General features: G+C 64.3%; 55 protein-coding genes (2 of these 55 only partly in view). 32 read left to right on the top strand and 23 right to left on the bottom strand.

What is annotated here, in order from left to right:
* Positions 1-544, bottom strand: partial view of a nucleoside hydrolase gene (locus tag C5L14_RS20425; RefSeq protein ID WP_105863903.1) — the 5' portion only. It extends 419 nt beyond the left edge of the window; the window shows 544 of its 963 coding nt (coding positions 1-544); the start codon lies at positions 542-544; its stop codon lies off the left edge, out of view.
* Between the two features lie 221 nt (positions 545-765).
* On the opposite strand from C5L14_RS20425, the gene C5L14_RS20420 reads away from it, so the two are divergent.
* Positions 766-1,275, top strand: a complete 510-nt coding sequence (locus tag C5L14_RS20420; RefSeq protein WP_146126975.1) for a hypothetical protein — start codon at positions 766-768, stop codon at positions 1,273-1,275.
* Between the two features lie 73 nt (positions 1,276-1,348).
* Here the strand turns inward: C5L14_RS20420 and C5L14_RS20415 are convergent, their stop codons facing one another.
* Entirely contained in the window at positions 1,349-2,431 is a 1,083-nt protein-coding gene (locus C5L14_RS20415) for a helix-turn-helix transcriptional regulator (RefSeq protein WP_146126974.1), read from the bottom strand.
* A gap of 209 nt (positions 2,432-2,640) precedes the next feature.
* Between C5L14_RS20415 and C5L14_RS20410 the strand changes: the two genes are divergently transcribed.
* Genes C5L14_RS20410 through C5L14_RS20400 form a run of 3 tightly spaced genes read left to right on the top strand, consistent with a single transcriptional unit; the run spans position 2,641 to position 6,466 of the window.
* The gene (locus tag C5L14_RS20410; protein ID WP_105863900.1) at positions 2,641-4,860 is read left to right on the top strand and encodes a TonB-dependent receptor; all 2,220 of its coding nucleotides are present in this window, start codon (positions 2,641-2,643) and stop codon (positions 4,858-4,860) included.
* A gap of 2 nt (positions 4,861-4,862) precedes the next feature.
* Complete coding sequence (locus tag C5L14_RS20405) at positions 4,863-5,231, top strand: hypothetical protein (RefSeq protein ID WP_105863899.1); 369 nt, start codon at positions 4,863-4,865, stop codon at positions 5,229-5,231.
* On the top strand, positions 5,228-6,466 hold the full coding sequence (locus C5L14_RS20400; protein WP_105863898.1) for an MFS transporter: 1,239 nt from the start codon (positions 5,228-5,230) through the stop codon (positions 6,464-6,466). The genes C5L14_RS20405 and C5L14_RS20400 overlap by 4 nt, the downstream gene beginning before the upstream one ends.
* Here the strand turns inward: C5L14_RS20400 and C5L14_RS20395 are convergent.
* On the bottom strand, positions 6,448-7,674 hold the full coding sequence (locus C5L14_RS20395) for an MFS transporter (protein WP_105863897.1): 1,227 nt from the start codon (positions 7,672-7,674) through the stop codon (positions 6,448-6,450). The genes C5L14_RS20400 and C5L14_RS20395 overlap by 19 nt on opposite strands.
* A 155-nt stretch (positions 7,675-7,829) precedes the next feature.
* On the opposite strand from C5L14_RS20395, the gene C5L14_RS20390 reads away from it, so the two are divergent.
* The 5 genes from C5L14_RS20390 to C5L14_RS20370 all read left to right on the top strand — a co-directional run bounded on the left by C5L14_RS20390 (position 7,830) and on the right by C5L14_RS20370 (position 16,019).
* On the top strand, positions 7,830-9,620 hold the full coding sequence (locus tag C5L14_RS20390) for an IucA/IucC family protein (RefSeq protein WP_105863896.1): 1,791 nt from the start codon (positions 7,830-7,832) through the stop codon (positions 9,618-9,620).
* On the top strand, positions 9,617-10,708 hold the full coding sequence (locus C5L14_RS20385; RefSeq protein ID WP_105863895.1) for a GNAT family N-acetyltransferase: 1,092 nt from the start codon (positions 9,617-9,619) through the stop codon (positions 10,706-10,708). Before C5L14_RS20390 ends, C5L14_RS20385 begins: the two co-directional genes overlap by 4 nt.
* On the top strand, positions 10,705-12,564 hold the full coding sequence (locus tag C5L14_RS20380) for an IucA/IucC family protein (protein WP_105863894.1): 1,860 nt from the start codon (positions 10,705-10,707) through the stop codon (positions 12,562-12,564). The genes C5L14_RS20385 and C5L14_RS20380 overlap by 4 nt, the downstream gene beginning before the upstream one ends.
* Positions 12,561-13,904, top strand: a complete 1,344-nt coding sequence (locus C5L14_RS20375; protein WP_105863893.1) for a lysine N(6)-hydroxylase/L-ornithine N(5)-oxygenase family protein — start codon at positions 12,561-12,563, stop codon at positions 13,902-13,904. The genes C5L14_RS20380 and C5L14_RS20375 overlap by 4 nt, the downstream gene beginning before the upstream one ends.
* A 120-nt stretch (positions 13,905-14,024) precedes the next feature.
* Complete coding sequence (locus tag C5L14_RS20370; RefSeq protein WP_105863892.1) at positions 14,025-16,019, top strand: CocE/NonD family hydrolase; 1,995 nt, start codon at positions 14,025-14,027, stop codon at positions 16,017-16,019.
* A gap of 125 nt (positions 16,020-16,144) precedes the next feature.
* Here the strand turns inward: C5L14_RS20370 and C5L14_RS20365 are convergent, their stop codons facing one another.
* Together C5L14_RS20365 and gstA are read right to left on the bottom strand one after the other, a co-directional pair.
* On the bottom strand, positions 16,145-16,840 hold the full coding sequence (locus C5L14_RS20365; protein ID WP_105863891.1) for a glutathione S-transferase family protein: 696 nt from the start codon (positions 16,838-16,840) through the stop codon (positions 16,145-16,147).
* Positions 16,837-17,463, bottom strand: coding sequence for a glutathione transferase GstA (gene gstA, locus C5L14_RS20360; RefSeq protein ID WP_105863890.1), 627 nt, complete (start codon positions 17,461-17,463; stop codon positions 16,837-16,839). Before gstA ends, C5L14_RS20365 begins: the two co-directional genes overlap by 4 nt.
* A 158-nt stretch (positions 17,464-17,621) precedes the next feature.
* Here gstA and C5L14_RS20355 point away from each other — a divergent pair, with 158 nt between their 5' ends.
* The 3 genes from C5L14_RS20355 (at position 17,622) to C5L14_RS20345 (ending at position 19,243) form a co-directional block, all read left to right on the top strand.
* Positions 17,622-18,557 carry a LysR family transcriptional regulator gene (locus C5L14_RS20355; RefSeq protein WP_105863889.1) on the top strand — a complete coding sequence of 312 codons (936 nt, stop codon included), beginning with the start codon at positions 17,622-17,624 and terminating at the stop codon, positions 18,555-18,557.
* A gap of 151 nt (positions 18,558-18,708) precedes the next feature.
* Entirely contained in the window at positions 18,709-18,954 is a 246-nt protein-coding gene (locus C5L14_RS20350; RefSeq protein ID WP_068297845.1) for a type II toxin-antitoxin system ParD family antitoxin, read from the top strand.
* Positions 18,935-19,243, top strand: coding sequence for a type II toxin-antitoxin system RelE/ParE family toxin (locus C5L14_RS20345; RefSeq protein WP_245443446.1), 309 nt, complete (start codon positions 18,935-18,937; stop codon positions 19,241-19,243). The genes C5L14_RS20350 and C5L14_RS20345 overlap by 20 nt, the downstream gene beginning before the upstream one ends.
* A gap of 16 nt (positions 19,244-19,259) precedes the next feature.
* On the opposite strand, the gene C5L14_RS20340 is transcribed toward C5L14_RS20345, so the two are convergent.
* From C5L14_RS20340 to bla, 4 genes are all read right to left on the bottom strand, one after another.
* Positions 19,260-20,909 carry a sensor histidine kinase gene (locus tag C5L14_RS20340; protein ID WP_210203267.1) on the bottom strand — a complete coding sequence of 550 codons (1,650 nt, stop codon included), beginning with the start codon at positions 20,907-20,909 and terminating at the stop codon, positions 19,260-19,262.
* Positions 20,906-21,610 (bottom strand): response regulator transcription factor, encoded by a 705-nt coding sequence (locus tag C5L14_RS20335; RefSeq protein ID WP_105863887.1) that lies wholly within the window; start codon positions 21,608-21,610, stop codon positions 20,906-20,908. The genes C5L14_RS20340 and C5L14_RS20335 overlap by 4 nt, the downstream gene beginning before the upstream one ends.
* A gap of 17 nt (positions 21,611-21,627) precedes the next feature.
* On the bottom strand, positions 21,628-22,083 hold the full coding sequence (locus tag C5L14_RS20330; protein ID WP_146126973.1) for a hypothetical protein: 456 nt from the start codon (positions 22,081-22,083) through the stop codon (positions 21,628-21,630).
* Positions 22,084-22,203: 120 nt separating this feature from the next.
* The gene (gene bla / locus C5L14_RS20325) at positions 22,204-23,088 is read right to left on the bottom strand and encodes a class A beta-lactamase (protein ID WP_105863885.1); all 885 of its coding nucleotides are present in this window, start codon (positions 23,086-23,088) and stop codon (positions 22,204-22,206) included.
* Positions 23,089-23,186: 98 nt separating this feature from the next.
* Here bla and C5L14_RS20320 point away from each other — a divergent pair, with 98 nt between their 5' ends.
* Positions 23,187-24,074, top strand: coding sequence for a LysR family transcriptional regulator (locus C5L14_RS20320; protein ID WP_146126972.1), 888 nt, complete (start codon positions 23,187-23,189; stop codon positions 24,072-24,074).
* A 36-nt stretch (positions 24,075-24,110) separates the two neighbouring features.
* Here the strand turns inward: C5L14_RS20320 and C5L14_RS20315 are convergent, their stop codons facing one another.
* From C5L14_RS20315 to trxA, 4 genes are all read right to left on the bottom strand, one after another.
* Positions 24,111-25,304 carry a serine hydrolase domain-containing protein gene (locus C5L14_RS20315; protein WP_105863884.1) on the bottom strand — a complete coding sequence of 398 codons (1,194 nt, stop codon included), beginning with the start codon at positions 25,302-25,304 and terminating at the stop codon, positions 24,111-24,113.
* 70 nt (positions 25,305-25,374) lie between these two features.
* On the bottom strand, positions 25,375-25,575 hold the full coding sequence (locus tag C5L14_RS20310; protein ID WP_105863883.1) for a Trm112 family protein: 201 nt from the start codon (positions 25,573-25,575) through the stop codon (positions 25,375-25,377).
* Between the two features lie 12 nt (positions 25,576-25,587).
* Positions 25,588-26,247 carry an LON peptidase substrate-binding domain-containing protein gene (locus C5L14_RS20305; RefSeq protein WP_105863882.1) on the bottom strand — a complete coding sequence of 220 codons (660 nt, stop codon included), beginning with the start codon at positions 26,245-26,247 and terminating at the stop codon, positions 25,588-25,590.
* A 118-nt stretch (positions 26,248-26,365) separates the two neighbouring features.
* Positions 26,366-27,262: a thioredoxin gene (gene trxA / locus C5L14_RS20300; protein WP_105863881.1), complete on the bottom strand. Its 897-nt coding sequence runs from the start codon at positions 27,260-27,262 to the stop codon at positions 26,366-26,368.
* A gap of 838 nt (positions 27,263-28,100) precedes the next feature.
* On the opposite strand from trxA, the gene C5L14_RS20295 reads away from it, so the two are divergent.
* The 6 genes from C5L14_RS20295 to C5L14_RS20270 all read left to right on the top strand — a co-directional run bounded on the left by C5L14_RS20295 (position 28,101) and on the right by C5L14_RS20270 (position 32,525).
* Complete coding sequence (locus C5L14_RS20295; RefSeq protein WP_181161263.1) at positions 28,101-28,835, top strand: response regulator transcription factor; 735 nt, start codon at positions 28,101-28,103, stop codon at positions 28,833-28,835.
* Positions 28,836-29,176: 341 nt separating this feature from the next.
* Positions 29,177-29,632, top strand: a complete 456-nt coding sequence (locus C5L14_RS20290; protein WP_181161262.1) for a hypothetical protein — start codon at positions 29,177-29,179, stop codon at positions 29,630-29,632.
* Positions 29,633-29,898: 266 nt separating this feature from the next.
* On the top strand, positions 29,899-30,588 hold the full coding sequence (locus tag C5L14_RS30555; RefSeq protein WP_146126970.1) for a hypothetical protein: 690 nt from the start codon (positions 29,899-29,901) through the stop codon (positions 30,586-30,588).
* Positions 30,589-30,815: 227 nt separating this feature from the next.
* A complete protein-coding gene (locus C5L14_RS30030) occupies positions 30,816-31,352 on the top strand; it encodes a hypothetical protein (protein WP_181161261.1) in 537 nt (178 codons plus the stop codon).
* 98 nt (positions 31,353-31,450) lie between these two features.
* Positions 31,451-31,822 carry a hypothetical protein gene (locus C5L14_RS30415; protein ID WP_181161260.1) on the top strand — a complete coding sequence of 124 codons (372 nt, stop codon included), beginning with the start codon at positions 31,451-31,453 and terminating at the stop codon, positions 31,820-31,822.
* 109 nt (positions 31,823-31,931) lie between these two features.
* Positions 31,932-32,525: a hypothetical protein gene (locus C5L14_RS20270; RefSeq protein WP_105863878.1), complete on the top strand. Its 594-nt coding sequence runs from the start codon at positions 31,932-31,934 to the stop codon at positions 32,523-32,525.
* Between the two features lie 192 nt (positions 32,526-32,717).
* Here C5L14_RS20270 and C5L14_RS20265 read toward each other — a convergent pair whose 3' ends face one another.
* The gene (locus tag C5L14_RS20265) at positions 32,718-33,233 is read right to left on the bottom strand and encodes a prolyl-tRNA synthetase associated domain-containing protein (RefSeq protein WP_105863877.1); all 516 of its coding nucleotides are present in this window, start codon (positions 33,231-33,233) and stop codon (positions 32,718-32,720) included.
* 127 nt (positions 33,234-33,360) lie between these two features.
* Positions 33,361-34,125, bottom strand: coding sequence for an outer membrane protein (locus C5L14_RS20260; protein WP_105863876.1), 765 nt, complete (start codon positions 34,123-34,125; stop codon positions 33,361-33,363).
* 305 nt (positions 34,126-34,430) lie between these two features.
* Between C5L14_RS20260 and mnmA the strand changes: the two genes are divergently transcribed.
* From mnmA to glmM, 5 genes are all read left to right on the top strand, one after another.
* Positions 34,431-35,600, top strand: a complete 1,170-nt coding sequence (gene mnmA, locus C5L14_RS20255) for a tRNA 2-thiouridine(34) synthase MnmA (protein WP_105863875.1) — start codon at positions 34,431-34,433, stop codon at positions 35,598-35,600.
* Between the two features lie 224 nt (positions 35,601-35,824).
* A complete protein-coding gene (locus tag C5L14_RS20250) occupies positions 35,825-36,814 on the top strand; it encodes a flagellar motor protein MotA (protein ID WP_105863874.1) in 990 nt (329 codons plus the stop codon).
* A 187-nt stretch (positions 36,815-37,001) separates the two neighbouring features.
* Complete coding sequence (locus C5L14_RS20240) at positions 37,002-38,036, top strand: peptidoglycan -binding protein (RefSeq protein ID WP_105863872.1); 1,035 nt, start codon at positions 37,002-37,004, stop codon at positions 38,034-38,036.
* Positions 38,033-38,500 (top strand): GNAT family N-acetyltransferase, encoded by a 468-nt coding sequence (locus C5L14_RS20235; RefSeq protein WP_105863871.1) that lies wholly within the window; start codon positions 38,033-38,035, stop codon positions 38,498-38,500. Before C5L14_RS20240 ends, C5L14_RS20235 begins: the two co-directional genes overlap by 4 nt.
* Before the next feature lie 102 nt (positions 38,501-38,602).
* A complete protein-coding gene (gene glmM / locus C5L14_RS20230; RefSeq protein ID WP_105863870.1) occupies positions 38,603-39,943 on the top strand; it encodes a phosphoglucosamine mutase in 1,341 nt (446 codons plus the stop codon).
* Between the two features lie 75 nt (positions 39,944-40,018).
* Here glmM and C5L14_RS20225 read toward each other — a convergent pair whose 3' ends face one another.
* Both C5L14_RS20225 and C5L14_RS20220 read right to left on the bottom strand, forming a co-directional pair.
* Positions 40,019-41,326, bottom strand: coding sequence for an MFS transporter (locus tag C5L14_RS20225; protein WP_105863869.1), 1,308 nt, complete (start codon positions 41,324-41,326; stop codon positions 40,019-40,021).
* A 126-nt stretch (positions 41,327-41,452) separates the two neighbouring features.
* A complete protein-coding gene (locus C5L14_RS20220; protein ID WP_105863868.1) occupies positions 41,453-42,511 on the bottom strand; it encodes a histone deacetylase family protein in 1,059 nt (352 codons plus the stop codon).
* Positions 42,512-42,733: 222 nt separating this feature from the next.
* Between C5L14_RS20220 and C5L14_RS20215 the strand changes: the two genes are divergently transcribed.
* On the top strand, positions 42,734-43,399 hold the full coding sequence (locus C5L14_RS20215; RefSeq protein WP_105863867.1) for a dienelactone hydrolase family protein: 666 nt from the start codon (positions 42,734-42,736) through the stop codon (positions 43,397-43,399).
* A 116-nt stretch (positions 43,400-43,515) separates the two neighbouring features.
* Here C5L14_RS20215 and C5L14_RS20210 read toward each other — a convergent pair whose 3' ends face one another.
* Positions 43,516-44,007 carry an SRPBCC family protein gene (locus tag C5L14_RS20210; RefSeq protein WP_105863866.1) on the bottom strand — a complete coding sequence of 164 codons (492 nt, stop codon included), beginning with the start codon at positions 44,005-44,007 and terminating at the stop codon, positions 43,516-43,518.
* 478 nt (positions 44,008-44,485) lie between these two features.
* Here C5L14_RS20210 and rpsU point away from each other — a divergent pair, with 478 nt between their 5' ends.
* From rpsU to C5L14_RS20190, 3 genes are all read left to right on the top strand, one after another.
* Complete coding sequence (gene rpsU / locus C5L14_RS20205) at positions 44,486-44,770, top strand: 30S ribosomal protein S21 (RefSeq protein WP_105863865.1); 285 nt, start codon at positions 44,486-44,488, stop codon at positions 44,768-44,770.
* Between the two features lie 595 nt (positions 44,771-45,365).
* Complete coding sequence (locus C5L14_RS20195) at positions 45,366-46,271, top strand: lysophospholipid acyltransferase family protein (protein ID WP_181161259.1); 906 nt, start codon at positions 45,366-45,368, stop codon at positions 46,269-46,271.
* A 107-nt stretch (positions 46,272-46,378) separates the two neighbouring features.
* Complete coding sequence (locus tag C5L14_RS20190; RefSeq protein WP_105863862.1) at positions 46,379-46,840, top strand: cupin domain-containing protein; 462 nt, start codon at positions 46,379-46,381, stop codon at positions 46,838-46,840.
* A 69-nt stretch (positions 46,841-46,909) separates the two neighbouring features.
* On the opposite strand, the gene aac(3) is transcribed toward C5L14_RS20190, so the two are convergent.
* From aac(3) to C5L14_RS20165, 5 genes are read right to left on the bottom strand one after another with little or no spacing between them, the layout of a single operon-like run.
* Positions 46,910-47,734 carry an aminoglycoside 3-N-acetyltransferase gene (gene aac(3), locus C5L14_RS20185; RefSeq protein ID WP_105863861.1) on the bottom strand — a complete coding sequence of 275 codons (825 nt, stop codon included), beginning with the start codon at positions 47,732-47,734 and terminating at the stop codon, positions 46,910-46,912.
* Between the two features lie 26 nt (positions 47,735-47,760).
* Positions 47,761-48,240, bottom strand: a complete 480-nt coding sequence (locus C5L14_RS20180; RefSeq protein WP_105863860.1) for a GFA family protein — start codon at positions 48,238-48,240, stop codon at positions 47,761-47,763.
* Positions 48,241-48,271: 31 nt separating this feature from the next.
* Positions 48,272-48,835 (bottom strand): GNAT family N-acetyltransferase, encoded by a 564-nt coding sequence (locus C5L14_RS20175; RefSeq protein WP_105863859.1) that lies wholly within the window; start codon positions 48,833-48,835, stop codon positions 48,272-48,274.
* Positions 48,836-48,889: 54 nt separating this feature from the next.
* Positions 48,890-49,657 carry an ABC transporter permease gene (locus C5L14_RS20170; protein WP_105863858.1) on the bottom strand — a complete coding sequence of 256 codons (768 nt, stop codon included), beginning with the start codon at positions 49,655-49,657 and terminating at the stop codon, positions 48,890-48,892.
* Positions 49,657-50,607, bottom strand: a complete 951-nt coding sequence (locus C5L14_RS20165; RefSeq protein ID WP_105863857.1) for an ABC transporter ATP-binding protein — start codon at positions 50,605-50,607, stop codon at positions 49,657-49,659. The genes C5L14_RS20170 and C5L14_RS20165 overlap by 1 nt, the downstream gene beginning before the upstream one ends.
* 305 nt (positions 50,608-50,912) lie before the next feature.
* On the opposite strand from C5L14_RS20165, the gene C5L14_RS20160 reads away from it, so the two are divergent.
* The 4 genes from C5L14_RS20160 to C5L14_RS20145 all read left to right on the top strand — a co-directional run.
* Positions 50,913-51,974, top strand: coding sequence for an ABC transporter ATP-binding protein (locus tag C5L14_RS20160; RefSeq protein WP_105863856.1), 1,062 nt, complete (start codon positions 50,913-50,915; stop codon positions 51,972-51,974).
* Between the two features lie 307 nt (positions 51,975-52,281).
* A complete protein-coding gene (locus C5L14_RS20155; protein ID WP_105863953.1) occupies positions 52,282-53,868 on the top strand; it encodes an extracellular solute-binding protein in 1,587 nt (528 codons plus the stop codon).
* A gap of 195 nt (positions 53,869-54,063) precedes the next feature.
* Complete coding sequence (locus tag C5L14_RS20150; protein WP_105863855.1) at positions 54,064-55,170, top strand: carbohydrate ABC transporter permease; 1,107 nt, start codon at positions 54,064-54,066, stop codon at positions 55,168-55,170.
* 15 nt (positions 55,171-55,185) lie between these two features.
* On the top strand, positions 55,186-55,749 hold the 5' portion of the coding sequence (locus C5L14_RS20145) for a carbohydrate ABC transporter permease (protein ID WP_105863854.1). The gene runs 357 nt beyond the window's last position; the window shows 564 of its 921 coding nt (coding positions 1-564); the start codon lies at positions 55,186-55,188; its stop codon lies beyond the right edge, outside the window.

Here is a 55,749-nt window from a genome sequence, read left to right as displayed (position 1 = left end):
CATCGGCGGCGTGCGGGTCACCATGGATATTGGCTTCGGCCGCCGGGGTGACATTGCCCAGATGCCCGCGATAGCCGAAGGCGCCGCCCATCACCACCACCTGACGAACCAGGCCGGCGATCTCGGGATCCTCGCGCAGGGCCAGCGCCAGGTTGGTCATGCGCCCCACCGCCAGCAGCGTGATCTCGCCGGGATGCTTGCGCACGGTCTCGATGATGAAGCGATGAGCGGGCGCTGCAATCGCCTGCGCTTTGATATCGGCGGGAATCTCGACCTCGCCCAGGCCGTTGTCGCCATGCACCACGGCGGCATGATGGGCGTCGTCCCCCGTCACCGGCCCCGCCGCCCCACGCGCCACCGGCGCCTCGATGCCGAAGCGCTCCTTGAGATAGAGGGCGTTGCGGGTGGTGATCTCGACCGGCGCATTGCCGTGGCAGGTGGTGATGCCGATCAGCTCGATGTCGGGATGATAGTGCAGGAAGAACAGCGCCATGGCGTCGTCGACGCCGGGATCGGTATCATAAATGACTTTGTGGGTGGGCATCACGGGCAAACCGGGAAAAAGGCGGGAACCTTTGCGTCTGCGCCCGGCGAGCGGGAAAGTCAACGCCGTGGCATCGCCGCGCGAGCGCGCCGCACACCCTGGAATTCCTATAAATTATTGAAATAAAAAGAGATTTTCTTGAACAAATCGGCTCGGTGTGATCCTATGCGTGCCGTTGCCAATGCCGGGACCTTGAACCCCGCGGATTGAAGGACACCATCATGACCCTGCCCAGCCCCGATGCTGCGCGCCCCGTCGGCTATCATATCGACGCTCCGGCCGAGAACCTGCTCTTTTCCGTCTTTCGCTGCTGGATGGCGGGCTATGCCACCGGCGATGCCGCCTGCTGGGACATCGCCTGGGAAGGGCTGGCGCGCGAAATGCCGGAGGAGAACGCCAAGCCGCTCTTCGGCGAGTTCCACCATTTCGTGCGCACGCTCCGGGCGACGGCCGACACTGAGATCGGCTGGCGTCCTGCGGCCTGCCGGGCCCTGTGCCGCGACGAATGCCTGGTGCTCGCCATGGTCGATGCGGCGCAGCGCGACGACAGGGCGCAGCTCCTCCATGCCGCTTCCCACCTGCTGAAGAGCGACGGCCTGCACCGGGCGCTCGACGCCACCACCGCTCTGGCCAAGGCCCTTGCCCGGGTCGGACTGTTCATCGCCCCCGTCAGTCCCTGCGCCCTGGACACCATGACGCGGATGAAGCCGCCCTCGGCCACCGCCCACTGAGGTCGCTAGCGGCGAGACGGCCAATGGTTCGAGGCCGCCGATGCGGAGGGCGCCGAACCGGGACAGCCCACACTCAGGCGCTGCCCGCATCCGGCGCTTCGCTCCTTGCAGACCCGGCGGGCACGGAGCGGTGCTTGGCACGCACCAGGCGCGGCGACGTATCGAAGCGCCTGCGGAAAGTACGGTTGAAATAGGACAGGTCGCCGAAACCGACATCGAAGGCGATCTCGCTGATCGAACGCTTGCGCTCGTCCGGCGACTGCAGACGGCGCATCGCCCTGTCCAGCCGGCGCTGCAGCACGAATTCGGAGAACGTCTCGCCCTCTCCCTCGAACAGCTTCTGGAGATAGCGCGTGCTGATGCCGTGCCGTAAGGCGATCTGGCTGGCATTGAGCCCCTGATCGTCGAGATGGGCCTCGATATCAGACTTGATGGCATTCAGGCGCGTAGCCGCGCGGTCCTGCACGGTATGGGGCGCCTGGGACTCGGCCTCGCCGCACAGGATGTCGACGAGATCGCCCATATAGGCGCAGGCATGCTGCAGCAGCACCGGGCCGCTCATCGGCAACAGCCCTCGCATCAGCGCCGCGCCATAATTGCCGAGCAGCACCAGCGTATCGTTGTTCTGCGCGAAAACCCGCAGACTGGCCGAGCATTCGAGCATGTTTTCGGTGATGCGTTCATTCGCCAGCACCAGGCAATCGACACGGTCGACATGCCGCAGCCACAGACCGGCCGGCGCGCCGCCGGCCAGGAAAATGGCCTCCCTCGCGGAGACGACGGTGCGCTGCCCGTCCCGCTCGATCTCCATCCGGCCATGGGAGGGGCGCAGCAGCACCCCGCCCGCCCCGAGCTCGGCGGCATCCAGGCGGAGTTCGCGATCCTGAAGCGGCGAAAAGCAGGAAATGGGGCCGATATCGGGCTCGAGGCGAAGCACTGCCCGGGCGCCGAGCAAGACCGGATCCGACGGGCCGAGCTTGCGCTGCGCAGCCAAACGTCCGCTGGCCCGTAGTTCGATCAGCGCGAGCTCTTCGCTCGTCAGCCCATGCCCAAGCAGCCAGACAGGCCTGAGCCTTCCTGCATAGGCCTCCTCTGGCGGCAAAGCGACTTCGTCCGCGCCGGCAGTTCGCTTCAGTCCATCAATCAATGCGCCCAAGTCCAAGAAATCAAGTAGCACGACAAGTAAGACCGCTCGTCAATATAGAGCGGGAGAGGCTGGAGATCCAGAAGTATATGCCGTCTTTGTCCAGATTATAACGGTTATAAACTGGGAATATACTGAGAATGTACAACTGGAATTCAGCCGGGATCGCCAAATATAACTTAGTTTCGGATCGAGAGTGGCTGGAGGTCTAAAAATTCATCATGCGCAAGATATCCGTATCGGCGGTCATGTTTCTATCGGTTGTTTCACCTGCACTGGCACAACAGTCGCAGGAACAACAGATTGAGCTCGATCCGGTTACCGTTACCGCCTCCCGCGCCGAAAGATCCGTTTCCGATATTCCGCAATCGGTCCAGGTGATCGACAGGCAGGAAATCGACAAGCAGCTCCAGCAAAGTTCGAGCGCGTCGGCGGCCCTGGCCAAGCTGGTGCCGGGCTTTTCGGTTTCCAACCAGACGGTTTCGGGCGCGTCCGAGAGCTATCGCGGCCGTGACCTGCTCGTGCTGGTCGACGGCGTTCCCCTCGGCACCCCGCTGCGGGATGTTTCGCGCATCCTGTCCCTGATCGACCTCAATTCGATCGAGCGCATCGAGATGGTGGCCGGCGCCTCCAGCCTCTACGGCGCAGGCGCCACCGGCGGCACGGTCAATTTCATCACCAAGAAGGCCGAGCCCGGCAAGCCCCGCATCAGCGTGAACACGGCCTTGCGCGCCTTTACGGCGAACGCCGTGGATTCGGTCGCCCCGGAACTGTCCGCCAGCATCTCCGGCAAGGCCGAGAATGGCCTCGATTATGTCCTGAGCGGCAGCGGCTATCTCGGGCGTCGCACCTATGACGGTTCCGGGTGGGAGTTGCCGTCCGACTCCATGCTGGGTCAAGGCGGCGGCGACCGCTTCGGCCGGGTCAACCTTCTCGCCAAGCTCGGTTATGATTTCGATGCCGCCAAGCGGCTCGAATTTTCGGCAGGCTGGTACTACTTCAACCAGACCCCGCGCTACATGACCGACTATTCCGGTGCCTATGCCCGGCCGGACTATCGCCATCCCTATACCGGGCAGAGCGTTCTCGAAGACACCAAATCCCTGTCGCTACGCTACACCGACAAGGACTTCGCGCTCGGCAGCCTCAACATCGTGGGCTTCTACAACAACATCAAGAAGCGCTTCAATTATTCGACTTTTTCGTTCCCCTATAATTCGCAGGTCTATTACTCGTTCGATCCCGCCAATCCTACCAGCCCGGACAACCAGACGACGCTCTATTCGGATCGCGGCGGCGTCAACCTGACCATCGACACCCCGCTCGACACGATCTGGCAGGGCGCCAAGCTCACCTGGGGCAGCGATCTCATCTTTGAAAAGACTCATCAGACGCTGACCAACGGCCAGGATGTCTTCACGCCGCTGCAGCAGGTCACGTCGGCCGCCTTCGGCCAGTTGCAGGTGCCGCTGACCGATCGCCTCACCGTGCGCGGCGGCGTACGCTTCGAACATTTCGCCCTCGATGTCGACGATTTCACGCGTCCTGCCGCCTATGCCGCCGTCGCCTCCAGCCGCGATCCGCGGGGCTATCAGGACTTCGTACTTCCGGCCCTGCGCGTCACCGGAGGAAAGTTCAGCTACTCGAAGCCGACCTTCAATATCGGCGGCACCTTCAAGCTGACCGACACCAGCGAGATCTTCGGCGGCTTCTCGCAGGGCTTTGCCCTGCCCGATGTCGGTGCCTATACCCGCCGCGCCGGCCTGTCGCTCGCCTATGCATGCCCGGTCGCCCGGCCGAACTGCCTTCCGGCCGGCACGAGCATTTCCTACGCCTCCATCAGCCCCGAGGCCCAGGTCGTCAACAATTACGAACTCGGCATCCGCGGCAGCCATGACCGCTTCAAGGGCAGCCTGACAGGCTTCATCTCCACCTCCAGCAAGGGCGTGACCTTCGACCCCATCACCAATACCATCTCGCAGCAGAAGGAATTCATCTATGGCGGCGAGTTCACCGGCGAATATGCCGCGACTGACCAGCTGACCATCGGCACCGTGCTCGGCTATCGCGAGGGGCGCTACGATTCCAACAAGGACGGCAAGCTCGACAGCTGGCTGCCCAACAACCGCATCGCCACCCCCTTCCGCGGCACGCTCTACGCCAGCTACGTCTTCGACAATGGCGTGTCGGTGCGCGTTGAGGGCGAGGGTTTCTCCGGCCGCGACAAGGCGATCGACCTCAAGGGCACCCGCTACAAGATCAAGCCGGGCGCCACCATGAACGTCGCCCTGTCGGCACCGGTGAAGGGCGGCGAGGCCTATGTGTCCGTCGACAATCTGTTCGACACCCGCTTCCAGAACCCCACCGCCACCTCCGTGCGCAACCTCCCGGTCTATTCCTGGGGCCGCACCGTGACGCTCGGCTATCGCAAGACGTTCTGATCATGGTGAAACTCGACAAGCACGGCCCGCTCGTGATCCTGCGCTACCTGCCGCCCTATGAGGACCGGGACGAGCGGGCCTATCTCGACGCGCTGATCGAAATCGGCCGCAACGAGAGCGTCTTTGCCCTGCTGGCGATCTTTGCCGGCGGCGGGGGGCTTTCCCAGGCCGGAGAGCGGGAACAGGCTCTCTGGTTCAAGGCGACGCGCGAACGCTTCGAGCGCCATTGCCGCGCCCTCGCCATCGTCCGGCCGGATGCGAACCCACGCATGATCGAGACCTTCCAGCGCCTGTGGTCGATGCCGCTGACGGCGACGTGCGACGAGCAGGCGGCCAGGCACTTCATCGCACAGCATATGGAGACGGCATGACGGCGCTCGCCCAGGACATTCCTGCCTCCAGACCCGGTCGGCTGCGCCTGTTCGCGGTGCTGGGCGGCCTCTACCTGGCCCAGGCCATTCCTTCCTATCTGATCGCGGCCGCCCTGCCCCCCATCATGCGCGAGGCCGGGGTCTCGCGCACGGCGATCGGCTATCTCAGTCTGCTCTTCCTGCCGCTGGTGCTGAAATTCCTGTGGGCGCCCCTGGTCGATCGCATCCGGCCCTTCGCCCGGGTGCATCGGGCCGGATGGGTGATCCTCACCCAGCTCGGCGTGATCGCCTCCATCCTGGCGCTGCTGCCGCTCGGCCCGACGCATGTCGGCGGCATTCTGGGCATCGGCCTCGTCACGGCGCTGCTGGTCTCCACGCAGGACATCGCCACCGACGGCTATGCCGCCAAATATCTGGCGCCGGAGGACCGGGCCATCGGCAATGCCATCCAGGGCGGCTCGGTGGCGTTCGGCGTGGTGATCGGCGGCACGCTCGGCCTGGTGCTCTACCATCATATCGGCTGGACCGGCATGCTCCTGGTCATCGCCGCCTTCTCGGCCCTGCCCCTGGTCGCCGCCTTCAGCATGTGGGAGGCGCCCGCCGTGCCCTCCGACAGGCCGACGCGGCCCTCCATCATGGCCTTTCTGCGCCGGCCCGAGATCCGCACCGTGCTGTGGATCGCGCTGATCTACCGGATGAGCGAGGGTCTGGTGAAGGCAATGGAAGGTCCCTACCTCGTCGATGCCGGCGTGCCGCTCGACCGCATCGGCTATCTTTCCGGCGTATCGGCGGCGACGGCGGGCCTTGCCGGATCGGCGATATCCGCTTTCCTGGTCAAGCGCTACGGCACCGCCGCCACACTCGGCCTGCTCGGGGGCTTGCGCACCTTGTGCTTTGCCCTCTTTACCGCCCATGCGCTCGGCGTGGTCACCGGCGTCTGGCCCCTGTTCGGCGCCGCCGGCTTCCAGACCTTCATCCGTTATATGGAGATCGTCGCGCTCTACAGCCTGTTCATGAGCGTGACGTCATCGGACCAGCCCGGCACCGACTTCACCATCCTCGCCTGCGCCCAGATGGTGGTCTATCTCGTGGGCTCGCTGATCTCGGGCAAGCTTGCCGATCTCATGGGCTATGGCGCGCTCTTCGGCCTCGCCACCGCCCTCTCGGCCATCGCCGTCCTCGCCACCATCCGCTTGCTGGCGAATGTCGGCCGCCCTCAGGAGACCACGCCATGATCCCGGGGCACCTCACCCCGGGACACCTCTTCCCGGGCGCGATCGTCCAGACGCAGCAAAGCGAGGCAGGTTGCAATCGCGATGCCGACGGCCATGGCGAAGGGCAGCTCCGGCGACAAGGCAAAGGCGGCGCCGCCGCAGAGCGCGCCCAGTCCCTGTCCGGCCGCATGGGTGCTGGCGAGCCAGCCGGCGGCTCCCGCCTGGCCATGCGCCGTGACACGCTGGGCGAGGCAGGCCGTATAGGCCGGCGTCGCCACCGCCAGCCCGACGCCGGCCCAGACCGCACCGGCCGGCACCAGCCAGGGAACGGGCGCCAGGATGATGGCCAGGCACCCCAGTGCGAAGCCCGCAATGCCCCAGCGCATGTTGCGTCCGAGTTGGAAGGCCAGGCGCGGCACCAGCAGGATCTGCGTCGCGATCATGGCAACCGCCACCGCGGCATAGCTAGCGCCTCCCAGTCCCGCGGCGGCGACGGCATCGAGGCCGAAGCGGTGCTGCAGGAACAGGCCGAGCACGAGCTGGATCTGGCCGAAGCCGAAGGTCAGAGCAAAGCCGACGGCAAGCAGCGGCAGGACGCGCCGGATATTGGCGCGCCGGCTCGAGCGTTCACCCTTCCTGCCGATTGCGGGGGTGGCCGGCAGGTTCGGCGCGCACAGCAGCAGCAGCGGGCTGGCGACCATCATGAAAACGGGCACGATGACGCCGGCTCCTGCGCCCAGCGTCACCAGGGAGCCGGCGATGCGGCCGACATTCAGGCCGGCGCTGAGATTGGCAAGCGCAGCCGGGCGACGCTCCGCGGCGCTACGCTGCACGATGGCAGCCTGAGCGTGCGGCATTACCCCGGCAGCACCGACGCTGTAGAGCAGGCGCGAGACCAGGAGCAGCCCGAGCGCGGTTGCGGGCACACCGACATGGAGCGCTCCAGCGAACAGGCCCTGGCCTGCCACCATCAGGCAGGCGAGCCCGGCGAAAAACGGCCTGATCCGCCATGCCGCGCCATGATGCCCCCAGAGCGGGGCCGCCACCAGGAAGACCGCCGCGCCCAGGAAGGCGACGACGCCGATCTGCGGCGCCGCCAGCCCCGTCCTTTCGGTGACGATCGGCACCAACGCCAGCAGGGCCGATTGGCCGAAGCCCGACGAGGCGGCGATCAGAGCCAGGCGAAGACTGTCCGCACGCGAAACAGAGGAAGCGCCGTCTCCAGCCATGCTTTTCTCCAAATAATTTCCTTGATCCAATTAGAAATAAACTCTAGGGAATTCAACAGTAAAATTTAATTTTATATAGAAGATTTATAAATTGTACAAGTAATTTCTTCTATAAATTACTTGTACAATTTGGAGTTCTGCTGAAAAGGAACACCATGAACGCTATCGACCTGATCAGACGATCCATCGATACCGCCCACGACGTCTCCATGCGCGCCTTCCTGAACAGCCTGATGCGCGAATGGCAGGGCTGGACGATGGAACATGAAGACGGCAGCGCCGGAAACGGCTGGCTTCTCGCCCGCTTTCCCCTGCCGCGCCGTGGCGGCCATGTCGCCATCGAGGTGACGCATCGATCGCGCGTGGCCTATCACGGCTTCCGGCCGCCCTTCCTGGAATTTTCGGGCGCGACGCCCCCGCGCCCGATCAGCTTCCAGGAGTTCGTCTTCCTGCTCGCCAGCGAACCGGACATCGTCGGCAGCGCCGACAAGGACAGGAGCCTCACCTTCCTGTCGCGGGTATTCGACAGCATCAGGAACATCGAGGATGTGACAGCGCGCGTCCCCTCCCCCGATGTCTATTTCGCGCAGCGCGATCCCAGCTTCGCCGAGGCCGAGGGCTCGTTGCGCTTCGGCCATGCCGTGCATCCCACCCCGCGCAGCCGCGACCAGTTCACCCTGGAGGATTCCAGGCGCTTCGCCCCCGAATATCGGCGCGGATTCGCCCTGCGCTGGTGGGCCGCCGATCCCGCGCTGGTGCTTCAGGACAGTTCGCGTACCCAGAGCGCAGCCGAGCTCTGCCAGGCGCTGGCCGCCAGCGATCCTGCGATGGATCCGGAGGTCGTGCAGGCTGCGAAGAACCGCGTTCTTCTGCCGATGCATCCCTGGCAGGCGGCGCAGCTGGCGCTCGATCCGGCCATCGACGGCCTGTTCCGCCGCGGCTTTCTTCAGGATCTCGGCCATGCCGGCTCCCCTTGGCAGGCGACCTCGTCGCTGCGCGCCATCCATGCCCCGCACGCCGACTGGATGCTGAAATTCTCGCTCAGCCTGCGCCTCACCAATTCGCGCCGGGTCATCGAAACCCGCGAATGCGAGCGAGGCATCGAGATCGATCGCCTCCTGGCCGGTGAAGTCGGCCGGACCATCGCCCGGCGCTTCCCGAGCTTCAAGGTGATGGGCGAACCCGCCTATCTCCTGCTGCGGGACGCCGACGGCCAGGCCCTGCCGCAGACCACGGTGATCCTGCGCGAAAACCCGTTCAAGGGGGACAGCCAGCCCTCCGCCGCCGTGCTGGCCGCGCTTTGCGAGATCTACCCCGACGGGCATGACAGTGCCCTCGCCGCCGTCGTCCGGCGCATCGCCGGGCAGGAGCCGGCCGATCCCGCCGGGGTGGCGCGCCGCTGGTTCCGCCAGTTCCTCGACAAGGTCGTCGCACCCTTCCTGCAGATCCAGGCCGATATCGGCCTCCTTTTCGGTGCGCATCAGCAGAACATCGTGGTGGAACTCGCGGAAGGCTGGCCGGCGGGCGTGCATTTCCGAGACTGCCAGGGCACCGGCTATATCCGCGAATTCCTTCCCGAGCTCGCGGCCAAGGCGCCCGGTAGCCCGATGCGGGCTGGCCATGTCTTCAATTCCAGCGATGCCGCCCGGCTCGTGGGCTACTACCTCCTCGTCAATTCGGTCTTCGCGGTGATCGGCGCGCTCGGCACCTCGCGTCTCATCGCCGAGGACATCCTGATCGGCGACCTGCGCTTCTTCCTCGAAGAGCTCGCCGCCCTGCCGCTCGCCGACAAGACCTGCCTCACCTACCTCCTCGACGCGCCGACGCTCGGCAGCAAAGGAAACTTCATGATCTGCTTCCGCAACATCAATGAAAACACGGAGGTGACCGATCCTCTCGCCGGCTATGTGCCCTTGCCCAACCCCATCGCGGAGGCCGCGGCATGACCCTGCAGATGAAGATCGATCCCACCGAGATCGCCGTTTCCCCCGCGCCGAGCCGGCACTGGCCTCTCGGCCTCGACGGCGAAGCTGTCATCGAGAGCCTCCTGCAGGCGGATGGCAGCCTTGAACTGGTTGCCCAGGCTGGCCCGGTGACAATCGGACGGGCCGGGTTGCGCGCTCCGGAAGGCGACGGGCCGGGCTTTCTTGCCATCCGCCAGCCCGATGCCTCTCATCCTGGCGATGTCCATATCATTGCCGTCCTGGTGGAAGCCGCCTTCCAGCTCTTCCCCGCCATGTCCGCCCTGCATCTGCCCGATGTCGCCTCCAGGCCGGGCCTGCTCGCCCTCTCTGCCCAGGTCGTGGCGGACCAGGAAACGGGCACGAGCGCCGTCCGCATCGCCCGCGAGCATTTCTACCAGCTGCCTTTGCTCTGGCACCGGCCGGAAGGGCTGCGCGCCTTTCCCGAGATCCGATCCGCCATCGGCCCGCAGGACCGCCTGCCGCCCTTGCGGCCGCCGCAGCCGACCGGCACCTTCTACCGGCGCTGGATTCCGGAGCTCAGAACCACGCTGTCGATGCGGGCCATTGATCGGCGCCGCGATCTCAAGCTGTTCCATGGCTGGATGAACCAGCCGCGTGTCGCCTTCTTCTGGGAGCTGGCCCAGAGCGAGGCCGAGCTCGACCGCTATCTCGCCGATCAGGAAGCCGATCCGCATATCTTCGGCGTGATCGGCAGCCTGGGCGACGAGCCATCCGGCTATTTCGAATTCTACTGGGCCAAGGAAGACCGGCTCGGTCCCTTCTACGACGCGGAGGATTACGATCGCGGCTGGCACGGCCTGATCGGCAATTCCCGCCATCTCGGCCGCGCCAGGACCGGCACCTGGTTCCGCTCGGTGACCCACTGCCTGTTCCTGGACGAGCCGCGCACCCGCCGGGTGGTCGGCGAGCCTCGCGCCTCCCACCAGAAGATGCTGAGCTATTGCGCCCAGACCGCGTATGACAAGGTGAAGGAATTCGACTTCCCGCATAAGCGCGCGGCTCTGGTGTGCTGCCAGCGCGAGCGCTTCTTTCGGGAGGTGACGCTATGACCGGCGGCAGCCCAACCCTCGGCCCTCTGCCCGGTGGCGGGTCCATCGACGCCGGACTCTGGCTGGCGCTGAACCGGGCCGTCATCGCCAAGGCGATCAGCGAACTCACCTTCGAGGAAGGCCTCACGCCCGAGCCGGCCAATGCCGAGGCCACCCAGTGGATCCTGCGCCTGGGCGGTGGCGTCGCCTATCGCTTCAAGGCGGTACGCCGCATCTGGGGCAATCTGTCGATCGACGCCGCCAGCCTGATGCGACAGGACGGCGCCGCACTGCGCCCCGCCGACGATGCCGCCGGCTTCATGCTCGATGCCCGCGAAACCCTGGACATCGAGCCGGACACGCTGTGCATCTACGCCAAGGAGCTGTTCAGCACCTTGTTGGCGGATGCCCGAATCGCGACCATGGCCGGCTCCGGCGAAAGCGAACATCTGCTCACCCTGCCGGACGACCAGCTCCAGGCCTATCTCGACGGCCATCCCAAGGCGCCGGCCAGCAAGGGCCGCATCGGCTGGGGCCTCAGCGACTTCGCCCATTATGCGCCCGAATTCCAGCCGACCTTCCAGCTGTTCTGGCTGGCCGCGGATCGCAGCCGTTGCCGCCTGAGCCTGGCCGGGGACATCGACGAGGAGGCGCTGCTCGCCGCCTCCCTCGGCGAGGACGAGCGCAAGAGGCTGCAGGCCGCCTGCAAGGCCGCAGGCCTCGATCCGGCGCGCTTCATGCTCCTGCCGGTGCATCCCTGGCAGTGGGACAACATGATCGTGGCGCAATTCGCCGGCGAGATCGCGGCCGGGCGCATCGTGCCGCTCGGGCTTTTCGGCGATGCCTATCGTCCCCTGCAGTCGCTGCGCACTCTCGCCAATGCGGCCTCGCCAGCCAAGCTTCACCTCAAGCTCTCGCTCACCATCCTCAACACCTCGGCCTGGCGCGGCGTGCCCGGCAAATACATGGCGATCGGCCCGGCCTTCTCGAACTGGCTGGCCGACAAGACCGAGCAGGATCCCGAACTTGCCGATGCGCTGGTGCTGCGCGAATGCGCGGGCGCCTTCTATCCCCATCCTCTCTATGAGCGGATCGCCGACGCTCCCTACCAATTCCGCGAGATGCTGGGGGTAATCTGGCGCGAGAGCCCGGAAACCGGCCTCGCCACGGGGCGGCGCCCGCTGATGCTCGGCGCCCTCATCAAGAGCGATTTTGCCGGCGTGCCACTCGCCAGCGCCCTGATCGCGGCATCGGGCCTGTCGCATGCGGCATGGCTGTCACGCCTGTTCGACGCCGTCGTCCTGCCGCTCTACCATTTCCTCTGCCGTTACGGCGTGGGCTTCATCGCCCATGGCCAGAACATCACCGTGCTGCTCGACGGCGCCGTTCCCTGCGGCGTAGCGCTGAAGGACCTACAGGGCGACGTCGACCTCGTGGACCAGGAATTCCCGGAAGCCGCGGACCTTGCGCCGGCCATCCGCGAGGCCCTGCTGAAGCGGCCGGCGGCCCATCTCCTGCAGCACCTGCAGACCGGGCATTTCGCCAGCGTGCTGCGCTTCCTTTCCGATACGCTGGCAAGCCACGATCGTTTTCCTGAAATCGAGTTCTACGGCGTGCTCGGGCAGCGCCTGCGCCTCTATCAGGAGCGTCATCCCGATCTCGCGCACCGCTTCGAGCTGTTCGATCTCTTCACGCCGAAGGTGCCGCGCATCTGCATCAACCGCGTCAGGCTCGCCATCGGCTATGGCGACGCCAATCGCCGCCCGGTGCCGAGCCTGGGCAGCGAACTCGACAACCCCCTTCACCTTGCTGAACGCGAATCCCGCCCCCGCCGGGACCGCGATTTCGCCGACAAATCCGCAGGAGTTCAGGCATGACACAGCGCAATCCGCTCGACCTCGCCGGCATCGGTATCGGCCCGTTCAACCTCAGCCTCGCCGCCCAACTCGATGCCATCGACGGCGTCGAGGCCGCCTTTTTCGAGAAACGCGAGCGCTTCGACTGGCATCCGGGCATGATGCTGCCCGACGTGACGCTGCAGACCTCCTTCCTCAAGGATCTGGTCACGGCCACCAATCCGACCAGCCCGTGGAGCTTCATCGCCTATCTCGTGGCGCATCGGCGCTTCTATGACTTCATCAATGCCGAGTTCGCCGACGTGCCGCGCCAGGAATTCGCCAATTACCTGGCCTGGGTCGCCAAGGGCCTGGACAGCCTGCGCTTTGGCGAAGATGTGCAGACCCTCGACTTCGATGGCCGCCACTTCATCTTGCAGACGGGCAACGGCTCGGTGGAAGCCCGCAACGTCGCCCTCGGCATCGGCCTGCAGCCCTATCAGCCGGACTTCGTGCGCAAGCTGACCGGCCAGAACCATTTCCACTCCTCGCGCGCCGCCTTCGAACTCGCCCGTGCCGCGGGCAAGCGCGTGGCGGTGATCGGCGGCGGCCAGAGCGGCGCGGAGATCCTGCTGCATCTGCTGGGAGCGGGCGAAGCCGCGGCCGCGTCGGTCGACTGGATCAGCCTGCGCCCGAACTTCCAGCCGCTCGATGCCACGCCCTTCACCAACGAATTGTTCACCCCTCACTATGTGCGCAATTTCCACAATCTCGCCGAGGGGCGCCGCCTGTCCACCGTGGAGCGCGAGAAGCTGGCGGGCGATGGTGTCTCCGCCTCCACCCTGTCGCAGATCTACCGCCGCCTCTACACGCTACGCCATATCGAGCGTGGTGGCCCGCAGGCCCGGCTGATGCCGCATCGCGAGGTGCTGGACGTCGAACAGGGCGCCGGCGGCTTCCGGCTGGTGATGCGCAACGGCTTCGACGGCGGCATCGAATTCAGCCAGGCCGACGTGATCGTGCTGGCCACGGGCTACAGCTATCGCCTGCCCGACTGCCTCTCGCCGATCCAGGACCGCATTGCGATCGACGGGACAGGCCGGCTGCGGCTGGATGCCGATTTCTCGGTGAAATGGGACGGCCCGGCCGATAACCGCATCTTCGCGCTGAACGCGGGGCTGATCAGCCACGGCATCGCCGAGCCGCAGCTCAGTCTGATGGCCTGGCGCAGTGCGGTGATCGCCAATGCCCTGATCGGGCAGCCCTTCTTCGACGTCGAGCCGCCGGCCTCGCCGCTGGCCTGGTCGACGGGCAGCGACCAGGCCGAGATCGCCGACGCGGAAGTCGAATATCTGCGCCGCCCCTCCCATCGCAGCTGCTGACATTCGCCGGCCGGAGCGGAAAGCTCATATCAGGCCTTGAGAATGCCGACGCATTCTCAAGGCCTGATTTTTGAGTAAAAGTGCGTTTCCGCCAAAACGCGCCTTGCTCCAGAGTGAACCATGCCCAATCCCGTCCGCACCATCGAACATCTGACGATCGCGATGCCCGATGGCATCAGGCTGGCGGCGCGCCTGTGGCTGCCGGAAGGAGCGGAGACCGCGCCTGTTCCCGCCATCCTGGAATATATCCCCTATCGCAAGCGGGACGGCACGCGTTCGCGCGACGAGGCCATGCATGGCTGGTTCGCGGCGCATGGCTACGCCGCCATCCGCGTCGACATGCGGGGGTCGGGCGACAGCGAGGGCCTGCTCGACGACGAATATCTGCCGCTGGAACAGGAGGATGCCTGCGCCGTGATTGCCTGGATCGCGCAGCAATCCTGGTGCGACGGCAAGGTCGGCATGATCGGCAAGAGCTGGGGCGGCTTCAACGCCCTGCAGGTCGCCGCTCGCCGGCCGCCGGCCCTGAGGGCGGTGATCAGCGTGTGCTCCACCGACGACCGCTATGCCGACGACGTGCATTTCATGGGCGGCGCCCTTCTGGCGGACAATCTGTGGTGGGGCTCGGCGATGATGGCCTGGCAGGCCTTGCCGCCCACGCCCTCCCTCCACGGCGAAGGCTGGCGCGAGGCCTGGGAGAAGCGCCTCGATCATCTGCCCTTCTTTCCGGCGATCTGGGCCAGCGAGCAGCATCGCGGCACCTATTGGCGGCAGGGCTCGGTCTGCGAGGACTGGTCCGCCATCGAAGTACCGGTCTTCGCTGTCGGCGGCTGGGCGGACGCCTATTCCAATGCGATCCCCCGCCTCCTCGAGCATCTGCCGGGCCCGCGCCTCGGCCTGATCGGGCCCTGGGCCCATCACTACCCCCATCAGGGCACGCCCGGCCCCGCCATCGGCTTCCTGGAGGAGGCCCTGCGCTGGTGGGACCACTGGCTCAAGGGGCAGGACAACGGCATCATGTCCGAGCCGATGCTGAGGGCCTATATGCAGGAACGCGGCACCTCGGAGGAGGGCCGCAATGGCCGCTGGATCGGCGAGGCCTCCTGGCCCTCCCGCCTGATCACCCGGCGGCCGATGTTCCTTTCACCCGGCCAGCTCTGGTGGCGGCCGGCACCCGCCGCCGAACTTGCCATCCGCTCGCCCCTGTGGTGCGGCGCCGGCGGCGGCGAATGGATGAGCTCCGGCCTGCCGGGCGAAGCGCCGGCCGACCAGCGCCTCGACGACGGCCTGTCCCTCGTCTTCGATTCCAAGGAACTCGCCGACCGTACCGAGATCCTCGGCGCACCGGAGCTGGTGCTGGAAATCGCCTCCGACCGGCCGACGGCGCAGATCCATGTGCGGCTGTGCGATGTCGCGCCGGACGGCTCCTCCGAGCGCGTCTCCTATGCCATCCTCAATCTCACCCATCGGGACGGCCACGCCGAGCCCAAGCCCCTCACGCCCGGCGAGTTCGAAACGGTTCGCATCAGGCTCAATGATTGCGCCCATGCCTTCGTCGCCGGCAACCGCATTCGCCTGTCGATTGCGACTTCGGCCTGGCCGATGGTCTGGCCGGCACGCGAGCAGGCGACACTGACGGTCCGCACCGGCGAGGCCGCCCTGATCCTGCCGGTGCGCCGGCCGCGGCGCGAAGACGCCGCCCTCGCCTTTCCGCCCGTCAGCATGGCGGAGACCGGCCCGGTACATACGAGCCGTCCGCCCCAGGCCGAGCGCAGATTCAGCCTCGACCTCATCGAAGGCACCGCCCATCTCGTGGTCGACGGCGACGCCTTCGGCTCGGCGCCGATGCGTTTTGAAGAAATCGCCACCGATTTCGCCCATAAGCTGCGCCGGGAATTCTCGATCCGGGACGGCGAGCCTCACAGCGCCCGCCAGACGGTGACGCATCACTGCACGCTCGCCTGCGACGGAATCGAATTCCGCATCGAAGCCGAAGCCCGCATGATCGCCAATGACGAGAATTTCGAGATCAGCGCCCGGATCCAGGCTTTCCAGGACTGGGTCGAGATCGCCGACCGCAGCTTCCACGAGGTGATCCCGCGCCGGCTGGTGTGAGGGGCCGGGCGCAGGCGGCTAGGCAGTTTCAGGGGGTCATTGCGAGCACAGCGAAGCAATCCAGTGCGAGGTGTGCGGCAAAGCTGGATTGCTTCGCTGTGCTCGCAATGACGCGTTCTTCTCTTTCACGCCGCCCGTTTCAGCAGGAAAGCATCGTGCCGCACGAGAAAGGCGCGCAGGCGATCGGGATAGTCGGGCGTGACGGCCGCCCGCACGCTGGGGCGCACTGACAGCGCCTGGCGCCAGGCCTGCACGCGCGGCAACCCGGCGAAGAGGGCGGTATCGGCGAGGGTGTCGAACACGTCGAAATAACGGAAGATCGGCGCATAGACCGCATCGACCAGGCTGAAGGCCTCGCCCGCGAAATAGGGACCGGTGCCGAGCACCTCCTCCACGCGGGCGAATTTGTCCGCCATCCTCGCGCGGGCTTGTTCGAAACCCGCCGCATCGGGGGCCGTCTCCAGGCCCCAGAGATCGGCGAGGATGGCAGACCCGAACTCCATCCATGCCCGATGCCGAGCCCGCACCAGCGGATCAGCGGGATGCAGCTTGGGGCCCTGCACTGTCTCCTCCACGAATTCGCAGATGACGCTGCTCTCGAACAGCACAGCCTGTTGCTGCCCAGCCTTCTCCACCAGCAGCAACGGCACCTTGCCGAGCGGGGATAAAGCCGTGAACCAGCCGGGTTTGGCGGCAAGATCGATGAAGCGCCGTTCGAACGGCGCTCCCTTTTCCATCAGCGCGATCGCCGCCCGCTGCACATAGGGGCATAGATGATGGCTGACGAGCGTCAGCCTGGCGGGGTGAGAGATGGTGCTCATGCCGCCACCTTCATGCCTTCCGCCTGCATTGCGGCCTGCACGGCGGGACGAGCGCCGACGCGTGCCATGAAGGCACGGATCGCCGGGAAGGGTGCGAGATCCACCTTGGTATAGGGCGACCAGCCGACGATGGTAAAGAGATAGGCATCGGCTGCGGTGAAGGTCTCGCCCAGCAGGAAGGGACCGCCCTCGGCCAGATGACGCTCGACGGTGGCGAGGCGCTCGGCGATCTTGGCACGGGCGACGTCCTGGGCCTGCGTGCCATGTTCGGGATGGAACAGCCACGGGCTGTACATCTTGTGCAGTTCCGAGGCGATGAAGTTCAGCCAGGACTGGAGGCGGGCCCGTTCGACCGTGCCGGCGGCCGGCGCCAGGCGGCTCTGAGGCTTGAGATCGGCGAGATATTGGCTGATCGCCGCGCCCTCGGTCAGTACCGAGCCGTCGTCGAGGCGCAGCGCCGGCACGTAGTGGTTGGGATTGACGCTGGTGTAGTCCACGCCCTGCTCGGTCACGTGCGGGCTCCTGCGCAGGTCGACCCGCTCCAGTTCCAGCGCGATGCCGGCCTCCTTCGCCACGATGTGGGGCGAGAGCGAGCACGTGCCAGTGGCATAATAGAGTTTCATGTCCGTTCCTTTCACTTGAAGCATCCGCGCACCGACACCCGGCGGGGTCGCGGCCTGTCCGATGCAAAGGTTAGGGCAATGCATGCACGCATGGCCAATTGGGATTGCACCAGAAGCGCTTGCGTGACTGCAAGCGCTTCTGGTGCTATGCAGGCACTATGGATGATTGGAACGAATTGCGCCTGGTGCTGGCGATCCAGCGCGCCGGCAGCCTGACCGCGGCGGCCAAGGCCCTGGCGGTCGATCACTCGACCGCCTTCCGGCGCCTCAACGCCCTGGAAGCGCGCCTGGACCTGCGCCTGTTCGAGCGCCTGCCCGGTGGCCTCTACCAGACGACGGCCGCAGGCGAGCGCATGGCGGTCGCCGCAGAACGCATGGAGGACGAGGCGCTGGCGCTCGACCGCGACATCACTGGCCGCGACCACCGCCTGTCGGGCCGGCTGCGCGTCACCTCCTCGGAGACCCTGGCCTATAGCCGGCTGACGCGACATCTCGCCAGCTTCCGCCAGGCCCATCCGGGCATCGTGGTCGAGCTTGCCATCGACAACCGCGTGCTCAGCCTGTCGCGGCGCGAGGCCGACATCGCCTTCCGCCCGGTGCGGCCGAGGGAAGGCGATCTATGGGGCAGGAAGCTCGCCGGCATGGCCTGGACCTTCTACGGCGCACCGGCTCTGGTGGCCGCGAATGGCGGGCCGGCCACAGCCACTGCTGATCTGGCCGGCCAGACCTTTGTCGGCTGGCAGGAGGGCACGGCAGGCATCCGGGCCGCCGACTGGCTGGCGCAGCATTTGCCCGCCGACGCCATCGCCTATCGCTCGAACAGCCTGGTCAACCAGGCTGTCGCCGCCAAGGCCGGCCTCGGCCTTGCCCTGCTGCCTTGCTATCTCGGCGACAGCGATCCGGCCCTTGCCCGCGCCCTCGCCGAACCGATGCCCGAACTGACGGGCGAATTGTGGATCGTCACCCATGGCGACCTCAAGAACACCGCTCGCATCCGCGCCTTCTTCGATCTCGTCGGCAATGGCCTGGCCGCCGAGAAACGCTTGTTCGAGGGTCATGGCGTTCCAGCCGTGGCAGGTACGGTCAGGACATAAAGGAGCAAAACCGCTTGCACAGTCCCATGCCGAATAAACCTCCCCCTGCCGCTGGCTCGGTCTTGCACCTCGGCGCCAGCCAGGGAACTGTGATGGACGTGGCATAGTACCAATGAATGGTATATATTGGTGCTAACTTGGAGGAGCGAACATGCAGCGCAACACCTCGGTCTCCTTGGGAGATCACTTCGTGACCTTCATCGACGAACAGGTCGGCTCGGGCCGTTACGGGTCTGCGAGTGATGTCGTACGAGCCGGGCTGCGTCTGCTCGAAGAGCAGGAAATGCGACTTCAAGCCCTGCGCGACGCTCTGATCGCCGGCGAGGAGTCCGGACCTCCCAAACCATTCGACGGTGAGGCCTTCCTCAAACGGTTGCATGACAAGCATGCCGGATAGAGCCAGCCGCTATCGCCTCACGCCTCTGGCCGAAAGCGATCTTGAGGAAATCTGGCTTTATACGCTCCGAACGTGGTCTCGCGAGCAGGCCGACAGCTATTTTCACACACTTGTGGCAGCCTTCGAGGGGCTGGCCGCCGGCACAAAAACCGGCCGCCTCGTTGAGATCCGGGAAGGTTATCTCAAATACAATATCGGCTCGCATGTCGTATTCTATCGCCAAGCAGGGCAAACCATCGACATTATCCGCATATTGCATCAGCGCATGGATATCGGCCGGCATCTGTAGATAAATTCCACCTGGATCACCCGACCCCATTCCGCTTCAGCCGCAACCGGAAGCAGGCGCCCGGCCCGTCACCGACATAGTCGATACTGGCGCTGCTGTTGGCGAGCAGGGAGCGGGCGATCGGCAGGCCGAGGCCGGTGCCGCCATTGGCGCGCTTGGTGGTGAAGAAGGGCTCGAACAGGCGGGCGCGGTCGTGAGGCGGAATGCCCGGCCCGTCGTCGGTGACCTGAAGGTCGAGATAGTCATCCCCGATTGCAGCCACCGAAATCGTCACGGTGCGGGCTCCGGCCTGGCGGCTGTTTTCCACCAGGGTCGTCAACACCGCTTCCAGGACATCCGCCGGTACGCGCACGGTGGGCAGGCCGGCAGCGAGAGCGACCTCGATCTTGAAGCCGTCGTCGGAGCCGGCATCGGCGATGCGATGCACAGGACCCGCGAGCGGCGTCGAAACGCCTTCGTTCTCATCCGCCATGTCGGCGCGGGCGAGTTCGAGCAGGCGGACCACCAGGTGCGACAGGCGCTCGGCATCGCTCTCCGCATTGGCGATGAAGCGCCGACGCTCTCCGGCGCTCATCGTATCGCCATGCTCGTCGAGCAGTTCGAGCACCCCGCGTATGCCGGTGAGCGGGGTTTTGAACTCATGGCTCATTGCGGCGGCGAAATCCCGCAGATAGCGCGAGCGCAGATCGATGGCGACCGCCATGCGCCGGAAGTTGTCGAACAGCGCCCGGATCTCGACGGTGGCGGTGGCCGGTGTGGGCGGCACCTCACTGCCGCCGCGGCCCAGATGCCGGCCGACCTGGGCGCTGGCCTGCGTCAGCTGCTCGATCGGCTTGGCGATCGCCCGCGACAACAGGCCGGCCAGACCGATGATCACGGCGAGAATGATGCCGAACCCGAGCGCGATCTTGCCGAGATCGTCATAGATGCCGCGGAACAGGGCCCGGGGCGAGCGCGACAGCAGGAGAACGCCGACGGTGCGGTCACCCAGCTTGATCGGGCGGGCGTAATGCACGCGGATTGCCGAGGCCCGGCTGAAGACTTCGAAGGCATAGCGCGGCACATAGTCTCCGCGGCGCCGCAGGACCGATTGCGAACGCCCGCCGATGGCCGACTGGACCTCCGGCAGGAAGGCATAGCTCTGGCCCTGGAGCGGCCCGTCCGAGAGGACCGTGCCCCTGGCATCGAGGATCAATGCGCTCGCCAGCGTGGTGCGCCGGCTCTGCTCGATCAGCGGCGCGATCGCCCGGGCCGCCACCAGCGCCTCGGCATCCGGCGCCTGCGATGATGCAACGGGCTGCGGGCGCTGGGAGAGGATCGGCATCGTGTTGAGATCGATCGTCAGCTGCTCCGGCGTGAAGTAGGGCTCGGCCGCCGGATCGTCCCGCCGGTAGGAGTCGCTCGGATCGTTCTCGGCCGGCGGCGGCACCGGCGGCGGTTTCGGGCCGGGCCAGGCAAGATCGAATGCCGCGTCGTAGACGGCGGACTGGGCGATCAGCTCCGCCTCGGTCTGGCGCACCAGGACATTCTCATAGACCCTGAGGAAGATGGCGCCGAGGCCCGGCATCAGGGCGGTGAACAGCAGCACGCCGATCAGGATCGAACGCAGGCGCAGCGCCGGCCAGTGCGCCTTGATGGCGTCCTTCAGCCGGCTGAACAGGATCACGCCGCCTTGCCCGCACAGGCGCCGATGCGATAGCCGATGCCCGCCCGGGTCTCGATCACGTCTTCGGCCCCCACGACAGCGAACTTCTGGCGGATGTGGCGGATATGGCTGTCGATCGTGCGGTCGGTGATGGCAAAGCCCGGCCCGTGCAGGCGATCGATGATCTCGTCGCGGGAAAAGACCTTGGACGGCGTCGCGGCAAGGATCTGCAGGAGCTGGAACTCCTTGGCGGTGAGGCCCACCGATTCCCCGGCCCATTGCGTCTGCCAGCCCTCGGGATCGAGGTGGAGCAGGCCGCGCTCCAGCACCGATGCGGGCGCGGACTGGGCCGGCCTGGCTCCCACCCGCTTGAGGATGGCACCGACCCGCGCCACCACCTCGCGCGGCGAGAAGGGCTTCACCACATAGTCGTCGGCGCCCATTTCCAGGCCGAGCACCCGGTCGATCTCGTCGTCCCGGGAAGACAGGAACAGCACCGGCAGCTCGCTCTGCGCCCGGAGCCGGCGGCAGACTTCGAGGCCGTCCATGCGCGGCATGTTGATGTCGAGGATGGCAAGGTCCGGCTTGAGGGACAGGGCTTTCGCCAGCCCCTCCTCGCCGTCGCCGGCCTGGTGCGTGGCCATGCCGGCCTTGGCAAGGGCGAAAGCCAGCAATTCGCGGATATGCGGATCGTCATCGACGATGAGAATGGTGCGGGACATGAGCGATGAATGTCATTTCAGGGAGAAGGTGTCAAAGCGGGGTTCGGCGGCATTGGATCGGGCAGCGGTCCCGCCTGCCGCAACCGCAGGCGCCGGCCAGTATCCATCGGCGCCAATCGACCTGCTGAGCCTCGAGCCTGCCCTGCCAGGCCCGTCAGGAAAAGCAGGCCGGCAAGCAGGCTCGGCTCGACGATCAGGGCGAAGCCCGCAAGGCTGGCACCGATCACAGCGAGGCGGCTGGCCCGGTTGCGGCGCATCAGGCTGTCGCAGGCCAGCAACGCTCCGAGCCAGGCAAAAGCCAGAAAGCCGATGATGCTGCCCGCCTGAGGCAGGGCTTGCCCCGCCGACAGCGTGAAATCGGCGAGGACGGCCAGCACCATGATGGCCAGCACCTTGAAAACGAAGCTCAGTCGAAGCGGCGAGCGGTTGCGGGCCGGCAGGGTCCGGCCCGGCGAAGCGGAAGCGATCGGCATGGGTTCCTCCATGGCCGCCATCCTGCCGTGTCGATGTTCAGCCGCGATACAGCACTGATGGCGGCGTGATGGGCACCTCGTGCAGAAATCGTGCAAGGACCCGCTGCACCCCTCCTGCACTTACGCGGGCACATGCCCCGCCACGGCCTTGGCGACGGCCGCAAGGGCGGCATTGCGGCGGTCGGCCGCCGCGGTCGTACCGGTCAGATAGGCGGCGATGAGAAGGGGTGGACGGCCGGGCGGCCAGGCGATAGCGACATCATTGGTCGAACCGCGCTCGCCGGTTCCCGTCTTGCCGCCGAAGGCCCATTCCGCGGGCAGTCCGGCGCGCAGGCGGGTATCGCCGGTTCTGCTGGCCTTCAGCCAGGCCGTAAGCCGGCTGCGCGAGGATGGCGACAGTGCCTCTCCAACCAGCAGGCGCTGGAGGTCCGCCAGCATCGCGGCGGGGCTGGTGGTATCGCGCGGATCTCCCGGCAGAGATTCATTGAGCTCCACCTCCCAACGGTCGAGACGACTGACCAAGTCGCCGATCGAACGCAGATAGCGGGTCAATCCAGCCGGCCCGTCCACGACTTCCAGCAGGAGATTGCCGGCCAGATTGTCGCTCACGGTGATCGCCGCCGCGCAAAGCTCCGCCAAGGTCAGACGGCCGCCGGCATGCCTGGCCGTTATCGGCGAATTGGGCAGCAGCCTGGCAGCCTCGATCGGGACCTGGCGGGACAGTCGCTCGCGCCCCTGGTCGACCCGGGCGAGCACCGCGGCGGCAACCAGCAGCTTGAAGGTGCTGCAGAGCGGGAAAAGCTCGTCCGATCGATAAGCCAGCCTCACCCCCGATTTGAGGTCGAGCGCGGCAACGCCCAGGCGTCCGCCAACCCCGCCCTCGATCCGTCTGATTGCCCCTGCGAAATCCGTCGAGGCACGCGATTCGGCCGCAGGAAACGCGACGCTGAAAGGCAGCAGGAACAGGGCTGCACCCGCTCCAACCATGAAATTCCGTCTGGTCATGCAAACTCCTTACACCGTTCGATGTCAGGATGGCTGCGGTTTGAGCAGGGGACAAACGATGATAAATCGCCTCAGACTTGAAAAAAATTTGAGGGTCCATGATCCGCTCGCATCTGCCTCTCAATGCCTTGCGCGCCTTCGAAGCGGCCGCGCGCCATCTCAGCTTTACCGGCGCCGGGCTCGAATTACGGGTAACCCAGACCGCCGTAAGCCATCAGGTGAAGAATCTGGAGGAGATCCTGGGCGTGCGCCTGTTCCGCCGCCTGCCGCGCGGCCTTGCGCTCACCGAGGAGGGCCAGGCTCTCGTCCCCGTCCTGAACGAGGCTTTCGGGCGCATCGGCGCCACGCTCGATCGCTTCGAGAAGGGTCATTTCCGCGATGTGGTGACGGTCGGCGTGGTCGGGACCTTCGCCGCCGGCTGGCTGTTGCCGCGCCTGCGCTCCTTCGGCGAGGCGCACCCTTTCATCGACTTGCGCATCCTGACCAACAACAACCGGATCAATCTGGCGGGCGATGGCCTCGACTATGCCATCCGCTTCGGCGACGGTCTGTGGCACGGCACCGAGGCGACGCTGCTCATGCCCGCTCCGCTCTCACCCGTCTGCGCGCCGGCGGCGGCCGGACGGCTGCGCCAGCCGGCGGATCTCGCCGGTGAAATGCTGCTGCGATCCTATCGCGAGGATGAATGGCCGTTATGGTTCGCCGCGGCGGGGGCGAGCGGCCCTTCCACCCATGCCGTCGTCTTCGATTCCTCGGTCACCATGGCCGAGGCGATCGCACAGGGCATCGGCGTCGGCCTGGTGCCGACGACGATGTTCTCGAGCGCCCTGGCGAGCGGCCGCCTGGTGCGCCCCTTCGAAATCGAGGTTCACGCCGGCTCGTACTGGCTGACGCACCTCAAATCGCGCCAGCCCTCGCCCGCCATGCTGGCGTTCCGAGCCTGGCTGCTGGCAGGCTGCCAGACTGAGACAGCGTTGCCGGCGTGACATCGAAGCGCCGCCGGCGCTACAAGCCCCTGCAGCTTACGCCAAGGCGTCGCGGATCGCCCGGACGGCGGCCAGGCTGGCACGCGTTCGCGCTGCGTGCAGGAATTCCGGCCAGCTCGAGAGCACCACGGCCGCGAATTGGCCGACTGGATCGATATAGATCAGCTGCCCGAACACGCCGCGCGCCATATAGGCGCCGCGCTCGACATCCTCGATCCAGAACTGGTTGCGGTAGGCGCCCCGAGGAAGAATATCGCGATAGACGCCCTGGAAGAGATCGGGCCGGGCAGCGAACCGCGTATCTTCCAACCAGGAGGACGGAAGAAGGCGCCGGCCCCCGATCTCTCCGCCGCCGAGATGCAGCAGGGCGAAGCGGGCATAGTCCCGCAAGGTTGCGTTGAAGCCGCCATCCGCCAGGCCATAGCCCGCGATATCGACGGTGAAATAGGCATCCTCCTCGGCACCCATCGGCGCCCAGAGTTCGCGGCTCACCAGTTCGGGAAGCTTGAGCCCCGAGGCGCTCTGGAGCACGAAGGCCAGCACGTCGGTCTCGACGGAGCGGTAGTTGAAAATGGCGCCATGGGCGCTTTGGCTCGCCTGCAGCTGCAGGATCAGCTCAAAGACATGGGCCGGCCAGCTCGGGTCCTTGCGGGCCTTCCAGCCCGAGGCCACGTCCATCTTGGCGATATGCGAATCGGGCGCGGTATAGGTTTCGTCGAACAGCACGCCGGTCGTCATGTCCAGCACCTGCTGCACGGTGGCGCCGCGATAGGCTGTGGCCTCCAGCTCCGGCAGATAATAGGTGACCGGCGCGGCCGGATCGACCAGGCCCCGCCCGATCAGGATCCCGGCCACCGTACCCACCACGGATTTGGCGACCGATTGGGACAGATGCGGCGTATGCGCGGTCATGCCGTTGAAATAGCGCTCGATCACGACCTTGCCGCGATGCAAGACCAGGAAACCGTCGGCGTAATTCGCCTCGAAGAAGCTCCCGACGGTCGCCGGCTGGCCCTCGCTCTCGAAGGCAACCCCGTCTATGTCCTGTAGCGCAACCGGCAGCGGCGTCGCCGGCCCCGGTCCGCGCCAGACCTGCGCCGTCGGCACCAGCTCCCGCACATGCTGGAACGACCAGCGGTTCCACGGCGCACGATCCCAGTCCTCGCGCGGGATGGAGGCGGCGCCGAGAAAGGTCGGCTCTTGGTGCTCCGGCGGACGGCTGTCATACATACTTTGCGTCTTCCTTCGGCTGTCGGCAGGATGAACCAACGGAACGATGCGATCTATTCGATCGCCCGTCCTATTCGATGACCCTTGCCTCCTCGGGCAACATGATAGGGAAACCATCGCGGATGGGATAGGCCAGCTTGGCGGCACGCGAGATCAGTTCCTGCTTCTCCGCATCATACTCCAGCGTCGTCTTGGTGAGAGGGCACACCAGCAATTCCAGCAGCTTGGGATCGGTCAGCGGCGGCGGGCGATGCGGCGGCGGCGTGGGCATCGGCACTCATCCTCACTGCAGCGGCGTATCGGAGCCGTCGCCGCTCTTGGCCAATTCGATCTGCGTGATGGCGACCAGGATCTCTGCGCGCTCGCGCAGGCACGAGGCCTCGAGCAGCGCCTGTTTCTCGCGCCGCCCGAACGGGCTCATCATCGACAGCGCGTTGACCAGCGCCTCGTTCGATGCCTCGTGGATATCGTTCCAGTCGACCTGGAAGCGATTGACGGCAAGATAGGCGCGCAACGTATCGATCAGGCTCTTGCGGTCGACCTCCTCCTCCCCCGCACGCGGGGTGAAGTCGATGGCGAAGGGCTCGGCCGTGATACGGCACTGGCGGTAGGCCGTGGTAACGGTTTCTTCCGCCAGCACCTTGAAACGCGAAATTCCCGTGAGCTGGATGAGGTAGCGCCCGTCATTCGTTTCGGCGAATTGAGTGAGACGCCCGACGCAGCCGACCTGGAACAGGCGCGGCATCGTCTCGTTTTCTTCGTCTTCGGGCTGAATCATACCGATCAGGCGCGGCCCCTTCAGCACGTCGTCGATCATGGCCAGATAACGCGGTTCGAAGATGTTCAGCGGCAGCTGGCCCCGCGGCAGCAGCAGGGCGCCGGCCAGAGGGAATACCGGAATGACAGGAGGCAGATCGGCCTCCGTCTTGAACAAGGGATGCATCGGCTGCCATTCCTCAAACGGGCCTGGAGACTGTCATGGCCCAAGGACGGGGCATGACAGATCGAGACCGCGACCTTCAGGCGATATCTTACGGCCTGCTGGCGGGCCGCGTCACTATTTATGAGAACAGGATCGACGACAACCTGCGGCGGCCATAGATGGTGTTCTCATCCATCGGGCCCCAGGCCTCGAAGAACTGCACGAGCTGTTTGCGTGCACCGTCGTCGTTCCATTTGCGGTCGCGCCGGGCGATGTCGAGGAGTTGGTCGACCGCTTCCTCGCGCCGATTGGCGGCCGCCAAAGCGAGAGCGTAGTCGAACTTGGCCTGAAAGTTCTTCGGCTCGGCCTCCACCTGGCGCGCCAGCGCCTGCAGGTCACCGACGTCATTGGCCTGTTCGGCCAATTCAAGTGCAGCACGGGCGCTGGCGATGACGGGATCGTTCTCCTTGCCCTTTGGCGTGAGCGAGAGCGTGGCCTTGGCCTGTTCCAGTTCCCCGGCGGCGAGTGCACAGCGCGCCAGGCCGGCGATCGCCTTCAGGTTTTCGGCGTCCTGCTCGAATATCTGCGCGAAGAGTTGAGCCGCCGCCGCGCCGTCGCCCTCATTCAGCAAGGCTTCGGCCTCGGCCAGCAAGGCCTCGGTGTCCGGGTCGCCGCCGGGGCCGGCGATTCTGCTGATGAATTCCTTGATCTGGCTTTCGGGAATGGCCCCCATGAAACCGTCGACAGGCTGGCCCTTGGAGAAGGCGAAGACGGCGGGAATCGACTGCACCCCCAATTGCCCGGCAATCTGCGGGTGCTTGTCGATATCCATCTTCACCAGCTTGACCTTGCCCTTGGCCGCCAGCACCGCCTTTTCAAGCATCGGCCCCAATTGCTTGCAGGGGCCGCACCACTCGGCCCAGAAGTCGACCAGCACCGGCTGCTTCATCGATTCCTGAATCACGTCGGCCATGAAGGTCTGCGTAGTGGTATCCTTGATTAGACCGTTGGCTCCGGCAGCGTCGTTGCTCATCATTCCTACCCGCTAGAAAACTCCGTCCGCGGTTAGATGGGGGTAAATTGCCACGAAGGCAACTGCCACGCATGCGGCGCTGTACGAAACAATAGATTTCGTCTTGCTTGTTACAGGAATGGAACGAATGGAACTCCATACCTATTTTTCGCCGATGAGCCTCAAAAGAGGTAACAGTGGTAGTCGACCAACAGCAGAATCGCCGTCCGCCGTGATGAAGAGCATCGAAGTCCGCCTTGTACAGAAAGAAAATCACTTGCCTATACACCAGCGATCAGTGCCATCTTTCTAAAGATTGAAGTTTATTCATCGTATTCCGGAACTTCACTCAAATCACGGCGAATTCACGCCTTCCTCAATATAACTGGCATGCACGAACCGGGAAGGCTGAAAATCGCCTTACACCTCAATATGATACCTTTTTGGGCTGCCGCTAGGGAAGGTTCCTTTCGGATTAATCCCAAAAGACTTTCGCGAATAGTCGTTTCTGTGAGATAAAAGCCACATCGCGATAATCAATATTCAGGCGTCCTATTATTCGTGAATCGTTTTACTTTTCGGCCGCCGCCCTGAAGAAATTCGTGGTGCCCGGTGAAAGTGGTTGCGCTCGACAACAGGCCGTTCAGGTCGGCAGCGCGGAACTGTCACGCAAGTGTAACGGCCCACACCCTAATGACGTATTGGGGTGGAAGCCCAACCGACAAGAAGACTTATAGAGGAAGTAACGCCAGAACTTTCAAAGAGGCCAATCATGAGTCACCACGTCACCTGCAATGACATGCTGGATTGTCATGATAACAGACAAACAGAACCGAGCGCCCTAGCTACTACAGATCGTAAAGTGGTCCTGCTGATCGAGAGCCGCCCCCTGCTGGGCGAAATCTTTTCGCATGCTCTCAAGGAAGCCGCGGACGATATCGACGTGCGCATTATGGGCGCTCCCGGAGAAGGCGGCGCTCAAGCCTCCCTCGCCATACTCAGCCTGGTGCAGCGCAGCACCGATCCGCTCTTCGTCGCCTTCGTCATTCAGCAATTACAAGCCCGTATCGGTAAGCTGCCTTTGCTGGTGGTCACCGACAACAGCGATCCTCCGATCGGTCGATTGATGGAGGAAGCCGGCGTCCACAGCTGGATCACGGCCTCGATGGGCTTCAATGCCATGGTGAGTGCGATCCGGCGGAGCCTGTCGCTTCCAGTGTGCGAGGAAACGGCTACTCAGCCCGTCTCCTATGCGAGCGCCACCGCCCTGTTCACAGAACCGCCCTTGAGCGCGCCCAAGCCGCAGCCCGAGCGCCACTTGCGTTCCGATATCCATCTCAATCTCACCGACCGCGAGATGGACGTCCTGAGCCTGCTCCAGAAGGGTAAGCAGAACAAGATCATCGCGCATGCCCTCAACATTTCCGAGAGCACAGCAAAGGTCCATATCCGCAACATCATGCGCAAATTCCACCTGCGCAATCGGACCGAAGTCGCCCTGATGTGCGGCAGTCAGATGCGTTCGCCCGGCGCCACCATGATGATCGGCCCCGATTGCGAAGACAGCCAGATGGCCGTTGCTGCCGTCGCCTATTGACGACCACGACAGAAGACGTCCGATGGACCGGGCTGGATGTGTTGGGGAACTCTGATCCAGCCGTTCCACACCTCGAATATTCTCCCTCTCGAATGATCCGGGGCCTTTGAGCTGCATGGCACGCGCCAGCGTCGTCACGCGGCACTATTTGACATGCCCAAATGAATTTTTAGTATAACACTCCTGAATTAATACCCCTTTGTACTAATTCCAATAGACAAGTTTCTCTACACTCAAAAACCAATAAGATTAAAACTGTAATCATCGCGATCTTAAAGAAAAAGCTTCTGCTGATTACAGCCTTAAGCACCTCACAAGACAGACTGAGTGGAGAGACAATTATGAAATCGCTTCTCATCGCATCCGCCCTGATCCTGAGCGTCTCCAGCGCCGCGATGGCCTTCAGCGTTGGCAGTGGCAACGGCAACGGCAACGGCAATGTCGGCTTCGGCAACGGCAACGGCAACGGCAACGCCAATACCGGCGCCTTCAACGGCAACGGCAACGGCAACGGAAACTGGGGCGCCCTCAACGGCAACGGCAACGGCAACGGCAATGCCGGCGCCGTCAACGGGAATGGCAACGGCAACGGCAATGCCGGCATCGGCAATGGCAATGCCAACGGCAACGGCAATCTCGGCCTCGGCAACGGCAATGCCAACGGCAACCACAACTTCGGCTTCGGCAACGGCAACCTGAACGGCAATGCCAACTATGGCATCGGCAACGGCAACCTGAACGGCAACCACAACTGGGGCGCCTTCAGCGGCAATGGCAACGGCAACGGCAACCAGTAAGCCTTGCTCGCACTCAGGGAGCTGGCCTGCCTTCCCTCCCGGCTGCCGGTCAGCTCCCGCCTCCCCTGGCGTTCAGCGTTCGCCGCTCGAGCTCTGAAATCTGGATGCGCTGCTTCTCTTCTCTCCCTGTTCCGGCGTAGCGTCCTGCGGACGGCCGACGGAAGAGGATCCCGCATCCAGGCCCTTCCGACCGAGCCTCGGCCGTTCGATCCGACAGACGAACCGCCCCGAATGCTCCGAGCGTGCAGGTCCAGTCACAGTGCATCATGGACGGGCCGCGGCAGCGACAGACCGCACCGCCCGATCATCGAACACGCCTCCAGGCCTTCGGCCAGGCTGTTTTTCGAGTCGCAAGAAAGGACAGTATCATGCGCACCCTCCTCACGCGGCTGCTGCTGAGTGCGGCACTGGTCTGCACCCCGGTCCTCAGCGCCTATGCGGGATTCGGCAATGGCAACGGCAACGGGAATGGCAACACCGGAACCGGCAATGGCAACGGCAATGGCAACGGCAATTCCGGCACCAACAACGGCAACGGCAACGGCAACAACAACACCGGAACCGGCAACGGCAACATGAACGGCAACGGCAACACCGGAACCGGCAACGGCAACATGAACGGCAACGGCAATACCGGAACCGGCAATGGCAACATGAACGGCAACGGCAACACCGGAACCGACAATGGCAACATGAACGGCAACGGCAACACCGGAACCGGCAACGGCAATATGAATGGCAATTTCAACACCGGTACGCTGAACGGCAATTACAACGGCAACGGCAACACCGGGACCGACAATGGCAACATGAACGGCAACGGCAATTACGGCATCGGCGGGCCGGACGATCCGGCACCGGGTGGCGTGACCGTCACCGTAACCAGCGCGACCGCCAGGAATGCGAACACACCGTCCAGTTGCAACCTCCTGAACCACGGCTGCACCTCACGGTAAGCCGGCGGACGAGAAGCGGCGCGCCTTCGCTCGGCCGAAGACGCACCGAACATCCCCCCAAGGTGCATGCTTTGCCCGGCCGCGCCCCGGCTTCGGTTCCGTGAAACAAAACATCACGGAGCAAGGGCCTGCCCTGTGCCCATGTGCCTTCCGGCCTCTCGAGGGATCCGACGACCACGATGGGAAGGCAATGCCTTTCCCGAACCCAGTCCAGGAAAGGTAGAACCATGAGAATCACCATCTTCCATGCGGCCCTGTACGCCGCGCTCGCCTGCACCTCGATCTCCGCGGCTCATGCCGGCTTCGGCAACGGCAACGGCAATGGCAACGGCAATGTTGGCGTCGGTAACGGCAACGGCAACGGCAACATGAACTCCGGCATCGGCAACGGCAACGGCAACGGCAACGGCAATTGGGGCGGCTTCAACGGCAATACCAACGGCAATGCCAATAGCGGCCTCGCCAATGGCAACGGCAATGGCAACGGCAATTACGGGCTCGGCAGCGGCAATTTCAACGGCAATGCCAACACCGGCACCTTGAATGGCAACGCCAACGGCAATGGCCCGCCGGACGCCAACGGCAACATCGGCTACGGCAATGGCGGCACCGGCAATATCGGCGCCTTCAACGGCCGCGGAAACTCCAGTTCCACCAGCGGCAACAACAACATCGGTGCCGCGAACGGCAATTACAACGGTGGCATGTTCAACGGCAACGGGAACATCGGATCGTTCAACGGCAACGGAAACGGACGCCCATAGGAGGCTGCCGAGGCAGCTTCGGCCGGATCGATCGGAGAGGTCGGTCCGGCCTTTATGGTTTATACCGATCCACCGTCCTTGATCACAGGAATGCAACCATGATCGCAGACCTCGATATCGGTTGCCGGCAGCCCCTTCCCAGCCCGCAGATTCCGGCGCTTTTCCGTTGCCATGTCCCAGGCCGGCAGCACGGAGCGGCGCAAATCGAGATACTGCGGAAAGATGATGTTATCCTCGCTCAATACAGCGTTGGACGAGGAAACAACAACGGCAACGGCAATACCGGCAACTTTAATGGAAACTTCAATCAAGGAAACAATAACGGCAATTTCAATTCTGGTAACGGAAACGGAAACTGCTTCACAAGTGACAACAATGGAAACCATAACGAGATGACGTATAGCTGGGACTACGAGCGCCTAATGAAAGAACTTCAGCGCTGCGGCATTACTCGCCGTCAGGTTCCTTAGCGATAAAATATTGTATTCATTGCGAAAATCCTATTTGTAGCGTAGCCTCCTGTACACCTCATAGACTTTCCAGAAGTTTGTGAGCGTATTTGTGTTTGGGGGAACGCATATGAAATCGCTTGCAAAGGGTATTGTCTATTTCTTCACCGTCGCCATTTTCCTTGCCGCTGCGTCGCTGGCTCAGGCGCAGAACGGGACAGGCAACGGCAATAATTCGGGCGACGGATCGGGCAACGGCAATGGCAACGGCAACATTACCGGCAATGTCGGCGGTGCCACTCTGAATCATCGCGATCGACGTCAGGCCCCTGCCGCGTTTGCGCCCGGCCTTGCGGCCGCGGGCATCGAAGCCTGTCTCGGCAGCGTCAGCGTCGGCGGCTCGGGTGCCGGCTTCGGCTTCAGCTTCGGCACCACCAAACTCGACCAGGGCTGCAACATCCGCCTCTTCGCCCGCACTCTTCAGGCCATGGGCTATCGCAGGGCCGCCACCCAGATGCTGTGCTATGACGCCGATGTTGCCGGCGCCCTGGCCACAGAAGGCATTCGTTGCCAGGTCGGTCCCAGAGCCGTGCCATCGGCCGGCGTAGCCGGCGTGCAGCAGCCGGCCCAGCGCTATGCCCGCGGGGCCACGACGTCACCCGCCGCCTATGCGCCTCGCCGCAAATGCATGAGATACGATATTTTCCGCGGCTGCCTCGACTGAACGGGATCATGCCCGTCGGCGGCTCGACGGGCTTTCGGGAACATACCGGCATGGGATGCCGGGATTTCGAGTCAGAGAAAGTGCGATTTCCCTGAAGCGCACTTTCTCTTCAACTCCTTTAACGCGTTTTCCTCATCGGAAAAGCGAACGGCTTTTCTGGAAAACGCGCCAGGCGGTGGAACCGTGCCAACCTCAGGCATCCGCCTGCTGCGGCTGCGAGACGGCAAGGATCTTGGGCTCGTGCCCGGTGGCACGCAGGAAGGCAATGAGGTCTTCACGGGCGATCGTGGTGGTCTGCGTATTCACCAGCGGATGATGGTTGAGCTTGTCGTTCTCGAGCAGCGCCTGGTCGAGCACCACGGTCACCTGCGCCTCGGTGTCGTTGATGGCGCCGAAGGGCGTGACGGCACCGGGCAACACGCCCCAGACCTGCGTCAGCAGCTCGGCCGAGCCGAAGGATACCTTGCCCTGGGCGCCGATGATCTCGTGGATGCGCTTGAGATCGACGCTGGCATCCTCTTCCAGCACCACCAGGAACAACCTGCCCTTCCGGTCCTTCAGGAAGAGATTCTTGGTGTGGCCGCCCGCGATCTGCCCGCGCAGCGCCTTCGAATCCTCCACCGTGAACAGGGGCGGATGTTCGACGGTCGTCACGGTGATGCCGAGCTTGGCGAAGAAAGCGAACAGGTCGTCAGGCGTAGCCGGCATGGTTCGAGGTCTCCTGGAAAGGGGCCCTGACTAGAACGGCGAGCCGGCTGGCGCAAGACTGCTCAACCAAAGTAAAAGGGCCCCGCCATGCGGAGCCCTGAAAATTGGAACGGCAGCGAAACTCCGATCAGAACTTGTAGTTTACGCCGGCACGCACCGTATGCACGGAGACGTCCGCCTTGGCGGTAACCTGGGCAATCTCGCTGTTCGCCTTGATCGTCTCGGCCTTGCCGAGATCCACATAGAGATATTCGGCCCGGACAGTCCAGTTCTGCGTCAGCGCATATTCGGCGCCGGCACCCAAGGCCCAGCCGAACTTGGTCTCCGAACCGGACAGGCTGGTGCCGGCCGTGCTGACCTTCGACTTCACCCGGCCATAGGCGAGGCCGCCGGTGCCATAGACCAGGACGTTGTCGAAGGCATAGCCGGCGCGCAGGCGGGCCGTGCCGAACCAGTCGAGCTCCGTCTTCACGGTGACGGGAATGTTCTGGTTGCCGATGAAGGTCTTCTTGGAATCGAGGCCGGCATATTGCAGGTCGGCTTCGGCACCGACCACCCAATGCGGATCGAGCTGGTAATTGTAGCCGATCTGCCCGCCGCCGACGAAGCCATTGGAGGTATCCTTCACGCGGGCGATGCCGCCGTTCAAGCCGAAGCCGAGAGCATTCTCCAGTTCCTCCCCTCGGGCGGTCGGAACCGCCTTCAGGTCCGTGTCGAGATTGCCGCGGCCATAGCCCGCGCTGAGACCGGCATAGAAGCCCGTCCAGGTGAAGGACGGCACGATCTCCGGCGCGACCGGCTCGACGGGCGGCGGCGCCAGATCGGCGGCGAATGCCGCTGCCGGCGCAAGAATGACGACGCCTGCAAGCAGAGCATTCCTTAGAATTTGCATTTTAATACCCCAGCACTTGGCACTTGTTACGCTCGAACGCCTGATAGCACCGCCTTTACATGAAATCCTATGACATAAATGCAACACCCGGCTTTTTATTGAGCAATCCATAATAGATATACTTAACAATCATGGTTAACGACACAAACTCCGCGTTTAGATTACGTAGAGTAATTTAGGATCAAATGCCGATGCCCCTGAGCGCCGCGCCCGCCCCGCGAACATCGGCGTTCCCCTCGCGGCCAAAATCGCGTAAAGGAGCGCCGTCGCAGAGACCTTGACCCTCTGATGGACGGAAGGATGCCATGTTGAATTCGCTCGACCTGCCGCGCCGGCCGCAGGATACCCGTGTCGTTGTTGCCATGTCGGGCGGCGTCGACTCTTCCGTTTGTGCCGCTCTTCTGAAGGAGCAGGGCTATGACGTGATCGGGGTGACGCTTCAGCTCTATGACCATGGCGCCGCGATCCATCGCAAGGGCGCCTGCTGCGCCGGCCAGGACATTCATGACGCGCGCGAGGTCGCCGACCGCATCGGCATTCCGCACTACGTGCTCGACTATGAAAGCCGCTTCAAGGAAGCGGTGATCGACCGTTTCGCCGATTCCTACGTGGCCGGCGAAACGCCGATCCCCTGTGTCGAGTGCAACCAGCGCGTCAAGTTCCGCGACCTGCTCGGCACGGCGCGCGATCTCGGCGCCGACGTGCTGGCCACCGGCCATTATGTTGCGAGCCGGGCAGTGCCCGGCGGGCGCGGCCTGTTCCGTCCGCGCGATGCCGAGCGCGACCAGAGCTATTTCATGTTCGCCACCACCAGGGAGCAGCTCGACATCCTGCGCTTCCCGCTCGGCGAGATGACAAAGCCGGAAACGCGCCAGGCTGCCGAGCGCTTCGGGCTGTCCGTGGCGGCCAAGCCCGACAGCCAGGACATCTGCTTCGTGCCCTCCGGCCGCTATGCCCAGGTCATCGAGAAGCTCAAGCCGGGCGCCGCCGTTCCGGGCGAGATCGTGCATCTGGACGGCCGCGTGCTTGGCCAGCACCAGGGCGTCATCCACTACACCATCGGCCAGCGCAAGGGGCTGGGCATCGCCACCGGCGAGCCGCTGCATGTCATCCGCCTCGATGCCGAGGCGGCGCGGGTGATCGTCGGCCCGCGCGAAGCGCTGGCGACGCGCCATGTCGCCCTGCGCGACGTCAACTGGATCGGCGACGGCGCGCTCGAGAACCTGCCTGCCGAGGGCCTGGAGATCGCCGTGCGCGTGCGTTCCACCCGAGCGCCCAAGCCGGCATTGCTGCATTTCGGCCCGGAAGGCCCGACGATCGAGCTCGCCGAGGCCGAGGACGGCGTTTCCCCCGGCCAGGCTGCCGTGTTCTACGATCATGCCGATGGCCAGGCCCGCGTGCTCGGCGGCGGCTTCATTCGCGGGGCACGGCCGCAGACCGTCTTCGCCTATGGTGGCCAGACAGCTGCGGCCTGATCCGGTCCTGCGCGCCAGGGGGCGCGTGCTTTCGGTCCTTGCATTGCGTCAAGCTCTGTCCGAAAAGGAGAACCCTCCTGTCGAGGGTTCGCGTCTGGGGAAAAATGCGATATCGGAAAAAATCGCATGCTTGCTCCAGATCTTTGTTTTGAAGCATTTTCCCAACCGAAAAGTCCGGCAACTTTTCTGGAAAATGCTACAGATTGCTGAAACGGCGTGGTGCGATGGCCAGAGACCTTGATCCCTACAAGCTGTCTTCCCCCCGGATCTTCTTCATCCGCATGCTGATCTTTCTGGTGCTGGCGGCCTGCGTCACCGCCGTGCTCTATCGTCAGCTCTATATCGCGTTCATGGCCAATCCCGGACTCAACGGCCTGATCATCTTCACCCTGCTGCTCGGCATCGTCTTCGGCTTCCGCCAGGTGATCCGCCTGCTGCCGGAAGTGCGCTGGGTCAATGCCTATCGCCTGCGCGACCCCGGCCTGGAGCTTCGGGACCAGCCGGTGATGCTGGCGCCGATGGCGACATTGCTCGGCGACAAGGTCGGCCGGCGCTCGATCTCGCTCTCCACCCTGCGCTCCATTCTCGAATCGATCGGCATGCGCCTGGATGAGCAGCGCGAAGTCTCGCGCTATCTCACCGGACTTCTGGTCTTCCTCGGCCTGCTCGGCACCTTCTGGGGCCTGATCGAGACGGTGGGCTCGGTCGGCAACGTCATCAATTCCATGTCGGTGGGCGGCGGCGACGCCAGCACCGTGTTCGAAAGCCTGAAAAGCGGCCTCGCCGCCCCGCTCAAGGGCATGGGCGTGTCCTTCTCGTCCTCGCTGTTCGGCCTTGCCGGCTCGCTCATCCTCGGCTTCCTCGACCTGCAGGCCGGTCAAGCCCAGAACCGCTTCTATACCGAGCTCGAGGACTGGCTCGCCGCCACCGTCACCGACATCGAAGCCGAGGGCCTTGCCCGCGGCGGCTCCGACGGCGAAATGGCGGCCATCAAATCGGCGATCGAGCGCATGGCCGACGGCTCGCGCGAGGCCGGTTCCGGCCGCAACGCCACCGCCGCCATGGCCCAGCTCGCCGAAGGCATCCAGGGCCTCGTTCAGCATATGCGCTCCGAGCAGCAGATGATCCGCGACTGGGTCGAGAGCCAGGCCGAGCAGCAGCGCGATATCAAGAGCGTGCTGGAACGCCTGATGCAAGAGCGCGAGAAGAACTGATGGCGGGCTCGATATCGGCCAGGGCGTCAGCCTCCGCCATTCCCGGCCTCACGCTTGCAAAGGAGATTTGCGAGCGCAAGGGGAAGGGAAGCGGGGGGCTGGGATACTCATTCTTGGCCCCGGGATCCCCTTCCCTCGCCCCTGCGCGGCTCGCCGGGAATGACACGACACGAGCGGGGGCCGTCTAATGCCCGTTGGAAGACGCCGCCGCGGCGAGGGCATCAATTACTGGCCGGGCTTCGTCGACGCCCTGTCGACCCTGCTCCTGTCCATCATCATGATCCTGTCGATCTTCGTGCTCGGCCAGTTCTTCCTGTCCCAGGAAGTCACCGGCAAGGACGAGGCGCTAAACCGGCTCAATGCCCAGATCGCGGAATTGTCGCAGCTGCTGGCGCTGGAACGCACCACGGGGCGAAACGCCCAGGAACAGCTTTCGGTGCTCGCCAGCAGCCTCGACAAGGCCAACGCCGACAAGTCACGCTTGCAGGGCCTGCTGGACGAGGCCCAGAAAGATGCAGCGGCTGCCAGCGCCCAGGGCGGTCAGGTCGCGCAGATCCAGGGTGAGCTCGACAGCCAGAAACGCATTTCCGACCAGGCGATGGCCCAGGTCGAACTGCTCAATCAGCAGATCTCAGCCCTGCGCCGGCAGATCGCCGCGCTGGAACAAGCCCTGGACGCCTCCGAATCCAAGGACCGCGAGAGCCAGACCAAGATCGCCGATCTCGGCTCGCGCCTGAATGCGGCCCTGGCCCAGCGCGTGCAGGAGCTCTCCCGCTTCCGTTCCGACTTCTTCGGCCGCCTGCGCGAGGTGCTCGGCAACCGCCCCGACGTGCGTATCGTCGGCGACCGTTTCGTCTTCCAGTCGGAAGTATTCTTCCAGGCGGGACAAGCCACGCTGCAGCCCGAAGGCAAGGCCGAGATGGACAAGCTCGCCGCCGCCCTCCTCGAGCTGCAGGACAAGATTCCCGCCGACATCCCCTGGGTACTGCGCGTCGACGGCCATACCGACGATCGGCCGATCAACTCGCCGCAATTCCCGAGCAACTGGGAATTGTCGTCCAGCCGCGCCATCTCCGTGGTGCAATATCTGATGTCGAAGGGCATTCCGGCACAGCGCCTGGTCGCGGCCGGTTTTGCCGAGTTCCAGCCGATCGACACGGCCGGCACCGACGAGGCGCGCAAGAAGAATCGCCGCATCGAACTGAAGCTGACCGAACGATGAGCGCTGCTGCGGTCACCCTCCGGCTGGCGAAGGCGGCGGACGAGCCGGCCCTCAAATCCCTGTGGTGCGAGGCTTGGCAGGCCACCTACCCGGCCTTCGATTATGAAGCCCGCTGGCCGGGACAGTGGCGCCGATGGCACATGCTCGAAGCGGAGATCTTCGTGGCGCTGCGCGAGGATGCCACCGCCGAGACGATCGTCGGCATGCTGGTGCTGGCGCCGCAGGAGGACGATGCCTTGCTGCTGGAGCAGATCGCGCTGCCGCCGGCCGAGCAGGGCAGCGGCCTGGCGCATCTGCTCCTGCTGCTTGCCAAGCAGAAGGCCGGCTCGGTCCTGCGCCTCACCGTCAACACCTTCAATGAAAGGGCGATCCGCTTCTATGAGCGCGAGGCGTTCCAGCGCTGCGGCAGCGGCATCAATTCCGGCTCCGGCCTGCCGACCTTCGAGTATGAATGGCGGCGCTGATGGAGATCGGCCCTCGTCATTTGTTACGCTCGCAAACAATTTTTGAAATCTTCGCGCCTAGGATTCAGGCATAATCGCACCAGAAAATCTCGGGGTTGTCGCATGAGTCGCAAATATTTCGGCACGGATGGCATTCGCGGCCGGGCCAACAGCGTGATTACGCCGGAACTGGCGATGAAGGTCGGCATGGCGGCCGGCCTCGCTTTCCAGCGCGGCGAACACCGCCATCGCGTGGTGATCGGCAAGGATACCCGCCTGTCGGGCTATATGATCGAGAATGCCCTGGTGGCGGGCTTCACCGCTGTCGGCGTCGACGTGATGCTGCTGGGCCCGATGCCCACCCCCGCCGTGGCGATGCTCACCAATTCGCTGCGCTGCGACATCGGCGTGATGATCTCGGCCTCGCACAACCCCTATGACGACAACGGCATCAAGCTGTTCGGCCCCGACGGCTTCAAGCTCTCCGACGAGACCGAACGCTCCATCGAGGCCCTGATCGACACCGATCTGTCGTCGCGGCTGGCCGGCTCGCGCGATCTCGGCCGGGCCCGCCGCATCGACGATGTGCGCGCCCGCTACATCGAATTCGCCAAGCGCACCTTGCCGCGCCAGCTCCGCCTCGACGGCCTCAGGGTGGTGGTCGACTGCGCCAATGGCGCCGCCTACAAGGTCGCCCCCGAAGCATTGTGGGAGCTCGGTGCCGACGTCATTCCGATCGGCGTGGAACCCGATGGCTACAACATCAACAAGGATGTCGGTTCCACTGCCCCCGATGCCCTGTCACGCAAGGTCCGCGAACTGCGCGCCGATATCGGCATCGCCCTCGACGGCGATGCCGACCGCGTGGTGATCGTCGACGAGAAGGGCCATGTCATCGACGGCGACCAGCTGATGGCGGTGGTTGCCTCGGACTGGAAGGAAGAGGGCAAGCTCACCCAGCCCGGCATCGTCGCCACGGTGATGTCCAATCTCGGCCTGGAGCGCTATCTCGGCGGCCTCGGCCTGCAGCTCGAGCGCACGGCGGTGGGCGACCGCTACGTGCTCGAACGCATGCGGGCGCAGGGCTACAATGTCGGCGGCGAGCAGTCGGGCCACATCATCCTGTCCGACTTCGCCACCACCGGGGATGGCCTCGTCGCCGCCCTGCAGGTGCTGGCCGTGCTCAAGAAGGCCGATCGCCCGGTCAGCGAGGTCTGCCACCGCTTCGATCCGCTGCCGCAGATCCTCAAGAATGTACGCACGGGTGGCGGCAAGGTGTTGGACGATCCCAAGGTCGCCAAGGCGATCGAGGGCGCGCGCAAGCAGCTCGGCGATGGCGGGCGCCTCGTCATCCGTCCCTCCGGCACCGAGCCGGTGATCCGCGTCATGGCCGAGGGCGACGACCGCGTCAGCGTCGAGACCGCCGTGGACGAGGTGATCGAAGCCATCACCAAGGCGGCGTGAGTTGGGCGGCGGGTCTTCTGGCCCGCCCGCAGCCGCCGGGAAGGCGGCTCAGGAGATCCGCCCCCCGAAGCGCCATCAAGACCGTACCTGTTCTTCCTCGATCGGCAGGAAGAGGCTCGATAGCAGAGTGAGCCCGGCGATCACCATGAAGAGCAGCGACAGCGGCAGCCATTGCACGCCATAGGTCTTGACCAGCCAGACCCCGACGACCGGCGTCAGGCCGCTGAAGATGGCGCCGCTCAGCGACGAGCTCAGCGAAATGCCAGTATAACGCAGATGCACCGGGAAGGCGCGCGTCAGGAAAGGCGCCATCACGGCATAGTGGGCGGCAACGAAGAAGGTGCCGACCAGGATGCCGATGCGGATATTGCCGAGATCGCCCGTCACGATCAGCATCATCATCGGGATGGCGAAGACGAAGGCAGCCGCCGACATCGCCACCAAGAGGAAACGCTCGTTGAACCGGGTGGCGATCCAGGAACCGAACGGAAAGGCGATCAGCTCGAGCACGCCGACCCAGAAGATCACGTTCAGAATGTCGGATTTGGAGATGCCGAGCGACTCGGTGGTGAAAGTCGTCATCAGCGTGGTCAGAAAGTAGAAGCCGGCGACACCGAGCAGGCACAGGCCCATGCCGAGCAGGAGCGTATAGGCGCGCGTGCGAAAGATTTCCTTGGCCGGCACGATGTCGTCCTGCGGCATTTCCTCCAGCCGTTTGATCAGCTCCGGGCTCTCCTTGATGCCGGCGCGGATGACGAAGGCCACGATGATCAGCACGGCGCTGGCCAGGAAGGGGATGCGCCAGCCCCAGGCGAGGAAATCCTCGCGCGGCAGATCCGAGACCGTGCGAAAGGCGAGCGCCGCCAGCATCAGCCCGATCGGGCTGCCATATTGCGGAGCCGAGGCCAGGAAAGTCTTCCACTTCGGCGGGGCATGCTCGGCGGCGATCAGCACCGCACCGCCCCATTCGCCGCCGACCGCAACGCCCTGGATGAGGCGCAGCAGGATGAGCAGGATGGCGGCGCTGATGCCGATCGAACTGTAGCCCGGCAGGAGACCGATCAGCACGGTGGCCGCGCCCATCAGCAACAGCGTGATGATCAGTGAATTCTTGCGTCCGACCTTGTCGCCGAAATGGCCGAACAGCAGGGCACCGACCGGCCGGGCCACGAAGCCGATGGCGAAGGTGCCGAGCGAGGCGATGATGCCCATGAAACGGTCGTCGGACTTGAAGAAGACGTCGCCGAAGACCAGCGCCGCGGCCGTGCCATAGACGTAGAAATCGTACCATTCGATCATGGTGCCGACGAAAGCACCGAGGGCGGCACGGATCGGCTGGCGCTCGGATGCCTGTCCGGCGCCGGCTGTAACGGTCTGTGTCATGATGTTCCTCGTCTCGATTTCTAAAGCAAAGCGCGTTCAAGCGGAAACGCTGCATTGCTCTAACTCTTTGGTACGATGCGTCTTTGCGGTTCTTGGCGATTCTGCCAAATCGCAAAACGCTCTGGATCAGCGCGACGGCCGGCCGGCGCGGAAGGCCGAGACGAAGCGCGGCGCGGCTTCAGACACCGCGCTGAGCGAATAGCCGCCCTCCTGTACGATCACGACGGGAAGGGGCAGCGCCCCCCAGACGGCGCCGATCGCCTTATAGGCAGCCGTGGTTACCGCCAGCTTGGACAGCGGGTCCTCGCGATGGGCGTCCCAACCGGCGGACACCACCAGAGCCTGCGCCCCGAAAGCCGTCACGGCGGCGGCCAGCGCCCGGTTGGCCTCGATGAAGGCGCCGTCGCCGCTGCCCTCGGCCAAGGGCAGGTTGAGGTTGGCGCCCTCGCCCGCTCCCTCGCCCGTCTCGTCGGCATAGCCGGAGTAATGGGGGTAGTAGCTCGATGGGTCCGTATGGGTCGAGCCGAAGAAGACATCGCCGCGGCTGTAGAAGATCGCCTGCGTGCCGTCACCATGATGGGTGTCGAAGTCGATGACGGCCACGCGCTGATACCGGGTGCGCAGCCGCTCGGCGGCAATGGCGGCATTGTTGAAGAAGCAGAAGCCGGCGGCCCGATCGACATAGGCATGGTGCCCCGGCGGGCGACAAAGCGCGAAGCTGTCGAAGGCGCCGGCGATGAGGTCGTCGGCAGCCGCCACGGCGCTCTGGGCCGACAGATAGGCGGAGGAGAAGGTGTGCTCCGTCATCGCGTTGGACAGGCCGTTGATGTACCAGCCCGTCTGCCCGAGAATTCCCTTCGGGCGCGGGGCGGGACGCGGGCGAAAGGCCGCATCCGCGCCCTGATAGGGGCTGACGGCCGGCAGGACTTCGGGCCCGGCATTGGGCAGTTCCTGGAAGCGCCGATAGGCCGTTTCCAGAAAGTCGATGTAATGGCCGGCATGCACGGCCTCGATCGGCGCCCGGCCCGCATCCCTGGGCTCCTCGACCGTCAGGCCAAGCGCCGTGAGAGATCCGACCAGGGTTTGCGCGCGCTCGGGATTCTCCAGGGCGCTGCCGATTCGACCGTTGATCATGTACTGGGTCGGCCGATGGGCCATCTGCCTGTCGGAAAAGAATAATTTCATCGAGCAACACTCCGGGCAACAATGGGAGGCCCCAAAGCATCTTGCAGAAAAGCCGGCGGGCATTTGCGGTTGAGGAAATGCTTCAGGACAATAAGTCAGAGAAAAAGTGCGATTCGGATAAATCGCACTCTGCCCCAGTGTTGCAGAAGCTGGCGAGAACGCCAGCCGTCCGGGTGCCGGTCCTGTGAATTGGACTGACGAAGGGATCCTGCCGGAATTGCCATGCGCTTTTCGCCGGATCTTCAACTTGCGGCCCTGGCGTGTTTAGCTGCCGGCGTCGCTGACAGCCGGAGAGCGATGATGGCTGAAGTTTTGCTGTTTCATCATGCCCAGGGTCTGACACCCGGCGTGCAGGCATTTGCCAAAACCTTACGGGCCGCCGGCCATGTCGTGCATGCGCCGGACCTTTTCGACGGGCGCATCTTCGCCAGCATCGAGGAAGGCCTGGCTCACATCAATGAGGTCGGCTTCGATGCCATGCGGGATCGGGCCGAGCATTGCGCCGACGGCCTGCCCCCGGGCCTGGTCTATGCCGGCTTCTCCTTCGGCGTGGTGCCGGCTCAGAAGCTCGCGCAGACCCGCCCGGGCGCGCGCGGCGCCCTCTTCTTCCATTCCTGCCTGCCGATCAGCGGCAAATGGGCCTTCGGTCCCTGGCCGCGGGGCGTTCCGGTGCAGATCTACGGCATGGACCGCGATCCCATCTTCGTCGGCGAGGGCGACATCGAGGCGGCGCGCGAAATCGTGGAGAAAGCCGAGGACGCGGAGCTGTTCCTCTATCCGGGGGATCAGCATTACTTCGCCGACAGCTCGCTGCCGTCCTTCGACGCGGATGCCACAAGGGCGCTCACCCGGCGCGTGCTCGAATTTCTCGGTCGCGTTGCAGCATGAAGTGATGCAGAGCAATCCCGGAATCGCATCGAAATTGAATGGACTCATCCTGCGATCCCGGATCTGCACAGCAACGCCGGCGCGTCCCGAAGAGGACGCGCCTCGCCCCGCGCAGGTCAGGCCGCAGTGGGGCGCGTCAGCAGCTGCTCGCTTTGGGTGATGGCCTCGCCGACATTGGGCCGGCCGCTGCCGCTGGCGATCAGATCTCGCAAGCTGCCCGTGATGTAGCTGTGCCAGCCGTCCGAACAGGCATGGTAGCACTCGTAGTCGGGCACGAGCCCCAAATGGGTGAAGGCAATCTCCGTCTGATCGCCCTTCCTCGCAATCTCGAAAATGATTTCGGTGCCCTTCCACTCGGAGCTGTCCCGGGTGAAGCTGAAATAATTGTCGAGGACGCGCCAGACGACCTTCCGGTCCGGGATCAATTCGCGCACCTGGATCTCGCAGCGATGAACATCCTCGTAGCTGTATCTGAATTTCTCGCCGACCCGGCTGGTTCCGCCCTCGATGTTCTCCGACCACCAGCCGCGTACATTGACGATGGCGGCGAAAGCCTGCGCCGGTGTCTGGTCGACCGTAAAGCTGGTGGTGTAACTGCGATCCGTCATGGCTGCCTCCCGTTGCCTGGTTCGATGACGGGATTGTAGGAAGGTCTGGCGGATCGCGTGAGTTACAAGCGTGGCGGGATTTGGAGCGCTCCAGCCTGTCCCCTTCGGCAAGGTGTGCCGGACCGTGCGGTCATCCGATTCTGGCTATCCCGCCGGGAATGGTGTACAACTCCAAAAATTGGAGCAAAGTCAGCGCATGAGACGCTGCCCTAATTGAGACACGCTCCAGGATCGGCGGATTGACCGAAGCTTTTGTGGCATCGTGCCTGCAGGCTGCGATTTTTCCAGGAAACTGCAATTCTTCTCCCGGCCCTGCCATGAGGCGCCGCGGGAGGGATAAGTCCGTGGCGGGCAGTCTGAAAGCTGCCAGCCTCCTTCAGCCCGACCGATCAGAACGTTTGATTGGCGCAAGACGGCACGATTCATCCTTGGGCCGGCGATGCGTTCGGCCCTTTTGTTTTTGGTATTTGGAGTTCGTATGCTGATACTCGTTCGTGAGAACAACATTGAACAGGCGCTCAAGGCCCTCAAGCGCAAATTGGCGCGCGAAGGCGTCCTTCGCGAGCTGAAGTTGCGCAGAGCTTATGAAAAGCCGTCCGAGCGCAAGGTGCGCGAGAAGGGGGAAGCCGTTCGCCGCGCCCGCAAGCTCGCTCGCAAGCAGGCTCAGCGCGAGGGCCTATTGCCTGCCCCCAAGCCCAAGGCCCAGTCGCGAGGACGGGGAGGGCCAGGGAGAAGCGGGCCTTCGACCACCACCAGGACGTGATTGTCGTGCCCGGCGCCGCGCAGATCGCCATATTTGTGATGCGGTGAGCACCTCCCGACACCTCCAGGACACAGAAAGCGTGATTGATGAAGCATGCGTTTGAGGTCGGCGATATCGTCACCTTTCATTCGTCCATCTCGAGGCACGACGAAGGCCCTTATCTGGTGACCCGGCAAATGCCCGCCGATGGCCCCGAGCCCGCCTACAGGCTGAAAGACATCTCGGATTCCCGCGAAAGGGTGGCTCGGGAGCACGAACTGCGTGCTTCCAGGCAAGGCGCGGGCCTAACGCCCGAGCCGCACCGGAGCGCTCTGAAACCCGCGCGGACCAGACCGACGCGGCGGTCGACATGACGCATGCAGGAAGGGATGCAGATTCCCGGTGATCCCGCTGGAGCAAAGCGCGTTTAGACGGAAACGCTCATTGGCTTGCAGGGCTTCACCGAGTCCCCGAAAGAACAGGCGCCGGGCACCGATTCTGGTATAGGCAGGGCGGTGACCTCCCAATCCAGCATAGCCGAGGTGCCGGCCCGCAATCGCCTGGCATCGCCGTGATGTTCGGTCGGGCCGGCAGCTTCAGTACGATGATGGTAAACGTGACAGACCTATCCAACGTGATCCCGGCTCAAACAGGACGCAGCTGGCGCAGCACCAAGCATGCCGCCGAATATCTCCTGCTGCGCGGCCTGGTCGGTCTCCTGCATATCCTGCCGCTCGATTTCGGTTCCTGGGCCATGGGCTCCCTGTGGCGCCTGGTCGCCCCTCGGTTGCGCCGCCACGACCGGGCCTTGCGGCACCTGGCCGCCGCCTACCCGACAAAGAGTGCCGCCGAGATCGATACACTGGCACGCGCGATGTGGATGGATCTGGGGCGGACATTCGCCGAAAGCCTGATGGTGGATCGCATCGTCAAGGCCGGACGCGTGGAGGATGCCAGCGGACCGCTGATCGAGGCGGTGAAGGCCAGCGGCAAGGGCGTGGTATTCGTTTCGCTCCACACGGGCAATTGGGAACTCGTCGTCATCCCGACGGTGACGAACGGCATCAAGGTGGCCGGCGTTTACCAGCGCATGAAGAATCCGAAGGTCGACGACTACGTCGCTCTCGTGCGTCGCGACCGCTATCCACGCGGGCTTTTCGTCAAGGGTGCCGATGTCGGCAAGAAGCTGCTGCGCATCGTGCGCGGCGGCGGCGCCATTGCGCTGCTCGCCGATCTGCGCGACCGCAACGGGCTCTCGGTGCCGTTTTTCGACCGGCCCGCCCCTTCGACCACCTTTCCGGCCCTGCTTGCCAGGGGAAGCGATGCGCTGCTGGTCGCAGCCCGCGTCATCCGCACCCATGGCGTGCGTTTTCGGATCGAAGCCGAGATCCTCGACATACCCCGCACCGACGACCGAAACGCCGATGTGGACGCGGCAACGCACCTCACTCACCAACTCTTCGAAAAATGGGTACGCGAACATCCCGAACAGTGGATGTGGGCCCATCGTCGGTGGGGTTGAGGCGTCCCGCGATCTGGGAAGCGGAAGCTCCTCTTGTTTCCGAGGCCGGAAGGGACATGATGATCTCCCTTTCGCCGCCCTGATTGCCATATAGTTGGGAGCCCGCCATGCCCAAGCTCGATCTCGCCACCATTCCCAGGCACAAGGGCTCCGGCTATCCGCCGCCCTTCGACGGGCCCTGCGCGGAACGGGTGCGGCAGCGCCTCGGCAATGCCGGCGGCCTCCAGGATTTCGGCATCAACCTCATGCAACTGCCGCCGGGCAACTGGTCGAGCCAGCGCCATTGGCACACCGCCGAGGACGAATTCGTCTATGTGCTGCAGGGCGAGTTGACGCTCGTCGAGGATGGCGGCGAGACGATCCTGCGGGCCGGCGATTGCGCCGCCTTTCCAAAGGGCACCGGCAACGGCCACCACATGATCAACAGATCCGGCGCCATGGCGGCCTATCTGGAAATCGGCTCCCGCTCTCCCGCCGACGTGATCCACTGCTCCGATATCGACATGATGAGCCCCAGTTCCGACGGCCGCTTCCTGCACAAGGACGGCACGCCTTATGCCGGGGCCTGAGGCCACCTCGTCATTTTCGACGCGACGGTTCAGATCCCGGACCACAAAGCCTGGCGGGCGCTCAAGGCCTCAGCCGTCATGCGGACCAGCCCAGGCCTCGAGCCAAGCGATGGCGAAATCGAGCATGGGTCTGGCATCCACCAGCAGGGACGGCGCCTGGCCGATGAGCCCCTGACGGCCGCCGCCCTGCGCGACGAAGGCGCTGACGATGCGTTCGATATAATTGGGCGGGATATCCTCGAGCACGGGCTCGGTGGTGTCGAACTCTTCGATGAAGCGCCAGGTCGTGCCGTTCTTGCCGGCGAAAGGCACTTCGTAACGCAGGATGCGCTTGCCGGGCAGGCGCGCCAGATGGTCGGCGTGGTGGATCAAGGTCATGGTGTCCCAGGGCGCTCCGACCATCAGCACGCGGCCGCCGGCCGCGACGAGCTTGGCCAAAGGCGAGCCCTCGCCATAACCGTAGTCTTGCGGGTGATCGGCCGTCAGCCAGGCCGCGCGGGCGCCGATCGCCGCCATCGAGGCGCCGGGATTGCCGCTGCGGTGGGCGCCGGGCATGGTTCGCACGAATTCGGCGATCACGCCATTGGCGCGGACGGCGCGCGAGGCCTGCTGGTCGAAGCCCGGCACATGATCGCGCCATGCCGGCAGGACGCGCCCCTCCTCGTCGAGGAGATCTGTGTGGACGCTGTCCCAATCGGTATAGACCATCATCGTCCCTTGCGGGCCGACGACATCGAGGAGCGCATGCGACAAGGCATCCGGGCCATTGAGCAGCGGCCCGACCCGGCTCATGGCAGCATGCACCATGACCATATCGCCCTCCCGGATACCGAGCCGGCGCAGATCATCGCGCAACGCGGCCCGGCTGCGATAGGCAGGCAAGGCTTCCGACATGACAACACTCCACGGTGCCGGCCGCGTCAGTCGCGCGAGGTGGCGCTCGGCGACGACAAATATTCGGCATATTCCGCCATCAGCGGCTGATAGAGCTCAGGTGCCGGATAGTGCTCGAAACTGTGCCGGGCCGGTGTCGAGGCCCAGGCCAGCTTCTCCGAAGTGCAGGTTTCGATGAAGGGTTCCGTCCACACCGCTTCGGCCAGCATGGTCGGGCGGACATTGACGAAGAAATCCATGCCTTCCGGCCTTGTGAAAAGCCAGCTCTTGCAATGGCCGCAGTAGAAATGCCGCGTCGGTCCATGCAGGGCGCCGATCACGGGTTCGCCGCGGGTGACCCGGAAGCCTTCGGAAGGAATTGCCGCGCTGAGGGAATAGGCGCTGCCGGTCATCTTCTGGCAGCCGCGACAATGGCAGGCCATGGTCATCAGGGGCGCGGCGGCGACCTCGAATTCGACCTGTCCGCAGCGACAGCTTCCCCTCATCGGTGTCGATTGATTCGGCATGCGCGCACCTACCCGGTCATGGCTGTGATCGTCACGCCCCTGCTACTGCGGCGGCGCTGGAATGTCGAGCCGGGGAACCAGGCTCGCCCAGCCAGCCCTCGAACAGCGTGACGACGGAATCATGATAGGTCACGTTCGGGCCGGCCTCGAGGCCGAGCTTTTGGGCGATCCGGATCGAAGCGGTATTTTCCGGTGCAATGATCGCCGTGACCCTGCGACCGGGATGCGTGCCGCGCGCCCAGTCGAAGGCGGCCCGGCTGGCCTCGAAGGCGATGCCCCGGCCATGGGCATGGGACGCGAACACCCACCCCGCCTCCAGTGAGCCCACCAGGCTCGGCTCCATGTCGCGCATGGCATCCTGGAAGCCGGTCATGCCGAGATAGCGCCCGCTCGCCTTCTCTATCACCGAGAAATAGCCGAAGCCGAAGAAATGCCAGGTGCCATGGGCCTGGAGAAAGCGCTGCCACATATCCTCTCGGCTGCGCTGCTTGCCCGAGATGTACCTGTAGACTTCCGGCTCCGCCCACATGGCGGCGTGGGGCTCGAAATCGTCGAGAATCGGTTTGCGCAGGAAAAGGCGCGGTGTTTCGATCATTTTTCAAATCTCGCTTTGCCCTGAAATCGCCGCCGCCTTGCCCGGAAGCTCCGCTCAGACCTTGATCCGCCATCCCGTGCGGAAGATCACCGCGATCGCGGCCAGGCACAGCAGCATGAACACCAGCGTCATGCCCAGGCTCTGCACGAAATCGACATCGGAAGCGGAAGCACCGTAGAAGGCCCAGCGGAACCCGCTCACCAGATAGAGAACCGGGTTGATGTAGCTGACGCCCTGCCAGAAGTCGGGCAGCATCTTGATCGAATAGAAGCTGCCGCCCAGGAAGGTCAGCGGCGTGATGATCAGGGTCGGCACGATCTGCAGCTTCTCCCAGCCGTCGGCCCATATGCCGATGAGAAAGCCGAACAGGCTGAAGGTCACCGATGTAAGCACCAGGAACGCCAGCATCCAGAACGGATGCTCGATGGAATAATGCGAAAAGGGCCAGGCGGTGATCAGGATGATGAAGCCGAGCAGGATGGATTTGGAGGCGGCCGCGCCGACATAGCCTATGACGATCTCCACCACCGAGACCGGGGCCGACAGCACTTCGTAGATGGTGCCGATGAATTTCGGCATGTAGATGCCGAAGGAGGCATTCGAAATGCTCTCGGTCAGGATCGCCAGCATGACTAGGCCGGGCACGATGAAGGCGCCGTAGTTCACGCCGCCGACCGTCGGCATGTGATTGCCGATGGCCGAGCCGAACACGATGAAATAGAGCGAGGTCGAGATCACCGGCGAGGCGATCGACTGCAGGAGCGTGCGGAAGGTGCGCGACATCTCGAAGACGTAGATGGCGCGAATGGCGTGAATGTTCATCAATGCGCCCCTACCAGGCTGACGAAGATGTCCTCGAGCGAGGACTGGCTGGTCTGCAAATCCTTGAAGCCAATGCCGGCTTCGCCGACGTCGTGGAGCAGGCGCGAGAGCACTTCCGGATCGTCCTTGGCGTCGAAGGTATAGATGAGCTGGTTGCCGTTGTCGGCGATATCGAGCCGGTAGGCGGCAAGAGCCGGCGGCACCGTCTCGAGAGGCTGCTGCAGGCTGAGGGTCAGCTGCTTCTTGCCGAGCTTGCGCATCAGCTCGGCCTTGTCCTCGACCAGGATGATCTCGCCCTTGTTGATCACGCCGATGCGGTCGGCCATCTCCTCGGCTTCCTCGATATAGTGGGTGGTGAGGATGATGGTCACGCCATTCTCGCGCAGGCCCCGCACCATTTCCCACATGTCGCGGCGCAGCTCGACGTCGACGCCCGCCGTCGGCTCGTCGAGGAACAGGATGGTCGGCTCGTGCGACAGGGCCTTGGCGATCATCACGCGGCGCTTCATGCCGCCCGACAGCGCCATGATCTTGCTGTCCCTTTTCTCCCACAGCGAAAGGTCGCGCAGGATCTTTTCGAGAAAGGCCGGGTTGGATGGCTTGCCGAACAGGCCGCGCGAGAAATTCACCGTCGCCCATACGGTCTCGAAGGCATCGGTCGACAATTCCTGCGGCACCAGGCCGATCTTGGTGCGGGCGGTCCTGTAATCCCTGACGATGTCGCAGCCGTCGGCGCGAATCGTGCCGCTGGAGGGATTGACGATGCCGCAGATGATCGAGATCAGCGTGGTCTTGCCTGCCCCGTTGGGGCCGAGCAGGGCGAAAATCTCGCCGCGGCGCAGATTGAGATCGATGCTTTTCAGGGCCTGGAAGCCCGATTTGTAGGTCTTGCTGACGCCGGACACCGCGACGATGACGTCCTCGGCGGACGGTGAATTGTTGGCTTTCATGCGTGCCTCCTTGCGGGGAAATGGCGTCTTTCCAAACCGAGTGCAACCATGTTTCTTCACACCGGAGGGGATGAAGGCTTCAAATGGCGGCGTCATACCGTGCGCAGCATGCAATGTTGCCCGGCGACACGGGACCGCCATCGAGAAAAAACGCGATCTCTTCACGCGATCCTGCATCGCAGCACGGCGTGCCGCTGCCTGCGGGAGGACACAAACGATCTATCCTTGCGCTGCCCTTGCCGAGCGGCAAAGCATTCGGCTACCAATCCTCGTCAGACAAATCCAGTCAGAGGGAAACCTGCCGCATGGCCTCGGTCGATGTCGTCGACGTCAAGAAATCCTATGGCGCCCAGAAGGTCATCCACGGCGTATCGATCACCATCGAGGACGGCGAGTTCGTCACTCTGGTCGGGCCTTCGGGCTGCGGCAAGTCCACGCTGCTGCGCATGATCGCCGGCCTGGAACCGATCACCGAGGGCACCCTCAGGATCGGCGACCGCCAGGTCAACGACCTGCCGCCGCGCGACCGCGACATCGCCATGGTGTTCCAGAGCTATGCGCTCTACCCGCACAAGACCGTGGCCGAAAACATGGGATTCGCGCTCAAGATCCGGAAGACACCGAAGGCCGAGATCGACGAGCGCGTGAAGCGGGCGGCCGAGATCCTCGACCTAGGCCCCTATCTGGCACGCTATCCGCGCCAGCTCTCCGGCGGCCAGCGCCAGCGCGTCGCCATGGGCCGTGCCATCGTGCGCGCCCCTCAGGTCTTCCTGTTCGACGAGCCGCTTTCCAATCTCGACGCCAAGCTGCGCGTGCAGATGCGCGCCGAGATCAAGGAGCTGCATCAGCGCCTGAAGACCACCACCATCTATGTCACCCACGACCAGATCGAGGCCATGACCATGGCCGATCGCATCGTGGTGCTCCATGACGGCATCATCGAGCAGATCGGCTCGCCGCTGCAGCTCTATGACCGTCCAGCCAATCTGTTCGTCGCGGGTTTCATCGGCTCGCCGGCCATGAATTTCATCAAGGGCCGGCTGGAGGCCAGTCCGGCGCCGCGCTTCGTCACCGATGACGGCGTGGAACTGCCCGTGCCCGCCATCCCGCCCGGCAGCGAAGGCCGGCGTGTCATCTACGGCATCCGTCCCGAGCATTTCTCCCTCGGCGGCAGCCTGCAGGCCAGGATTACCGTGGTGGAGCCAACCGGCGCCGAAACCCAGGTCTTCGCCCAGCTCGGCGAGCAGAGGGTGCTCGGTGTCTTCCGCGAGCGGGTGACGGCTGGTTCGGGCGAGATCCTGGCGCTGCAGCCCGACCTCGCCGCCGTGCATCTTTTCGACGCCGAGAGCGGTTTGCGGTTGAACTGAGGCGCGGCGTTCAGGATGCATGGAGATCACGGCAGCATGCCCGCATGTCGCGATGCCCGCGCATCCGGAATGGTCTGACCTTTTTGTTGACGAGAGTGGGGCGCCTTCCTAGCATCCGCACACTTCGCCACAACCCAACGTTGCCGAAGCGCTACGAAAAAGACATTTCCCGCTGCCGAGGCAGCCAAGAACAAGACCAGCTATTCAGACCGGGAGAATCGACGTGAAAACGGAAGACTACAAACATCTCCTCGCCCTGCAGGCGAGCCGCCGTGGGCTGCTCAAGGGCGCCGCAAGCGTCGGCGCCATGGCCGCGATGGGCAGCCTCGGCGTCACCGCCGCCCCCCAGCCGGCGGTGGCGGACGAAGCCAGCGACCTCAGGGCCAAGATCCTGCAGATCCCCGGGGTCGGCAAGGGCTCACCCACCGATGCCGACTGGCAGAAGGTCGGCGAGCTCTGCCTCGGCGCCACCAAGGCCTCCATTAAGGAAGGCGAGTTCAAGGGCGTCGAGCTCTCCTTCATGGGGCTCAACAACCAGAACCTGCACAACCTGCTGTTCCGCGGCTTCCTCAAGCCCTGGGAGGCCTATACCGGCGCCAAGATCAACTGGATCGACCTCGCCCAGGCCGACTACAATCCCCGCCTGCAGCAGGCCATCGCCACCGGCACGGTCGATTTCGACCTGCTCGAGATGGGCGCTCCCTTCGAGGGCGACGTCTGCGGCAAGGGCCTGGCTTCGGAAATGCCGGACTGGGTGAAGAAACAGATCGACATGGACGATCTCGTCTCCTACCTCAAGCCGCCCGTCGGCACCTGGGACGGCAAGCAGTACCGCGTCACCATCGACGGCGACACCCACAATTTCAACTACCGCACCGACTACTTCAAGGACGAGGCCCTGGCCAAGGCCTGGAAGGAAGCCGGCAACACCACCGAATGGGCGGTGCCCCGTACCTGGCAGCAGGTGCAGGCGGTGACCAAATTCCTCAAGGGCAAGCAGGTCGACGGCCAGGACGCCTATGGCTATCTCGACGCCTGCAAGGCCTGGGGCGGCTTCGGCTTCTATTTCCTCGGCAGCCGTGCCACCGCCTATGCCAAGCATCCCGACGACAAGGCCTGGCTGTTCGACGTCGACACCATGAAGCCGCGCATCAATAATCCGGCCTGGGTGCGCGCCATCCAGGACGTGCTCGACGCCCTGCCCTCCGAGCCTGCCGACCAGCTCAACGCCGACCCCAACACCACCGGCTTCCAGCAGTTTCTCGGCGGCACCGGCTCGATGTGCGTCTGGTGGGGCGACATCGGCTCCAACGCCAAGACCAATGATTCCTCGGTCATCGGCGACAAATGCGGCTTCGACATCCTGCCGGGCTCCGACGACGTCTACAATTCGAAGACCGGCAAGTGGGACAAGCTGGCGAGCGGCCCCAACTTCGCGCCGAATCTGGCCTATCTCGGCTGGGGCGTCTATGTGATGGCTCGCGTCGACAAGGACGAGAAGAAGCACAAGGCCGCCTGGAGCGCCGCCGCCCATCTCGGCGGCAAGGACCTGGCGCTGTGGACGGCAGTCTACCCCTCCGGCTTCCAGTGCTATCGCAACAGCCAGCACAATATCGACGAATGGGTGGCGGCCGGTTACGACAAGGAATTCATCACCAACTATCTGGATTCGCAGTTCAACTCCTACAACCACCCCAACGGGGCGATCGAACCGCGCATCCCCGGCATCTTCCAATATTACAGCCTGGCCGAGGACATTCTCGCCAAGATCTATGCCGGCCAGCTCAAGGCCCAGGAAGGCGCCGACCAGATCGCCGCAGCCTGGGAAAAGCTGACCGACCAGATCGGCCGCGAGAAGCAGATCAAGCTCTACAAGGCCTCGCTGGGGCTGTAGGATCAGGCACATCCCACGCCGATAAAGTCCCTTCTCTCCTTGTGGGAGAAGGTCCCGGCAGGGGGATGAGGGTGGACGCGCCATGTCCGGCGAGTTCGGCAAAACCCCTCATCCGCCTCTTCGGGGCACCTTCTCCCGCTAGGGGAGAAGGCGGGCGTCGCGCCTTTCAATCACGTTTCGCGTTCAGGGCCCCTGATGCCGCCGACCTCGTCTGCAACCGCTACACACGCTCCAAACTCCATCCCGAGCAGCCGCATCCTCCTCGGGCGCGTCCTGATCGGCCTGGCCTCAGTCCTCCTCGTCGTTGCCGCCCTGGTGCAGTTCCTGCACGAGAACCAGGGCATGTCGTTCGGCTTCGACAATTGGCGTCCCGTGCTCTACGCCTTCGTGCTGTGGTCGGTGGCGCTCGGCGTCGGGCAGGTGCTGATGCGGGGAGAAGCGGGCGAGCGCGCCCTGTTCATCCTGCCGGCCGTGCTGTTCACCGTGGCGATGGTGATCTTTCCCACCATTTTCGGCTTCTACATCGCCCTGACCGACTGGAATCTCTCCTCTTTCGCCGGCCAGCGCTTCAACGGCCTCGACAATCTCGTCACGCTCTTCCACGACCCCGATTTCTGGAACGCCCTCGCCAACATGGTGTTCTACGTGCTGATGGTATTGGTGGAATACGCCATCGCCTTCGGCCTCGCCCTCCTGCTCAATGCCGAGATCAAGGCCCGCAAATTCTTTCGCGTCGCCTTCCTCCTGCCCTTCATGCTCAGCCCCGTGGCGGTGAGCTGGATGGTCGGCAAGTCGATGATGGAATATCGCTACGGGCCGGTGGCACGGCTGATGCGGGAACTGGGCTGGTCGCAGCCGACCTTCTTCACCCAGCCCTGGATCGCCCGCCTCTCGATCGAGGCCATGGATGCCTGGGTTTCGATTCCCTTCCTGATGATCCTGCTGCTGGCCGGCCTGCAGGCTTTACCCAAGGAGGTGATGGAAGCTTCCAAGATCGACGGCGCCTCCGGCTGGCAGCAGTTCAAGGAGATGATCTTTCCCCTGATGCTGCCCGTTTCGATCACGGCGATCGTGCTGCGCATCATCTTCAAGCTCAAGCTCGCCGATATCGTGATCAACACGACCTCCGGCGGGCCGGGCGGGGCCACGGACACGGTGTCGAGCTTCATCTATCGCGAATACCGCGACCGCTCGAATGTCGGCTACGGCACCATGCTGGCGATGTTCTATCTCGTCGTGATCATCGTCTTCGTCACCGTGCTCCTGAATATCGCCAACCGCTTCATGCAGCGCAGCAGCTGATCGGGGAAGATCGACATGACGACGACAGCCATCCCGACCGCCGCGCCCCGCGACACCGCCTTCCGCCTGACCACAGTGCTCAGCCGCGTGCTGATCTATGGCGCGCTGGTCGCCTGGGCCTTCATCTGCCTGTTTCCGATCTACTGGACGCTGACCACCTCGATGAAATCGGCGGTCGACGTCACCCAGGGCCATCTCGTCCCCTGGCTCGACTTCCAGCCCGACTGGAAGGGCTGGCGCTCGCTCGGCCTTTCGCCCGATACGCTCGGCTCGACCTCGACGGTGCGCTCGGAATTCCTGTCACGCTTCACCAACAGCGTGATCACCTCGCTCGGCTCCTCACTGCTGGCCGTGGTGATCGGCTCCCTCGCCGCCTATGGCCTCAGCCGCTTCCAGTACAAATTCGCCTGGATGCGCAACCGGGACATCTCCTTCTTCTTCCTGTCCCAGTTGATCCTGCCGCCGGTGGTGCTGGCCCTGCCCTTCCTGGTGCTCTATCGCGAGCTCGCTCTGCTCGACACCCGCATCGGCCTGATCCTGCTCTACACGCTCACCGTGCTGCCGATCGTGATCTGGATC

The organism is Labrys okinawensis (assembly GCF_002982075.1).
Taxonomy (GTDB): Bacteria; Pseudomonadota; Alphaproteobacteria; order Rhizobiales; family Labraceae; genus Labrys; species Labrys okinawensis_A.
This window is presented reverse-complemented; position numbering and strand designations above follow the sequence as displayed.

Bases quoted from the DNA above. Each gene is read 5' to 3' on its own strand.
- C5L14_RS20420 (WP_146126975.1), top strand. From the start codon at position 766: ATGACCCTGCCCAGCCCCGATGCTGCGCGCCCCGTCGGCTATCATATC.
- C5L14_RS20410 (WP_105863900.1), top strand. From the start codon at position 2,641: ATGCGCAAGATATCCGTATCGGCGGTCATGTTTCTATCGGTTGTTTCA.
- C5L14_RS20405 (WP_105863899.1), top strand. From the start codon at position 4,863: ATGGTGAAACTCGACAAGCACGGCCCGCTCGTGATCCTGCGCTACCTG.
- C5L14_RS20400 (WP_105863898.1), top strand. From the start codon at position 5,228: ATGACGGCGCTCGCCCAGGACATTCCTGCCTCCAGACCCGGTCGGCTG.
- C5L14_RS20395 (WP_105863897.1), bottom strand. From the start codon at position 7,674: ATGGCTGGAGACGGCGCTTCCTCTGTTTCGCGTGCGGACAGTCTTCGC.
- C5L14_RS20390 (WP_105863896.1), top strand. From the start codon at position 7,830: ATGAACGCTATCGACCTGATCAGACGATCCATCGATACCGCCCACGAC.
- C5L14_RS20385 (WP_105863895.1), top strand. From the start codon at position 9,617: ATGACCCTGCAGATGAAGATCGATCCCACCGAGATCGCCGTTTCCCCC.
- C5L14_RS20380 (WP_105863894.1), top strand. From the start codon at position 10,705: ATGACCGGCGGCAGCCCAACCCTCGGCCCTCTGCCCGGTGGCGGGTCC.
- C5L14_RS20375 (WP_105863893.1), top strand. From the start codon at position 12,561: ATGACACAGCGCAATCCGCTCGACCTCGCCGGCATCGGTATCGGCCCG.
- C5L14_RS20370 (WP_105863892.1), top strand. From the start codon at position 14,025: ATGCCCAATCCCGTCCGCACCATCGAACATCTGACGATCGCGATGCCC.
- C5L14_RS20365 (WP_105863891.1), bottom strand. From the start codon at position 16,840: ATGAGCACCATCTCTCACCCCGCCAGGCTGACGCTCGTCAGCCATCAT.
- gstA (WP_105863890.1), bottom strand. From the start codon at position 17,463: ATGAAACTCTATTATGCCACTGGCACGTGCTCGCTCTCGCCCCACATC.
- C5L14_RS20355 (WP_105863889.1), top strand. From the start codon at position 17,622: ATGGATGATTGGAACGAATTGCGCCTGGTGCTGGCGATCCAGCGCGCC.
- C5L14_RS20350 (WP_068297845.1), top strand. From the start codon at position 18,709: ATGCAGCGCAACACCTCGGTCTCCTTGGGAGATCACTTCGTGACCTTC.
- C5L14_RS20345 (WP_245443446.1), top strand. From the start codon at position 18,935: ATGACAAGCATGCCGGATAGAGCCAGCCGCTATCGCCTCACGCCTCTG.
- C5L14_RS20335 (WP_105863887.1), bottom strand. From the start codon at position 21,610: ATGTCCCGCACCATTCTCATCGTCGATGACGATCCGCATATCCGCGAA.
- C5L14_RS20330 (WP_146126973.1), bottom strand. From the start codon at position 22,083: ATGCCGATCGCTTCCGCTTCGCCGGGCCGGACCCTGCCGGCCCGCAAC.
- bla (WP_105863885.1), bottom strand. From the start codon at position 23,088: ATGACCAGACGGAATTTCATGGTTGGAGCGGGTGCAGCCCTGTTCCTG.
- C5L14_RS20320 (WP_146126972.1), top strand. From the start codon at position 23,187: ATGATCCGCTCGCATCTGCCTCTCAATGCCTTGCGCGCCTTCGAAGCG.
- C5L14_RS20315 (WP_105863884.1), bottom strand. From the start codon at position 25,304: ATGTATGACAGCCGTCCGCCGGAGCACCAAGAGCCGACCTTTCTCGGC.
- C5L14_RS20310 (WP_105863883.1), bottom strand. From the start codon at position 25,575: ATGCCCACGCCGCCGCCGCATCGCCCGCCGCCGCTGACCGATCCCAAG.
- C5L14_RS20305 (WP_105863882.1), bottom strand. From the start codon at position 26,247: ATGCATCCCTTGTTCAAGACGGAGGCCGATCTGCCTCCTGTCATTCCG.
- trxA (WP_105863881.1), bottom strand. From the start codon at position 27,262: ATGATGAGCAACGACGCTGCCGGAGCCAACGGTCTAATCAAGGATACC.
- C5L14_RS20290 (WP_181161262.1), top strand. From the start codon at position 29,177: ATGAAATCGCTTCTCATCGCATCCGCCCTGATCCTGAGCGTCTCCAGC.
- C5L14_RS30555 (WP_146126970.1), top strand. From the start codon at position 29,899: ATGGACGGGCCGCGGCAGCGACAGACCGCACCGCCCGATCATCGAACA.
- C5L14_RS30030 (WP_181161261.1), top strand. From the start codon at position 30,816: ATGAGAATCACCATCTTCCATGCGGCCCTGTACGCCGCGCTCGCCTGC.
- C5L14_RS30415 (WP_181161260.1), top strand. From the start codon at position 31,451: ATGATCGCAGACCTCGATATCGGTTGCCGGCAGCCCCTTCCCAGCCCG.
- C5L14_RS20270 (WP_105863878.1), top strand. From the start codon at position 31,932: ATGAAATCGCTTGCAAAGGGTATTGTCTATTTCTTCACCGTCGCCATT.
- C5L14_RS20265 (WP_105863877.1), bottom strand. From the start codon at position 33,233: ATGCCGGCTACGCCTGACGACCTGTTCGCTTTCTTCGCCAAGCTCGGC.
- C5L14_RS20260 (WP_105863876.1), bottom strand. From the start codon at position 34,125: ATGCAAATTCTAAGGAATGCTCTGCTTGCAGGCGTCGTCATTCTTGCG.
- mnmA (WP_105863875.1), top strand. From the start codon at position 34,431: ATGTTGAATTCGCTCGACCTGCCGCGCCGGCCGCAGGATACCCGTGTC.
- C5L14_RS20250 (WP_105863874.1), top strand. From the start codon at position 35,825: ATGGCCAGAGACCTTGATCCCTACAAGCTGTCTTCCCCCCGGATCTTC.
- C5L14_RS20240 (WP_105863872.1), top strand. From the start codon at position 37,002: ATGCCCGTTGGAAGACGCCGCCGCGGCGAGGGCATCAATTACTGGCCG.
- C5L14_RS20235 (WP_105863871.1), top strand. From the start codon at position 38,033: ATGAGCGCTGCTGCGGTCACCCTCCGGCTGGCGAAGGCGGCGGACGAG.
- glmM (WP_105863870.1), top strand. From the start codon at position 38,603: ATGAGTCGCAAATATTTCGGCACGGATGGCATTCGCGGCCGGGCCAAC.
- C5L14_RS20225 (WP_105863869.1), bottom strand. From the start codon at position 41,326: ATGACACAGACCGTTACAGCCGGCGCCGGACAGGCATCCGAGCGCCAG.
- C5L14_RS20220 (WP_105863868.1), bottom strand. From the start codon at position 42,511: ATGAAATTATTCTTTTCCGACAGGCAGATGGCCCATCGGCCGACCCAG.
- C5L14_RS20215 (WP_105863867.1), top strand. From the start codon at position 42,734: ATGCGCTTTTCGCCGGATCTTCAACTTGCGGCCCTGGCGTGTTTAGCT.
- C5L14_RS20210 (WP_105863866.1), bottom strand. From the start codon at position 44,007: ATGACGGATCGCAGTTACACCACCAGCTTTACGGTCGACCAGACACCG.
- rpsU (WP_105863865.1), top strand. From the start codon at position 44,486: ATGCTGATACTCGTTCGTGAGAACAACATTGAACAGGCGCTCAAGGCC.
- C5L14_RS20190 (WP_105863862.1), top strand. From the start codon at position 46,379: ATGCCCAAGCTCGATCTCGCCACCATTCCCAGGCACAAGGGCTCCGGC.
- C5L14_RS20180 (WP_105863860.1), bottom strand. From the start codon at position 48,240: ATGCCGAATCAATCGACACCGATGAGGGGAAGCTGTCGCTGCGGACAG.
- C5L14_RS20175 (WP_105863859.1), bottom strand. From the start codon at position 48,835: ATGATCGAAACACCGCGCCTTTTCCTGCGCAAACCGATTCTCGACGAT.
- C5L14_RS20170 (WP_105863858.1), bottom strand. From the start codon at position 49,657: ATGAACATTCACGCCATTCGCGCCATCTACGTCTTCGAGATGTCGCGC.
- C5L14_RS20165 (WP_105863857.1), bottom strand. From the start codon at position 50,607: ATGAAAGCCAACAATTCACCGTCCGCCGAGGACGTCATCGTCGCGGTG.
- C5L14_RS20160 (WP_105863856.1), top strand. From the start codon at position 50,913: ATGGCCTCGGTCGATGTCGTCGACGTCAAGAAATCCTATGGCGCCCAG.
- C5L14_RS20155 (WP_105863953.1), top strand. From the start codon at position 52,282: ATGGCCGCGATGGGCAGCCTCGGCGTCACCGCCGCCCCCCAGCCGGCG.
- C5L14_RS20150 (WP_105863855.1), top strand. From the start codon at position 54,064: ATGCCGCCGACCTCGTCTGCAACCGCTACACACGCTCCAAACTCCATC.